This is a genomic window from Mesorhizobium sp. M0408, from assembly GCF_040321495.1.
In the GTDB taxonomy this organism is placed as follows: Bacteria; Pseudomonadota; Alphaproteobacteria; order Rhizobiales; family Rhizobiaceae; genus Mesorhizobium.
Genome location: NZ_JAMYRO010000019.1, coordinates 111,475 through 161,011 on the forward strand (window position 1 = coordinate 111,475; position 49,537 = coordinate 161,011).

Sequence of the window (49,537 nt, forward strand, 5' to 3'; positions counted from 1 at the left end):
CGCCGCCGCGCGGGAGTTCACCGCGGCCAAGGTCAACGTCGTCATCGGGTTTTTGTGCACCGACGCAATCGAGGCGGCTCTGCCGATCCTCAAGGATGCCGGCATACCGGTGATCACCGTCGGCGTGCGCACGGAAAGCCTGACCGACCGGCGCGCCAAGACCGGATGGCCGATCTATCGTCTCGGGCCGCGCGGCGACGACGAGCGCAATGCCGTCGCTGCCATCCTCACCCGCCTATGGCAAACCGAGCTGTTCGCCATAGTCGACGACGGCACGATCTATGGCCGCGAAATGGCCGAGACGTTTCGGGCAGCCGCCGAGCAAGCGGCTCTGAAGCCGGTGTTCGTCGACACGTTCCGGCCGCAGCTCGACAACCAGATCGGCCTGATCGGCCGGCTGAAGAAAGCCGGCGCAACGCATGTCTTTGCCGGCGGCGACGGCGATGATGTCGCCATTATGGGCCGGGATGCCGGCCAGCTAAATACCGGCATGGTGTTTGCCGGCGGCGAAGCGTTGCGCGCGCCGCTCGGCGACGTGCCTTATGCCGTCGGCACGCTGATGATCGCGCCGCCCGAATGGGCCGACGTCGCCGACCCCAAGGTACTGCAAAGCTTTGCAGCACAAAACATCGTGCCGGAAGGTTACACGCTTCCCGCCTATGCCGCGGTCGAGATCGCCAAGGCGGCTTCAGCATTGCCGCAAAGCTCCGGCGAGAGGCTGGCCAACGTGCTGACCGCGCATGACTTCACCACGGCGATCGGACCGATCCGCTTTGACGAAAAAGGTGACCTGACGCAAAATCCTTATCGAGCCTACCGTTTCGACGGCGGCCGTTTCGCGCCGGCGGAGAGCCAATGATGTCCAGCACAGGGATGTTCCATACGGGTCCGCGCAATCTCATCACGGACGTCGCCGGCCTGCGTGTCGGCAATGCGGCGAATGCCAAGCTGAAATCCGGTGTGACCACCGTCATCTGCGACGAACCGGCCGTGGCCGGCGTGCAAATCCTGGGCGGTGCGCCGGGCACCCGCGAAACCGACCTGCTCGAGCCGCACAATTCGATCCACGCCATCCATGCCGTGGTGCTTTCGGGCGGTTCGGCCTTTGGCCTCGACGCCGCGTCGGGGGTGCAGGCGGCGTTGCGCGAAAGAGGCATCGGCGTCGAGGTTGGCGGCTTTCGCGTGCCGATCGTGCCGGCGGCGATCCTGTTCGATCTGCGCAATGGCGGCGACAAGGATTGGGGCCGGTATCCGCCTTACCGCGACCTCGGCTACGAAGCCGCGCAAGCCGCCGCGATCGACTTTGCGCTCGGCACCGCCGGCGCGGGTGCCGGCGCGCTGAGCTCCGGCCTGAAGGGCGGGCTCGGCTCGGCCTCGACGGTGCTGGACAGCGGCGTCACCATCGGCGCGCTCGCCGCCGTCAACCCGACCGGCTCGGTGACGGTCGCCGGGACCCGCCATTTCTGGGCGGCGCCGTTCGAGATCGGCGACGAGTTCGGCGGGTTAGGCTATCCCTACCCGATGCCTGACGATGCCAGAAAGGTCCTGCTGAAGTTCCGTGACAAGCATGCGGCAGAGCAGGCGGAAACCGGCGCCAACACGACCATCGCCGTGATCGCCACCGATGCGGTACTCACGAAGGCCGCCGCCAAACGCCTGGCGATATCGGCGCATGACGGCTTTGTCCGTGCCATTTGGCCGACGCACACGCCCGCAGACGGCGATCTGGTCTTCGCGCTGGCAACGGGCAAGAGCGGCATCGAGCTCGCACCCAACGATACCGTCAATCTCTACGCCGCGGCCGGCGCCACGATGGCGCGCGCCATCAGCCGCGGCGTCTTTGCCGCGACGCCGGCCGAGGGCGATCTGTTCCCGGTCTGGTCGTCGCGCTGAACGCGCAACGCTCATTCGGGTGAGCCGTAATTAGACTGGATTATGATCAGGTGGGTTCGGATTTTTCTTCCTCGAACGTGACCGCAACATCCGAGTTTGCCGACAGCCGCACCTTCTGGCCCTCGACCTCGGCGACAAGGCTGAGAGGAATGAAGTGGTGATGGCCCCTGTGAGCGCCCTCGCCGCTGTCGCGCTTGGTCAGCTTTATGCGATCTCCGTCAACCTTGTCGACGGTACCGACATGGACGCCGTCGGCGCCGATCACTTCCATACGTTCGCGAATCTTGGCTGCATCTGTCATGGGGGACTCCCTTAGAGCGCCGCGCGTCCTTTTGGACGCGCAAAGGACGCTCTAAACATTTTGAATCAATGCATCGTGCCTTCCGAAAATGGATTGTGATTTTAGGAAGGCACGATGCGGTGAAGCTGCCGACAATAACAAACGACGGGCGGATTGGATGCATCGACTTTTGTGTTTCAGTCAGCACGATCTTTTGACAGCATCGTGATAGGGAATTTAACGGCATCGACTGCCGGAATGGAAAGCCCCATGCGAAATCTTGCCCTGTTTGCCGTCTGCCTGCTTGCCCAGCTTGCAACTTTGGTCGCCGCCCACGCAGGCGATGTCGCCGAGCTTGATGTCCTCGGCTTCAGCCGTGATGGCGGGGTCTTTGCCTTCGAGGAATATGGCGTCCAGGACGGATCGGGATTTCCCTATGCCAACCGCTATTATATCGACACGGCCGACGACAGTTTCCTGAAGGGCTCGCCGATACGTGTCCGGCTCGACGACGAGAATGCCACGGTGGCCGCAGCGCGGCTGCAGGCCCGGCAAAGGGGCGAAGCGATCGTCAGTCAGGCGGAACTCACGGCAAATCGCGGCATCACCGCCGGCTTCAACCCGGTGACCGAGCTTTCTGCCGATCCCTTCCGCATGGTGGTCAATCCGCGCCCGATCTTCTCGCCGGTCGACGATCCGCTCGAGTTCCGGCTCGACCAGATCGGCATGAACGACACCGAACGCTGCCAGAGCCAGGGCGAGATCAATGGCTTTCGCCTGCTGCGCATCGAGGCGAAGGATGGCGGCCAGACGAGGATCATTCACGAGGACAAATCGATCCCGCAAAGCAGAGGCTGTCCGAATGGGTACCAGATCGGCGCGGTTCAGACATTTTCGCTGGATAGCGTCAGCACCTATGCCGTGCTGATCGCGGTGCGCCAATACGGCTTCGAAGGGCCGGACTATCGCTGGATCGCGGTAACCGGTCGCCTGTGACGTTCCCCGCCATGCGCTATCGCGCCCTGCATCGTCTCCGCCGCTCCTTGCCGCCGCTGCGCACGGCATTTGCCGGTGCCTTGTTGTGGGCCATGGCGATGGGCGCCAGCGCGCTGCTCAATCTGCTGTTGTACGATTGGGAGACCCCGGTAAAGATCCGCTTCGTCTCGCTGCTTTATGCTGCCGGCGGCGCGCTGGCCTTCCCGGTTGGGCTGTTTATGGCGCGGCTCGTCTCGCTCGGACGCCACTGGGAAATCGCCGTCGCCGCCGCCTTCGTCTGCCTTCTCGCCGCGACAATTACCTTCACCGGCGGCCTCTTTGGGCTGCAATACCGCTCCTACTACGTCCAATGGCATGCACCCGCGCTCACCATCACCTGGGTTTTCCAGTTCGTGTTCACGATGTTGACGGCGCTCTATCAGTTCGTCGTCCTTGGCATCCGGCTGTATTTTCCGCTCGGTTTCATTGCGCTCGCTGTCGCCAGTGTCTGGTTTGCGCGCCAGCAACGTTGAGCATTTTGCCTGCCTCTGATAGGACGCGGGCAAATGCTCTCGCAAGTCAGGACCGACTGATGATCCCTCGCTACTCCCGGCCGGAAATGGTGGCCATCTGGTCGCCCGAAACCCGGTTCCGCATCTGGTTCGAGATCGAGGCCTACGCCTGCGACGCATTGGCCGAGCTCGGCGTCATCCCGAAGGAGGCCGCCAAGACCATCTGGGAGAAAGGCGGAGCGGCGAAGTTCGACGTCGACGCCATCGACGAGATCGAGCGGGTCACCAAGCATGACGTCATCGCCTTTCTCACCCATCTTGCCGAATTCGTCGGGCCGGATGCCCGCTTCATCCACCAGGGCATGACATCCTCCGACGTTCTCGACACCTGTTTTGCCGTGCAGCTCACCCGCGCCAGCGACATCCTGCTGGCCGACATTGACGGGCTGCTGGCGGCGCTCAAGCGCCGCGCCTTCGAGCACAAGGACACCATCACCATCGGCCGCAGCCACGGCATCCATGCCGAGCCGACCACCTTCGGCGTCAAGCTGGCGCAGGCCTATGCCGAATTCTCGCGTTGCCGCGAGAGGCTGGTGCATGCACGCGAGGACATCGCCACCTGCGCCATCTCTGGTGCGGTCGGCACCTTCGCCAATATCGACCCTTATGTCGAAGAATACGTGGCCAAGAAACTCGGACTGAAGCCGGAGCCGGTGTCGACGCAGGTGATTCCGCGCGACCGCCATGCGATGTTCTTCGCCACGCTCGGCGTCATCGCCTCGTCGATCGAGCGGCTGGCGATCGAGGTGCGCCATCTGCAGCGCACCGAGGTACTTGAAGCAGAAGAGTACTTTTCACCCGGACAGAAGGGCTCGTCGGCGATGCCGCACAAGCGCAACCCGGTGCTGACCGAGAACCTCACCGGCCTTGCCCGCATGGTGCGCTCGTTCGCATTGCCGGCAATGGAGAATGTGGCGCTGTGGCACGAGCGCGACATCTCGCATTCCTCGGTCGAGCGCATGATCGGGCCCGACGCGACGGTGACGCTCGATTTCGCGCTCTCGCGGCTGACCAGCGTTGTCGACAAACTGCTCGTCTACCCCGACAACATGCTGAAGAACATGAACAAATTCCGCGGCCTCGTGCATTCGCAGCGCGTGCTGCTAGCGCTGACGCAAGCCGGCGTTTCGCGCGAGGACGCCTACCGGCTGGTGCAGCGCAATGCCATGAAGGTGTGGGAGCAAGGCGCTGATTTTCTTGAGGAACTTCTGGCCGACAAGGACGTTGTCGCAGCCTTGCCCGAGGCCGAGATCCGCGAGAAATTCGATCTGGGCTATCATACCAAGCACGTCGATACGATCTTCAGCAGAGTGTTCGGAGAAGCCTGATGATTTCGTCGGCCGGAGATTTCGATTTCCTTGCCCTGCCCGGGCGCGGCAATTCCGGGCCGGATCATTGGATGTCGCATTGGTGCCGGGTGTTCCCCAATTCGAGCCGCGTGCTGCAGGCCGAGTGGGACCGGCCAAAGCCTGAAGACTGGATCGGCCAGGTGGATGCCGCGGTGGCCGCCGCTCCGCGCCGCGTCGTGCTGCTTGCGCATTCGCTGGCGGTGGCGACGGCGGTGAAGTGGGCTGCTGGGGCCAGTCAAGGCCAACTCGACAAGGTCGCGGCGGCATTCCTGGTTGCCGCGACCAACGTCGAGGATGCCGATCCCTCATTCGACGCGGTGCGCCCGTTCGCGCCGATGCCGCTGAAGCGCCTGCCCTTCCCGGCATTGGTGGTGGCGAGCCGCAGCGACCCACGCGTCACCTTCGACAAGGCGACCGCTTTTGCCGCAGCCTGGGGCGCGGATATCGCCGATGCCGGCGATCTCGGCCATATGGGAAACGAGGCCCGCCTGGGCGTATGGCCAGCGGGCCTGCTCATGCTTGGCCGCTTGCTCGAAAAAGCGAACCTCTAACCTACGCCTTACCGGGAACCGTCCTTATTACCGTGCCCCACGGATCCTCGCGGGTGGTCTCGCTTGCGGCATTGTCCGAGCGCATCTCGACCCAGGCCAAGCCGGAGCGGGCGGGATCGCGGCGACCGGCGCCCGCGCTCTGCCACGCATTTGCGCCAATGTGGTGATGATAGCCGCCGGACGACAGGAACACCGCCGCGCCACCGTACTTTGCCACTGTGTCGAAACCGAACTCCTGATGCCACCATGCTTCGGCTTCTTCCGGCCTGCCGACCCGCAAATGGACGTGGCCGATAATGCTGTTTTCCGGCGCGCCCTGCCAGCCGGTGTCGCCGGCCGGCACCTCGGCAACGACCGACGGAATGTTCAGCCGCTCCGTCGCCATCGCTATCTTGTCACCGTTCCATTTCCAGTCCTGCGGACGGCGGTCGGCATAGATCTCGATGCCGTTGCCTTCCGGATCGGTTAGGTAAAGAGCCTCGCTGACCAGATGATCGGATGCGCCCTCGATGCCGATCTTGCCGGCGATGGCGTGATTGATCCAGCGGCCGAGATCGGCCCGGCTGGGTAGCAGGAAGGCGGTGTGGAAAAGACCGGCGCTGCGCGGGTCATCGGGTTTCGCGGCCGGATCCGCTTCGATGTCGAGCAAAGGGCGATTGACTGCGCCGAGCGTAATCGTGCCGCCGGCGCGGCTCAGTTCCTGCAAACCGACGACTTTGCGATAGTAGGCAGCGAGATTGTCTGCATCGCGCGCCCGCAAGCCGACGCGGGCAACGCTGACCGGGGTCGTCGCGGCAAAAGGCAGTTCGCTCATCAAAGTGCTCCGTTCAGGCGGCGCTCGACAAGCTTCCAACAGAGCAATCCGGCGCCATCAATCATTCTACGCCATGTCCGTGCCAAAATCTCGGAACAGCCATTCTTTCCTGGCGACAGATCGTTGATCGCGATCGTTCACACAAGAGCGCAAGAAGCGAACAGGGTGTTCACAATAGCGAGCAGAACCGGGCTCGTGAGCGGCCGTTTGCGTGTCGCTGTTGAGTTCATACCCGGTTGCACCCGACAGCGCCTCTCGCTACATGCGCGCCATGAAAGTCAGGGAAGCAGATATTCTCATCGTGCCGGGCTACACCAATTCCGGCCCCGATCATTGGCAGAGCCGCTGGCAGTCGAAACTATCGACAGCGCGCCGCGTCGAACAGGCGGAATGGTCGAAGCCGGTGCGCGAGGATTGGACGGCCGGTGTCGCCAAGGCGGTTAACGAGGCCGAGCGGCCGGTCGTCATCGTCGCCCATTCGCTTGGCGTCGCGGCGGTCATTCAAGCATTGCCTCGGTTCGAGAGGCCGGTCGCCGGCGCTTTCTTCGTGGCGCCGCCCGATGTCGCCAATCCAGAGATAAAGCCGAGGCACCTGATGACCTTCGGCCCCTATCCGCGCGACCCGCTGCCGTTTCCGTCGGTGGTGATCGCCAGCCGCAACGACCCGTTCTGCGCCTTCGGCGTCGCCGAGGACATTGCCGGGGCGTGGGGCTCGCTGTTCATCGACGCCGGGGATGCCGGTCATCTCAACGCGGATTCCGGCTTCGGCCCCTGGCCTGAAGGCTCGATGACGTTCGCAAAATTCCTGACGGATCTCTAGAGCGGTTCACCGCTTCACGGAAACGGCGAACCGCTCTATCTCTTTGTTTTGACGCAATTCCGGACGGAAAACCGTTTCACACTTTTCTGGAATTGCTCTAGGAAGCGATCGAATCCCTGACGCTGCTCAGCAGGGTCTTTGCCCCAAGCGAAATCAGCGAATGCTCGGAACCCATCGCCAGCAGCCGGTAACCCATCGACACCACGCGACCGGCGATGGCCGGTTCCATCACATAGATCGCCGCATGCTTGCCGGCTTTGCGGGTGCGCTCGGCGATCGAGGCGACGGTCCCCATCATGCTCTCCAGCGTCGAACTGACGGTGGTGCCCTGCGACCAGGCGATCGAGAAATCCGACGGGCCAAGGAAGATACCGTCGATGCCCGGCGTGTCGAGGATGCCGTCGAGTGCATCAAGCGCGGCCCGCGTTTCGACCATGGCGAACGCCATGGTGCGCTGGTTGCTGTCGCGCAGCCAGTCGGCATAGTCGCCCTTGCCATGGCGCGGAAAAGCATAGGTCGGGCCCCAGGAGCGCTCGCCGAGCGGCGGGTATTTCATTGCGGCAGCAAACAGCTTTGCGTCCGCCACCGAATTCACCATCGGGGCGATCACCGCCTCGGCGCCGAAGTCAAGCGCACGGCTGGCCATGTCGAAGCGGCCGACCGGGATGCGTACCAAAGCCGGCTTGTTGGCGGCCAGCACCGGCACAAGCCCGCGCAGCACGCTATCCTCGTGATGCCCACCATGCTGCATATCGAGCGTAACCGCGTCGAACCCTTGCCTGGCCAGTATCTCGACCGTCAAGGCATCCGGCACGCCGGACCATGCGGTGAACAGCGTCTCGTCGGCCGCAAGGCGTGACTTCAGGGACATTGGCGATTTCCTCTTTGCTTGCAGCAATTCAGCCGGAAATGACCGCAAAGGCAAAGAAAAACCGCCCGGTGAGGCCGGGCGGTCGATTGGTCCAGCATTCGAAGAGTATCGATGGGATCAGGTGTTCTTGATCTGCTCGATCGCCTGCGCCATCAATTCATCCATGGTGCGGCGGATCTGATGGTCCGACTGGTCGATGCCGGCCGCATCGAAATCCTTGCGTATCTTGCGGAAAACGTCGTGATCGCCGGCTTCCTCGATGTCGCTGACGACCACTTCCCTGGCATAAGCGTCGGCATCGGCGCCGGACTTGCCGAGCTTTTCGGCAGCCCACAGGCCGAGCGCTCTGTTGCGGCGTGCCGCAGCCTTGAACCGAAGTTCCTCGTCGAATGCGAATTTGCGCTCAAAGCCCTCTTCGCGGTCTTTCATGCTGCTCATGGCATCCCTCCGTGAAATCCGATTCGTTGTGCCAATATGTGTTGCCGGAGCACAAACCAAAAGGGCGCCGGCCGGTCAATATGCTACATTGCTTGCTGCGCTGCGGCATTTCGGTGCCCGAAAGCGGTTGATTGAAAGGATTTGCCGATTGAGCAAACAGTGCGATTGGGATAGACACCGGCATTGAACCCCACCGTCGCCATCTTATTTTAGGCAGACGGACAGGAACTGGTCGCTTGCCGCCTGCCCGCAAATCCAGAGAAAAATCAGATGAAAAATCGCCGCCGCATTTATGAAGGCAAGGCCAAGATCCTTTATGAGGGACCGGAGCCTGGCACGCTGATCCAGTTCTTCAAGGACGACGCTACCGCTTTCAACAAGAAGAAGCATGAAATCGTCGATGGCAAAGGCGTGCTCAACAACCGCATTTCCGAGCACATCTTCAATCATCTCAACCGGATGGGCATTCCGACCCACTTCATCCGCCGGCTCAACATGCGCGAGCAGTTGATCAAGGAAGTCGAGATCATCCCGCTCGAAGTGGTGGTGCGCAACGTCGCCGCCGGCTCGCTGGCCAAGCGCCTGGGCATCGAGGAAGGCACCGTGCTGCCGCGCTCGATCATCGAATTCTATTACAAGGCGGATGCGCTCGACGATCCGATGGTATCGGAAGAGCACATCACCGCCTTCGGCTGGGCGAGCCCACAGGAGATCGACGATGTCATGGCGCTGGCCATTCGCGTCAACGACTTCCTTTCCGGCCTGTTCATGGGCGTCGGCATCCAGCTGGTCGATTTCAAAATCGAATGCGGCCGCCTGTTCGAAGGCGATATGATGCGCATCGTCGTTGCCGATGAGATCTCGCCGGATTCCTGCCGGCTGTGGGACGTGGCGACGCAGGACAAGCTCGACAAGGACCGCTTCCGCCGCGACATGGGCGGGCTGGTCGAGGCTTATCAGGAAGTTGCCCGCCGTCTCGGCATCATGAACGAGAACGAGCCACCGCGTCCGGCCGGGCCGGTGCTCGTCGCATCGACCGACGGTGTCAAAGGTAAGCCGCACTGACGGCTTGCCCGCTCAACAGGTGAACAGGAGCATGTCCAGCGTGATCAAGGCCCGCATTACCGTAACCCTCAAGAACGGCGTGCTAGACCCACAAGGCAAGGCAATCGAGCACGCGCTGTCCGGAATGGGTTTCGGCGGCGTCGGCCAGGTGCGGCAAGGCAAGGTTTTCGACGTCGAATTGGCCGAGAGCGACAGCGCCAAGGCCGAGGCCGATCTGAAAGCCATGTGCGACAAGCTTCTGGCGAATACAGTGATTGAGAATTACGCGGTGGAGATCGCCTGAGGTGAAATCAGCCGTCGTCCTGCTCCCAGGCCTCAATCGCGACCGCGACATGATCGCGGCGCTGACCAAGATTTCCGGCACGCCGCCGGTCACCGTCTGGCAGACCGACACCGAAATTCCCGATGTCGACCTGATCGCCATTCCCGGCGGCTTTTCGTTCGGCGATTATCTGCGCTGCGGCGCCATTGCCGCGCGCATGCCAGTAATGCGGGCTGTGGCCGAAAAGGCGGCCAAGGGCGTCACGGTCATCGGCGTCTGCAACGGCTTCCAAATCCTGGTCGAGGCCGGCTTGCTGCCGGGCGCATTGATGCGCAATACCTCGCTGAAATTCGTCTGCCGTCAGGTGAAGCTGCAGATCGCCAATGCCAACACGATGTTCACCCGCCGCTACCAGCCGGGCCAGATCATCCGGGCGCCGGTGGCGCACCATGACGGCAATTATTTTGCCGATGCCGAAACGCTGGCCCGCCTCGAAGGCGAAGGCCAGGTGGTGTTCCGCTATGCCGAAGGCACCAATCCCAACGGCTCGATCAACGACATTGCCGGCATCGTCAACGGCCGCGGCAACGTGCTCGGCCTGATGCCGCATCCCGAGAACCTGATCGAAGCGGCGCATGGCGGCAGCGACGGCCGGGCGCTGTTCGAAAGCGCGCTGGGCATCGCTGCTTGATGCCTTCAATTTTCCTCCTGGAGCCACGGTCATGAAACTCTATTCGCGGCCGTTGTCGCCCTATTCGTCGATCGTGCGGGCGTTGGCCTACATCAAGAACGTGCCGCTCAAGCTCATTGCACCGCCGCCGGGGTTTCCCATCCCGGAGGCGTTTCGTGCCATCTCGCCGTTGAACCGGATTCCGGTGCTGATCACCGGCTCCGGCGAAACGATCGTCGAATCGGTGGTCATCGCCGAATATCTGGAGGAGCGCTTTCCCGAGCCGGCGCTGCTGCCGAGGGACTCGAAGGACCGGGCGCTGGTGCGCATGTTCGCCCGCATCACCGACCTCGACGTGCTCGCCCCGACGATGAAGCTGTTCGAGCTCCATTTCGTGCCGCAGCGCAACGAGGCGGAGATCAAGGCACAGTTCGCCCGATTGCATCACGGGCTTGCGGCAATCGAGGCCCGCATGGCGCATGGCCCGTTCGCGCTCGGCGACGACATCTCCTTTGCCGATGCGTGGTTGACGCCGACCCGCTTCGTCTTCAACAATTTCAGGACAACGATGGGCCGCCCCGATTTGCTTGACGCCTATCCGAAATTCGATGCCTACGAGCAAATAGCCTTGCAGCATCCGGCGCTGTCGCGCGTCTGGGGTGAGATGACAGACGGTCTGAAGATCTTTCTGTCCGAACTCGAGATGGGCGCCGCTTGAACATGAGACCGACGACCACGCGCCTCGCCGTCGCTACTGCCGCCGGGCTTGTACTCGCCTCCTGCCAGTCAGGCCCGAAGAGCGCGCCGGCGCCGGCGGGCAAGAGTGCGTCACTGCTTGCCATGGAGCAGGTGGCAATAGCTGCCCACAAATGCTGGATCGCCAGCAAGGACCCTGCCTTCAAATCTTACCAGATGGCCAACGAGCTGAATTCGTTCAGCGGCACGCCGCGCTTCCTGCTGGTGCCGGCCAAACATTATGGTGGAAAGCCGTTGCTGGTCGTGCAGGCGCAAGGCAATTCGAGCCGCGTCGACGTGTTCGGCCCATTGATGGCGGAACCGCTCGGCGCCCGCATCGGCTCGGACATTGCCCGCTGGCAGGCGGGCAATCCGGCCTGCGGCGCTGCTGCCTAGCCCAATGGGTCGCGTGCTGCAGATCACCGGTCTGGTCGTCGGCCTGGCCGGGCTCGTCCTGCAGCTCTGCATCACCGTCCCGGCATCAATGGAAGCCGGCCGCGGCTTTGCCGGCTCGCTGGTCTTCTATTTCAGCTTCTTCACCATCCTGACCAACATCGGCGCGGTGCTCGTCCATGCCTCGTTGCTGTCGTCGACGGGTTATGCCTGGTTTCCGGCCTTTTCCGCGCCACGGATGCGGGCGGGCGTAGCCGTCGCCATAACGCTGGTCCTCATCGTTTATGCAACGGTCCTGGCGCAGCTTTGGCAGCCGCAAGGGCTGTTCCTGCTCTGCGATGTGCTCCTGCACTATGTGACGCCGGTGTTGTTCGTGCTGTGGTGGCTTGTGGCAGGCGCCGACGGCTCGACGCGGTGGCGCGACATCTCCTGGTGGATGATCTATCCGATCGCCTATCTGGCCTACGCGCTGCTGCGGGCGCCGATTGCCGGTGAAGTGCCCTACCCGTTCCTCGATCTCGCCAAGAACGGCGCGACCAGCGTCGCCGTCTCGGCTCTGGCCATCACCGGGCTCTTTCTGATGCTGTGCATCGTGGCGGTGCTTGTGGACCACGGTGTCACGCGGATCAGGGCGGCGGGCGTTCATCCGCGATGATGCTCTCCCGCCGCGGCAGCCTTTAGCGTCTTGGCACGGTTCGCGCGGCGCCTGCACGGATCGCCGCAGCAGCTTCGCCAGCGATCCGTGACATGAACTTGCGCGTGAATTGGCCGAGCGGCTTGGTATCTTCGAGCGCCCAGCTCGTCGCGAGATCATCGGTGTTGAATTCGTCGACGATAACCCAGGCTGGGGTAAAGAGGGTGGCGCGGCGGGCCTCGGTCTCAGGAATCTCAACATGGTGCGCGCCAGGTCGTGGCGGCTGGCTCGTGATTGGAAAGAGCAGGGCCTGCTTGCGGCCATTCTTGCCGGCAACGATCAGCATAACGCAAGTCGGCCGCGCCTTGCGTCCGCTTTCCTCGCCCCGGTCATATTCCCTTGCCCACAAATAGGAATAGAGAATGATCTGTCCGTGGCCGGGTTCAGTCATCCCGAACATCATCTCGCGCGACTGCGTCGAGGCCGGTTAGAAGCCTGTCGCGTTCCTCGGCCGACAGATCCTCGACGCGGTGTGCCCGTTGCGCGCTGCGACTGGTGATGCGGTCGAACTGCTCTGCCGTCAGGAGAACGAACTTGCGCTTGCCGCGCTTGGTGATGTCAACAGGGCCGCGGAACGCGGCCTCAACAACCTCGCCGGATTTGTTGCCGAGATCTGTGAGGGTGAAACTTGCCACGGTCATCTCCTTCGTTATCCCCAAAATAAGGGAATTAGCTGTTTTCAGCAATACCGCTATTCACTGGAGACGTCGCGAGCGAATGCTGTGAGGGCACGAAGGAGGATGGTATCTCAGTGATGAAGAAGATCTCGTTGGTTCCGATGTCGATATTGACGCTCTCGTCTAACCGCCGATATGCCACGCGACGTTCGAGACGGAGCATCCGGCTGCTCTCAGTCCCAAAACGCCCTCAGCCCCTCACGATGGGCATCGCAACGCGAGATACCGATGTCCTTGAGCTGGTCGTCAGTCATCTCGAGCAGGACCAGCCGGCTGCGCCGGCGATCCATTAACCCGTCGATCCACCTCGCGAAGGATCTGAGCGTACGCACCAGCCGACTGACATAGGTTGGCCTGCCCGGCGGGCGCGCCACCTGCACCTGCAATTCAACTGCCGCGTAGCGGATTGTCTCTATTGTACCCATTTTCTTTCTGCCAAGATTGCAATTGTGCCCTTTTGTACAGCCCGCTTCATATGTATTGACTCTCATTTCGGTGCAATGTAAAAAATTGTCACCATGACAACTTGGCTTCCAGACCTTACAGCCGGCACTGGCCCGCTCTATCAGCGGCTTGCCGATTCCATCGAGACGGACATCGACCGCGGCCTGATCGGTGCAGGGGCAAAGCTGCCGCCGCAGCGCGATCTGGCATACGACATCGGCACGACTGTCGGCACGGTCGGCAGGGCCTATCAATTGCTGCGCGAGCGGGGATTGGTCAGCGGCGAGGTCGGCCGCGGAACCTATGTTATCGCTCAACAGTCGGAGAGCGCAAAGCCGGATTTCCTGGGGCCGGTCGAACAAGGCACGCGCTATATGGATGCGCCCGGCGACAAACTGCGCTTCGATAGCACGGCCGCACCGGATGTCGGCCAGGGTGCCATCGTCGCTGACGTGTTGACACGCACGGCGCAAGACCATCCGCATGAGATTTCAAGCTATACTCGTGATTTCCCGGACCGCTGGTTCGAAGCGGGCAGGCGCTGGCTGTCGCGAAATTCCTATCGCCCGGCGGCGGATGCAATCGTTCCCACGCTCGGCACCCACGCCGCAGTGATGGCAACCATTGCGGGGCTCACCGCCCCCGGCGACTATGTCGTCTTCGAGCACCTCACCTATTCGCAGATCTCGCGCAGTGCCGGCCTGATCGGTCGCCGGACCGCACTGGTGGCGACTGACGACGAGGGCATCGATCCCCAGGATTTCGAGCGCGTCTGCGCACAAAAGCACCCGAAGATGATGTTTTTGATGCCGACGGCCAAGAACCCGACGCTGACAACGCTGTCGGCATCGCGCCGCGAGGCAATCGCGCATGTCGCCCGTCAATATAACGTCGTCCTGATCGAGGACGATCTCTATGGCGGACTGACCGATGACCCAACGCCTTTAATGGCCGAATATGCTCCCGAACGGACCATCGTTGCCGGCGGCCTGTCGAAATCGGTTGCGGCGGGTGTTCGCGGCGGCTGGCTCGCTTGCCCGCCGGCCTATCGTCACCGCATCCGGGTTGCCCACAAGATGATGACGGGCGGCCTGCCCTTTCTGCTGGCGGAGGTGGGCAGCCGGCTGGTGCTGTCCGGTCAGGCCGCTGAGATGCGCAAACGCAGCATTGCCGAGATCGGTGCACGCATCGCGATCGTACGCGAGACACTCGACGGCTTCGAGTTCAAGGCGCTGGATAATGTGCCGTTCGTCTGGCTCACCTTGCCCGACCCATGGCTTTCCGGCACTTTCAAGCAGGCTTGCCTCGAACATGGCGTGCTCATCGACGACGAGGACGAGTTCAAGGCGGGACGTTCCGAACAGGCTTTTCACGGCGTGCGGTTTGGCATCTCGCAGCCGCGACAGCGGGACGATATTGCGCACGGCGTCGCAGTGATCCGGCGGCTTCTGGACGAAGGCCGCGCCGGCTACGACAGCTTTTCCTGAACCGGCTTGAAACCGGCGGGTCGAGTGGCGATCTCTCGCTACTTGCGGCCAGTTGTTGCTTTCCGTCGTTTTAGTCATCCGACGGGGTGTATCGGCTGCAAAGCTTGCGATAAGACGGGACTCGATCCCAAGGACATAAATTGCCGATCATGACCATTTCCAATTCCGTGCCGATCACTCCGGAACTCATTGCCGCGCACGGGCTGAAGCCCGACGAGTACCAGCGCATCCTCGACCTCGTCGGGCGCGAACCGAGCTTTACCGAACTCGGTATTTTTTCGGCGATGTGGAACGAGCATTGTTCCTACAAATCCTCGAAGAAGTGGCTGCGCACGCTGCCGACCACCGGGCCGCAAGTCATCCAGGGCCCGGGCGAGAATGCCGGCGTGGTCGATATCGGCGACGGCGACTGCGTCGTCTTCAAGATGGAGAGCCACAACCACCCCTCCTACATCGAGCCCTATCAGGGTGCCGCGACCGGCGTCGGCGGCATCCTGCGCGATGTCTTCACCATGGGCGCGCGACCGATCGCGGCGATGAACGCGCTGCGCTTCGGCGCGCCGGACCACCCCAAAACCAGGCATCTGGTTGCCGGCGTCGTTTCCGGCGTCGGCGGCTACGGCAATTCCTTCGGCGTGCCGACGGTCGGCGGCGAGGTCAATTTCGACGCCCGCTACAACGGCAATATCCTGGTCAATGCGTTTGCCGCGGGCCTCGCGAAGACGGACGCAATCTTTCTGTCCGAGGCCAAGGGCGTCGGCCTGCCGGTCGTCTATCTCGGCGCCAAGACCGGGCGCGACGGCGTCGGCGGCGCCACCATGGCCTCGGCAGAGTTCGACGACAAGATCGACGAGAAGCGGCCCACGGTCCAGGTTGGCGATCCCTTCACCGAAAAATGCCTGCTCGAAGCCTGCCTCGAACTGATGGCGTCCGGCGCCGTTATCGCCATCCAGGACATGGGTGCCGCTGGCCTCACCTGCTCGGCGGTCGAGATGGGCGCCAAGGGCGACCTCGGCATCGAGCTCGACCTCGACAAGGTGCCGGTGCGCGAAGAGCGCATGAGCGCCTATGAGATGATGCTGTCGGAGAGCCAGGAGCGCATGCTGATGGTGCTGCGCCCCGAAAAGGAAAAACAGGCCGAGGCGATCTTCCACAAATGGGGCCTCGACTTTGCCATCGTCGGCAAGACCACCGACGATCTGCGCTTTCGCGTGCTGCATCAGGGCGACGAGGTTGCCAATCTGCCGATCAAGGATCTCGGCGACCAGGCGCCGGAATATGACCGTCCCTGGGTCGAGCCGAAGAAGCCGGCGCCGCTGGCCGGCGATGCACCGCGAACCGATGTGGCCGACGCACTGCTCAAGCTGCTGGGCGGACCGGACCTTTCCTCGCGCCGCTGGGTGTGGGAGCAGTACGACACGCTGATCCAGGGCAATTCCCTGCAGCTTCCCGGCGGCGACGCCGGTGTCGTGCGCGTCGACGGTCATCCGACCAAGGCGCTCGCCTTCTCCTCCGACGTGACGCCGCGCTATTGCGAGGCCGACCCTTACGAGGGCGGCAAGCAGGCGGTTGCCGAATGCTGGCGCAATCTTACCGCCACCGGCGCTCTGCCGCTCGCGGCCACCGACAATCTCAATTTCGGCAATCCGGAACGGCCCGAGATCATGGGCCAGCTGGTTGGTGCTGTGAAAGGCATCGGCGATGCCTGCCGGGCGCTTGGCTTTCCGATCGTCTCCGGCAACGTCTCCCTCTATAATGAGACCAACGGACAGGGCATCCTGCCGACACCAACCATCGGCGGCGTCGGTCTGATTGCCGACTGGTCGAAAATGGTGCGCATCGGCTTTGCCGCCGAAGACCAGATGATCGTGCTGGTCGGCGCGCCGACGATATGGGGCTCGCATCTTGGCCAGTCGGTCTATATGCGCGACATCTTTGGCCGCGCCGACGGCCCGCCGCCGCCGGTCGATCTCGGCCACGAGAAGCGGGTCGGCGACCATGTGCGGGCACTGATCGCCTCCGGTGTTGTTACCGCGGCGCATGACGTTTCCGATGGCGGCATCGCGGTGGCGCTGGCCGAGATGGCGATGGCCTCCGGCATCGGCGCGACCATTCCCGGCCTGATCGGTGCAGATCCGATCCCGATCTGGTTCGGCGAGGACCAGGGCCGTTATCTGCTGACGCTGTCGATCGACCCGCAGAGCGAGCAATGGGACGCCATTCGCGAACAGCAAAACAAGCTCGGCGTTTTTGCGCCGTGGATCGGCTCGACCGGCGGCAGCGAACTGAAGCTGGGCGAGGCGCGTGCGATACCGGTCAGCGAATTGACCGCCGCCCACGAATCCTGGTTCCCTCGCTTCATGGCAAATGAGGTCGTGGACCCGTGATGTGATCGAGTGGGCCCCTTTCCCTGTGGTTCATCCGCCATTTCGACCATATCTATGAGATCACGACCTGAACAAGGAATCCTCACATGGCAATGGACGCCCACGACATCGAACGGCTGATCAAGGAAGGCATTCCGGACGCCAAGGTGACGATTCGCGACCTGGCCGGCGACGGCGACCATTATGCGGCTGAGGTTGTGGCCGAAAGCTTTCGCGGCAAAAGCCGCGTCCAGCAGCACCAGATGGTCTATGACGCGCTGAAGGGCAACATGGGCGGCGTACTGCACGCGCTTGCCCTGCAGACCAGCGTGCCGGACTGAGCTCTCTTGCAGTTACCGGCTCGCAAGCTTCTTACCGGTCACGGCAATGATCGGCCCCGCCGGATACTTTCCACCCACAATCATCCGCTCGCCGTTCGACAGCGCCGAAACGACCCCGTCGAAGAAAAGCGCGTTGGGACAATCGAGCGCATCCCGGAATAGCCGTGCGAAGCTGCCGAGGCTGACTTCAGAGCGTGAGATCGCCAGCACGACCGTATTTTCGTCACGCACGCCGACGCCATTGCGGATATAGCGTGATGTGCCGTTCTGCTCGAAGCGGGGATGAAGCCGGCCGTCTATCACCAGCATCGGGCCGGATTGCGTGGCAAACATCACGTCCAGTCTGGTCGCAGCATAGGCGCTTGTCTCCATGACCGCCGCCTTGCCGTCCTTGCGGACCAGGAATACGCCATTCGGTTTCAGGAAGAAATTGCCTCCGCTGCCGGCGACGTTGATCGGCGCCTTCTACCGGCCGTCTTCGACGAGAAGGCCGACTGGGGTCAGGTCTTGGTGATACATGCCGGCGTTCATGGCGAGCAGCACCGTCCGGCCCTGATCCGCCATCGCCTTGTCGAATTTGTCCAGTGAACCGAAAGCCTTGCCGTCGGGGCCTGTGTGGAACACACCGACGTCATAGCGGCGCAGATCGATTTCGCAGACGACATAGGCGACCGCCTCGAAGCTCGTATCGCGGCACGGCGCCGGTAATTCACCGCCGACGACGAGAGATGGCTGTCTCGGCGACCTGGCCCACCAGATCAAGGACAGTGCGGCGAACAGAACGGCGAGGAGGAACCCGGCGAGATATCGTCTTTTCATCGCGCCTCGGGAAAGATGGTGGCCAACGCTCTTGGCCCAAGATCAGACGTTCCTTTGCGCCATTTGCGTGGCAAGGCGGCAAACATCTTGTTTCGCGCAACCCATGGGTTTATTTGAAGGGTAATGTTCGAGCCTGACTCCCACAGGCATGAAAGGGTATTCCATGAGCGGCATCAACGACTACATCGACAATGAAGTGAAGGGCAACGACGTCGTTCTCTTCATGAAGGGCACGCCCGGCTTCCCGCAATGCGGATTTTCCGGCCAGGTCGTGCAGATCCTCGACTATATCGGCGCCGACTATAAGGGCGTCGACGTGCTGACGTCGGCCGAACTGCGGCAAGGCATCAAGGATTATTCCAACTGGCCGACCATCCCGCAGCTCTACGTCAAGGGCGAGTTCGTCGGCGGCTGCGACATCATCCGCGAGATGTTCCAGGCGGGCGAATTGCAGACCTTCCTCGTCGAAAAGGGCGTCAGCGTCAAAGGCGCCGCCTGACTTCTGTTTCTGCGTATGACCTTCCGCCTGCGATTTTCGGGGGTCATGCGCTAAGCGCCGGGGCAGCCCCCACCTTGGCAAAAAAGTTCTGCCCGCTACCGGGCAATCAACGAATGGATGCGTCGGCCAGCCGGCGCATTTTCGTTTGAGGATCGGACTGGCCGTGGATCAGCAAGCACAAGCGCAGCAAAAGGCAAGCACCTTGCCTATTCCGCGCTGGGAATTCATTGCGCTGTGCGCGGCGCTGATGGCGCTCAATTCGCTGGCCATCGACATTATTTTGCCGGCGCTGCAGCAGATCGGCGCTTCGCTTGGCATCGAAAATGAAAACCACCGGCAATATGTGGTCACCGCCTATATCCTTGGCTTTGGCGGCGGACAGCTGTTCTTCGGGCCGATCTCGGACCGCTTCGGGCGCCGCGCGCCGCTTGTCGCAGGGCTGGTGATATACGTCCTGGCGGCCGGCGCTGCGGCAATCGCCCCGTCATTCACCACGCTTCTGCTATGCCGGGCCGTGCAAGGCATCGGCGCGGCGGCGACGCGCGTCATTGCCGTCTCGATCGTGCGCGATACGTTCGACGGAAGGCGCATGGCCGAAGTCATGTCCTTGATCTTCATGGTGTTCATGGCCATTCCGGTGGTGGCGCCCGGTATCGGCCAGTTCATCATGCTGTTTGCGACCTGGCATGTGATCTTCGTCACCATGGCAGCCGGCGCGCTGATCGTGTCCGCCTGGTCGCTGCTGCGCCTGCCCGAGACACTACACCCCGAATATCGCCGGCCGCTGACGCTGTCCTCCATCATCGGTGGCTTCCGCATCGTTCTCACCAACCGCATCGCGCTCTGTTATGCCTTCGCCAGCACCTTCATCTTCGGCGCCATGTTCGGCTTCATCGCCTCGGCCCAGCAGATCTATGTTAGCGTGTTCAATGTCGGCGAGGTGTTCCCGGTCATCTTCGCGGGGGTTGCCGGTGTGCTTGCTTTTTCGAACTACCTCAACTCGCGCCTCGTCGGCCGCATCGGCATGCGCCGTCTGTCGCAAAGCGCGCTGCTGCTGTTTCTGGCCATCAGCCTTGCCTGGCTGGTCGTTTCCATCGAAATAAAGATGCCGCTCTGGCTCTTCATTACCTTCTTTGCCTGCGCCATGGTCCCGTTCGGCGCGCTCGGCGCGAACTTCAACGCGCTCGCTATGGAGCCGCTGGGGCACCTGGCCGGCACTGCGTCGTCGATCCTTGGGTTCATGCAGACATTTCTTGGCGGCATTCTCGGCACGCTGATCGGCCAAGCCTTCAACGGCACGGTGACGCCGCTGGCCGCCGGGTTCTGCAGCGTGTCCGTGGCGGCGCTGCTGATGATCCTGCTGGCCGAGCGCGGCAGACTGTTCCAGCCGCATAACCCGCCGGTTTAATGCCCATTGCGCGTGCGCCTAGGATGCACCCTCACTGACCGCGGTGAAGCGAGGGAACAGCGTACGTCCTGCGATTGCTCCACCCATACTGTCCGAAACGGGCAGTGGAAGAGCCTTGTCGAGCGCCTCGAGGACGGAAGCCACGAAGGCCCGGTTGAGCGGACCATCGTCCCCTAGATGTGAGTAGGTGGCGCGCGGCTTGCCGATAAGCGTGCCGTTTCGGCGAATTGAGAACTGCAGCGTCAGGGTCATGCCCGCGCTTCCGCGCGGCGGCTTCCAACAGGCGAAGATCGCGGAGAACATCTCGTCTATGGTGTCGACGGAGTCGGGACTGCGACATGCGCGTTCCCCAGCTCTTGTTTCATGGACACCGGCAACCAAGGCAAGGGCAAAGGCCGTTGCAACAATTGCGGACCGAGGTTTCATTCGAGATCTCCGGTTTCGCACAAGATTGGACAACTTTGGCAGCGAAGAGCTATTCCGCCCAGAGCTCACGGCGCAGCTCCCGCCAGCTCTCCCGGTCCGGTGCGACCAGCAGGCCACCCCCGACATGCGACGGCAGATAGGCGCTGCCGTCGAAGCGCGCGGCATGGCCGCCGGCCTCCGCATGGATCAGCACGCCGGCCAAGTGGTCCCAAGGCATCAGCTTGTTGTAGACGACGAAATGGCCGTGGCCGCTGGCCAGCAGGCGGTATTCATGGGCGGCGCAGCGATAATTGAACTGCGATAGCGACTTGGTCTGGTTGCGCGCCAAACGTGAGCGGTCCGGCTCGGGCACATAGTGCCATGAGACCGCACCGGTCATTTCCGACATCGGCGCCGGTTTGGCGACATGGACCTTTTCCAGATTGCCATGGGCATGGCGGATATGGCTGCCGGCGCCACTAACGCCGATCAGCCAATCCTTGCCGACGGGATCGTGAATGATGCCGACGACCGTCTCGCCCTTGACCACGACGCCAAGCATGACGCCGAACAGCGGCACGCCGGAGGCGAAGTTGAAGGTGCCGTCGACCGGGTCGATGACGAAGGCGAGTTCGGCATCGCCGAGACCGTCGAGCAGCGTCGGGTCGTCGGAGCAGGCCTCCTCGCCGACGATCATTGCGTGGGGATAACGCTGGCGCAGCCTGGCGGTGATGAGCCGTTCGGCATTGACGTCGGCCTCGGTGACGAGATCGGCGGCCGAGGTCTTGCGACGGACGTCGCCCTCGCTCAACCGGCGAAAGCGTGGCATGATCTCGGCGACGGCGGCTTCCGACAGAAGGTCGGCAAGCCAGTCGATCGCGCTATCGTCAAATGTCATCGGGACGCCTGGTGGTGAGGGTTTCGTTGAGGGCGGCGAAATCGAACAGCTTCCTGTCGAGCAGATGCGAACGCCGCACATTGGTCATGGCGTGGATCATCGTGTCCTTGCGGCCGGGCATGCGCTTCTCGATGTCGTCGAGCATCGCCTTCATGGCGTTGCGCTGCAGGCCTTCCTGGCTACCGCACAGATCGCACGGAATGATCGGGAATTTCATGGCGCCGGCGAATTTCTCGAGATCGGCTTCCGCACAATAGGCGAGCGGCCGCAGCACCATGACATCGCCTTCGTCATTGAGCAGCTTCGGCGGCATGGCGGCCAGGCGCCCGCCATGGAACAGGTTCATGAAGAAGGTTTCCAGTATGTCCTCGCGGTGGTGGCCGAGCACCAGCGCCGAGCAGCCCTCCTCGCGGGCAATGCGATAGAGATGGCCGCGCCGTAGCCGCGAGCACAGCGAGCAATAGGTGCTGCCCTCGGCCAGCTTGTCGGTGACCACCGAATAGGTGTCCTGATATTCGATGCGATGCGGAATGGCATATCTATCGAGATAATCGGGCAATATGTGCTTGGGAAAGTTCGGCTGGCCCTGGTCGAGATTGCAGGCTAACAGCTCGACCGGCAGCAGCCCGCGCCATTTGAGATCGAGCAGAACGGCAAGCAGGCCGTAGGAATCCTTGCCGCCCGACAGAGCGACCAGCCAACGGTCGCCGGGCCTCACCATGGAGAAATCGTCGATCGCCTGGCGGGCAAGCCGCAACAGCCGTTTGCGCAGCTTGTTGAACTCGACGGAGGACGGCACATCGGCAAACAGAGGATGAAAGCCGCCTTCGGCGTCGGCGACCGGTTCGAGCGTTTCGGCGTCTGGCTGCATGTTCACGGCGCGTCGGCCCCAAGATCCTGTTGCCGCCCGCAGTAGCGCATCGGACCGAAAATCGAAATCGATTTCGGAATCACGCCGCGGAAAAGGAACGAAAAAAAAAAGGCCGCCTCGACGGGCGGCCTTCGATTGTATCGCGACGAACGCGACGATCAGCGCGAATAGAATTCGACGACCAAGTTCGGTTCCATCTGCACGGCAAACGGAACGTCCGCCAGGCCGGGGATGCGCGTGAAGGCCGCGGTCATCTTGTTGTGATCGGCTTCAATATAATCGGGCACGTCGCGCTCGGCCAGGCCCACCGATTCCAGCACGATGACCAGCTGCTTCGACTTCTCGCGCACTTCGACGACGTCGCCCGGCTTGCAGCGGTACGAGCCGATGTTGACGCGCTTGCCGTTGACGTTGACGTGGCCGTGATTGACGAACTGGCGCGCCGCAAAGATGGTCGGCACGAACTTGGCGCGGTAGACGACCGCGTCGAGGCGCGATTCGAGCAGGCCGATCAGGTTCTCCGAGGTGTCGCCCTTGCGGCGGTCCGCCTCTTCATAGACCTTGCGGAACTGCTTTTCCGAAACGTCGCCATAGTGGCCCTTTAGCTTCTGCTTGGCGCGCAGCTGCAGGCCGAAATCGGAAAGCTTGCCCTTGCGGCGCTGGCCATGCTGGCCGGGGCCGTATTCACGCTTGTTGACCGGGGACTTCGGGCGGCCCCAGATGTTTTCGCCAAGACGGCGGTCGATCTTGTACTTCGCGGATTCGCGCTTGCTCATCGCATTCCCTTTCAAAACAACATACCCGGAACCTCATGGTCCGGGTGAAGGAAACGCGCCCTCCTCTGGCCTCCGTTTTCGAGACCTGACAGGGTTTTCCACGCAACGCGACGGAAAACCCACGGGACACGTCATTTCAAACAAGACATAGGGAAAGTAAAACCGGCTTCCCAAACGTCTTGCACACATAAAGAAAACCACCGGGCATTGCGGCCCGGTGTTGGTGGGCTGGTTAAACGGAGATTTAACCGCTGTCAAGCTTCTGGCTGGCGCGAATCGCCGAACCGGATAGTGTTACGGTTGTAGAACGTGCCGGATGTGGCGGGAGGTTGCGCCAGCGGCATCAGGAAGGGACTGAAGTCAGAGGAGCTGGAATTCGCATGAAGAAGTTCTTCCTTACGTTGGTAGGAGCCGCGGTGATGGCCGGCACGATGGCGGTCGCGCCCGAGCCGGCGCAGGCCCGGCATTGGCATGGGCACAGGCATCACCAGGTCTGCCGCATCGTGGTCAAGAAGAAGGTGGTGTGGCGCCACGGTCATCGCAAGGTCATCCGCTACAAAGTGCGGCGCTGCGGGTGGGGCTGGAACTGGTAATTTTCGTCCTCGCCCGTTGAGACTTCATGGCCCGCGGCTCAGCCGCGGGCCTTTTATTGACCGGCATCCGCCGTCAGAATGGCCAGTCGATCAGTGTTTCGACTTCTTTTCCGGCAGGCCCTTGCGCTTGGTCTCGGCGAATTCCTCGAGCTGTTTTTCGCTCATGGATTTATACATTCCCTTTGACGCGCCTTTGAGCGCGCCCTTCTTGGTCTCGCCGCGCTTGGCTGACAATGCCGCGCCGGCCGCTTTCTGCTGGGCTTTTGAGGTGGCTGGCATGATGGTTTCTCCCGTTTCCGATGAGAGGAAAACGCATTGTCTGGTGTGATGTTCCCAAAGCGAAAATTGCTTGCGGTCAGGATATCGTCAGGCCAAATCCCTGCATCAGCCGGCGCGTCGGAAAATCGGCGCTGTTCGAGGTGAAGAACGCAAGGTCGGCGCCTTCCGGCAGTGCCTCTCTGCGATAAGCGGCCTCGGTATCGGCAAGCAGCGACAGCGCCCGGCGTGCGATCGCCTCGGCCGGGTCGAGCCAGTCGACCGGCCACGGTGCTGTCTTGCGCATGCGGTTGGCCAAAAACGGATAATGGGTGCAGGCAAGCACGACGATGTCGGTGCGCAGCCCGTCATGCTCGACGAAGCACGGCGCGATCTCTGCGCGCACGGCGTCCTCGTCGACAAAACCGTCGCGCATATAGGCTTCGGCCAATCCCGCCAGCCTGTCGCTGCCGACCAGGCGGACATGGCATTTCTGCGCCCATTTGCTGATCAGATCGCGCGTGTACTGGCGCTTGACGGTGCCGGGCGTCGCCAGCACCGAAACCAGACCTGAGCGCGTGCGTTCCGCCGCCGGCTTGATGGCCGGCACGGTGCCGACGAAAGGATGGCCGGGAAACCTCTCGCGCAAAGCATCGATGACCAGTGTCGAGGCGGTGTTGCAGGCGATGACCGAAATGGCCGGCGAAAACCGGTCGAGCAGCCTGGCGAACAACTCCAGGATATGTGTTCTCAGCGCCGGTTCCTCCCAGGCGCCGAAGGGGAACGCCGCGTCGTCGGCGACATAGATGAAGCGGCGGTCAGGCATCAGCACGCGCGCCTCACGCAGCACGGTGAGGCCGCCAATGCCGGAATCGAACATCAGGATCGGACGGGCGCTTGATGGATCGGTCATTGTCATTGAGTCACTAAGGGCTGGGAATCACTAAGGGCTGGGAATCACAAACGAGATCGCGAGGGAAGACCCGGCCCATGCTTTCTGCTTCGGCCAATGATGCTTTATCCCGGCCGCTTCTATGTGGAACCATCATGGCCTTGATGCGGCGAGCCGGTCACACAAGGCCGCGCTTGCCGAAGCCGCCGGGCCGCGGCCGGCCGTTCGCCGGAGATGCAGGTTGAGATGCAGGGTGGTTCGACGGCACCGGCGCGGCCCGCGTGGCGTAGGCTGGAGCCAGGGCCGTCGCGCCGGCGGCTGACGCTGAATGGAGCGCCGCGGCGCCGCGCAACGGCCCGGGCGGGTCGAAATCGTCGAAACTCAGGGATGACGCCATATCCGCAGAGCCACCACCCGCCGGCTTGGCCGCCAAGATGACGGCCCACAGCCCGACAAGAGCTAATCCCAGCAGGTTAAGGCCGGAATGCGAATCTTCGCCGTCGAATTTTACGACAAGAACAGTGCCGGCCTGCAGAATCGCAAACAGGGTCGAGAACACGATATAGGACCAAAGGATCCAACCCGACCCTTGCGCGTCGCGGCTTCGACGCCAGGCGAAATTCGCGCGTAACAGAACGATCACCAGCGAGGTAACGAGAACAGCCGCGGCCAGCCCTTCCCTGGAAGGTCCGGGCTTCGAATTGGCCAAACCCTCGATGCCGATGGTCAGCACGACGCACAGCACAAAGGTCACGATTTCCGCAACCAGCAAGGCCGCGGAATAGAAGAAAAAGCGAAGACGCCCGATATTTGAATTGAACATCCGAGGACCCATCGTTCGCCGGACAATGGATCATATCGAATAACATTCGGTTACTGGTGAGGTGGCGGGATTCGAAGCTTAGGGCCGTTGACAAAGTCGGCTTTGTTCACTGAAGCCCAAATGCTACCCGCTTCAAAACGTCGTTCACCTGAAGCCTAAAATCGACGGTGTAGAAGGTCGATTGAACGACTGCGCCTTCTTTGATCTCTAAAATGCTGTCTCGACTGAATGTGCATCCCGTTGCGTCCAGAAGGCTTGATACCGCAGCTACCTCACCGACGGTTTTTTCATCTAGGCGATAGAGTGCCGGATATATCGGGGCGCACTTGTTCCCAGCATTCTCAACTAAGCGCCATTCCGTGTCGAAGAAATACGTCGCACGTGCCTTCGCATCAGATCGCGTGCCACCATGCTCATCGCCCCATCTTGAATGCAAACCGTTGGCCCAGTCGTCTATTGAAATCAGGTTCGAGGTATTTGACTCGACTCCGTATACTATCGAGTAGACGTGGCTGCCGGTTAGCGGCGACGTCAACGCAAACCTATATCTGAAGATCAGGTTCTGCTCTTTCTCTTCGTGAGATATTGAGATGGTCTGCAAATATGCAGAGCGAGCCTCCAGTGAAAGTGACATGTCCTTGCGGTTGTTGAGCGCTCGTTTCTTTTCCGAACGCTCCCAATCGGGATAGCGTGACCTGATAACTTCCTCCAGTTCTTGCCTAGGCATTCCGACGCGGAGCACGGAATTGGTTAACAATCTTTCAATGGCTTGCTGTGCGGGAAGTGTGCCCGATGGCTTTTCAAATTCCGACGCCGCAGACATTTCAGATAACAGACAGAATAAGACAAACGCGGGCAAGATAGCTCTGGGCACGATCTCTCTCACTGATTAAGGGCGTCGCCAGCAGAAGAAGAAGCACACCCGCCCTGGCAGTCAATGGCAATTGCTTTTTATGCGCTCCCGTTGGGAACAAACACCTAGTCTTTGTCTGTCGCCTTGCCAGCGCGCCGGGCCGCTGCCGGAAGCCGTCTTGGATCGTCGCCGGGCGATCCGTCGCCGCGCGGCATGGCCGGCGAGAACCTGTCCAGCGATGATATTATGCCGCGCAGCACCTTAAGCTCCGGCTCGGCAAAGCCGGCGCGGGTCAGCACTGCACGCAAATTGTCGACCATCTTCGGCTTCTTCGCTGCCGGGCGGAAATAGCCGCGCGCCTCGAGTGCACCTTCCAGATACACAAACAGGCCGTGCAATTCGTCCTTGGTGGCCGGCGGCATTTCGGGGCCGGAGAAGTTGGTCCTGGTCTCGTCTTCCAGGCCGGACTTCATCCATTCATAGGACATCAGCAGGGCCGCCTGGGCGATGTTGAGCGAGGAGAAGGCTGGATCGACGGGGAAGGTGACGATCTCGTCGGCAAGGCCGACCTCGTCATTATAGAGGCCGAAGCGCTCGCGGCCGAACAGGATGCCGGTGCGCTGGCCGGCCCGCTGCCGCGCGCGCAGCGCCCTGCCCGCCTCGACCGGACCGCGCACCGGCTTGAAATTGTCGCGCGCGCGCGCCGTGGTGGCGAAGACGAAGTTCAAATCGGCAATCGCCGAGGCCAGGTCATCGAACACCTTGACGGCATCGATGACGTGGTCGGCGCGGCTTGCGGCGGCACGCGCCTTCTCGCTCGGCCAGCCGTCGCGCGGATTGACGAGCCGCAGCTCGGAAAGGCCGAAATTGGCCATGGCGCGCGCAACCATGCCTATATTCTCGCCGAGCTGCGGCTCGACCAGGATGATCGCCGGTCCGGACGCTGGAGTTCCGGAGGCAAGAGGGTTGTCGGGATCCTGGGTAGCGGCCATGGTTGTCAGTGAACTGCTGTTTGCGGCATTTCGCAGTCCCCTGCCACATTTGGCGGCGAAAATGAAGCTTTCGCAAGGAATGCCGGCACTACGGCGCGGTTCGCCGTTTGCGCGGCCAAAAAGCCTTTGATATACGGGCCGCATCCCAGGGCCGGCAGCCGTGCGGGCAAGGCCGTTCCGTTCCCCAAAAGCGAGGCATTCTTTCCATGGCGAAGATCAAGGTGGCGAACCCGGTCGTCGAACTCGACGGCGACGAGATGACCCGCATCATCTGGCAGTTCATCAAGGACAAGCTGATCCACCCTTATCTCGACCTCAAGCTCGAATATTACGACCTCGGCATCGAGCACCGCGACGCCACCAACGACCAGGTGACCATCGATTCGGCCAATGCCATCAAGAAATACGGCGTCGGCGTGAAATGCGCGACGATCACGCCCGACGAGCAGCGCGTCGAGGAATTCAAGCTGAAGAAGATGTGGAAGTCGCCGAACGGCACCATCCGCAACATCCTCGGCGGCACCATCTTTCGCGAGCCGATCATCATGAAGAACGTGCCGCGGCTGGTGCCCGGCTGGACCAAGCCGATCATCGTCGGCCGCCACGCCTTCGGCGACCAGTACCGCGCCACCGACTTCCGCTTCCCCGGCAAGGGCAAGCTGACGATCAAATTCGTCGGCGAGGACGGCCAGGTGATCGAGCACGACGTGTTCGACGCACCCGGCGCCGGCGTCGCCATGGCCATGTACAATCTCGACGAATCGATCCGCGAATTCGCCCGCGCCTCCCTGAACTACGGCCTGCTGCGCAATTACCCCGTCTACCTCTCGACCAAGAACACCATCCTCAAAGCCTATGACGGCCGCTTCAAGGACATCTTCCAGGAGGTCTACGAGGCGGAGTTCGAAACAGAATTCAAAGCTAAGAAGCTCTGGTACGAGCACCGGCTGATCGACGACATGGTGGCCTCGAGCCTGAAATGGTCGGGTGGCTATGTCTGGGCCTGCAAGAATTATGACGGCGACGTGCAGTCCGACACGGTGGCGCAAGGCTTCGGCTCGCTCGGCCTGATGACCTCGGTGCTGATGACGCCGGACGGCAAGACCGTCGAGGCGGAAGCCGCGCACGGCACCGTCACCCGCCACTATCGCCAGCACCAGAAGGGCGAGGAGACCTCGACCAATTCGATCGCCTCGATCTTTGCCTGGACGCGCGGCCTCGCTCATCGCGCCAAGCTCGACGACAATGCCGAACTGAAGCGCTTTGCCGAGACCCTGGAAAGGGTCTGCATCCAGACGGTCGAGTCCGGCTTCATGACCAAGGACCTGTCGCTGCTGATCGGCCCCGACCAGCCATGGCTTTCGACCACCGGCTTCCTCGACAAGATCGACGAGAATTTGCAGAAGGCGATGGCCTGAGCCCAACCGACATGGGCAAGCCCGTCGTCTACGGCGCGGATTACAGCGTCTATGTGCGCATCGTGCGGCTGGTGCTGGAGGAAAAGGGCGTCGGCTACGAGCTCGTGCCCGTCGACGTCTTTGCCGCGGACGGCATTCCCGGCTGGTATTTCGAGCACCAGCCGTTCGGCCGCATTCCGGCCTTCGAGCATGACGGCTTTCGCCTCTACGAGACCGGCGCGATTGCCCGTTATGTCGACGAAGCCTTTGGCGGCCCGGCGCTGCAACCGGTCGAAGCCCGGCCTCGAGCACGCCTGAACCAGATCACCGGCCTGCTCGACGCCTACGCCTACAGGACCATGGTCTGGGATGTCGCTGTCGAGCGGCTGGAAAAAACGCCGCCCGACGAAGCCGTGATCGCCAACGGGTTGCGGCAGGCGAGAACGGCATTGCAGGCGCTCTCTTCGCTGAAAGCCGAAGGGCCTTGGCTGTTGGGGACGGACCTGACGCTGGCCGACCTGCACGCCGCACCGATCATCGGCTATTTCGTCAAGGTCGCCGAGGGACAAGCCCTGCTGGCCGAGTTTGCCGAGATTCGGGATTGGTATGCGCGCATCACTCAACGCGCGAATTTTGCGAAAACCGAAAAGGCAGGGTGAAACCGCCGCGAGGCGCGGCAACTTCGCACGACCTGGGTTCCTCGCCCCGCTTGCGGGGAGAGGTGGCTCGGCGAAGCCGAGACGGAGAGGGGAAATCGGCGCATTCCTAAAGCGCCTTTTGATTGCGCAGGCCCCCTCTCCGGCCGCTTCGCGGCCACCTCTCCCCCACTTCGTGGGGGCGAGGAACCGGAGCCAAGCCGCTTAATCGGGAAGGTAGATCTCCGCCTTCATAAAGGTCTTCGCACGGCCTGTGATCAGCACGCGATCTCCGGCCAGTTTGCATAGCAAATGCCCGCCGCGCTGCGAGCATTGGAATGCCGACAGATGCGTCTTGCCGAGTTTTTCAGCCCAATAAGGTACCAGCGTCGCATGAATGGAGCCGGTAACCGGATCCTCGGGAATGCCCGCCCCGGGCACGAAGTAACGGGAGACGAAATCGTGGGCTCGCCCAGGCGCGGTAATAACCAGGCCGAGAGAATGAAAACGTCCGATCCTGAGCAGATCGGGAACGAAAGATCGCACGGTTGTCTCGTCGGCAAGCTCGACAAACAGGTTCTCGAAATTGCGGAAGCTCGCAACCGGCCGCTGAGGCAATATCGCTTGCAGCGCCGAGTTCAGCTCTTCCTCGATGGGCTGCGGCGGAAAACAAGGCAGATCGAGCTGATAGCCCCCTTCCCACCGGGAAACCCGCAGCTCGCCGACCCGGGTGGCGAAGGCCATTTCGCCCTGACCATTGTATTCCGTAGCCAGCACATGGGCGGCCGCAAGAGTGGCGTGGCCGCAGAAGTCGACTTCATGGACCGGCGTGAACCAGCGCAAATCCCAACCTTTGCCATTCGGCCGCACAAACGCGGTTTCAGCAAGATTGTTTTCGTTGGCGATGGCCTGCATTACCTGCTCCGACAGCCATTCCTCTAAAAGGAGAACGGCGGCAGGGTTACCCTGGAAGGCCCGTTCGGCAAAGGCATCGACCTGATACATCGTCAGCGTCGGCATATCGGCTCTCAAAGATATCCGCTGGGCGGCGCGCCATTTCGGCCGTGCCGCCCCCGGTGCAGGTTCACGCCGCTTCGAGAGCCGCTTTCACCGCAGCGATCGCGTCTTCGGCCTTCGAGGCGTCCGGGCCGCCGGCCTGAGCCATATCGGGTCGCCCGCCGCCGCCCTGCCCGCCCAATGCCGCGGACGCGACGCGCACCAGATCGATGGCGTTGAAGCGGCCGGCCAGATCATCGGTGACGGCGACGACGACGCTCGCCTTGTTGTCCTCGCCGGCGCCGACAAAGACGACGATGCCGGAGCCGAGCGACTTCTTGCCGGCATCGGCCAACGGCTTAAGATCCTTTGGCGAGACGCCCGATACCGCCTTGCCGAGAAAACCGACACCGGCAATGGTTTCGTTTTCCGCAGGCACACCGGCTGGCGAGCGATCGCCCAGCGCCAGCTTCTTGCGCGCCTCGATCAGCTCCTTTTCGAGCTTCTTGCGTTCGTCCAGCAGCGCCTCGACGCGGGCCGGCACATCGGCCGGCGAAATCTTCAACGCGGCGGCGGCCGCCTTCAACCGCTTGTCCTGTTCGTCGAGATGCTTTCTGGCCGCCTCGCCGGTCAACGCCTCGATGCGGCGCACGCCGGCAGCGACCGCGCTGTCGGACACGATGCGCACCAGGCCGATATCGCCGGTCGCCCTGACATGCGTGCCGCCGCATAGCTCGACCGAATAAGGCCGGTTGGCCTTGGCGCCATGCAAGCCCGTGCCCATCGAAACGACGCGCACTTCATCGCCATATTTCTCGCCAAACAGCGCCATGGCGCCTTCGGCAATGGCGTCGTCGACAGACATCAGCCGCGTGGTTACAGGGCCGTTCTGAACGACGATCTCGTTTGCCATGCGCTCGACCTCTTCGAGCTCGCCAGGCGAGATCGGCTTGTTGTGCGAAATGTCGAAGCGCAGACGCTCGGGCGCGACCAGCGAGCCCTTCTGCGCCACATGGGTACCCAGCACCTCGCGCAGCGCCTCATGGATCAGATGCGTGGCGGAATGGTTCGCGCGCAGCCTGGAGCGACGCGCGTGGTCCACCTTCAGCTCGACGGTCGCGCCCGTCTTGACCGTGCCGTTAGCCACCTTGCCGAGATGGACGAAAAGCCCATCGGCCTTCTTCTGGGTATCGGATATTTCGATCGAGAACCCGTCGCCCGAAATGACGCCGGTGTCGCCCATCTGGCCACCGGACTCGCCATAGAACGGCGTCTGGTTGACAACCACGGCAACGGCGTCACCTTTGCCGGCGCTGTCGACGGTCTTGCCGCCCCTGACCAGCGCTTGGATGAGGCCTTCCGCCTGCTCGGTCTCATAGCCGAGGAACTCGGTGGCGCCGGCGTTCTCGCGCACCGGAAACCATACCGTCTCGGTCGCCACGTCGCCGGAGCCGGCCCAGCTTTTGCGCGCCTCCGCTTTCTGCCGCTCCATCGCCTCGGTGAAGCCGGCAAGGTTGACCGAGATGTTGCGCTGGCGCAGCGCGTCCTGCGTCAGATCGAGCGGAAAGCCATAGGTGTCGTAGAGCTTGAACGCTGTCTCGCCATCCAGCATGTCGCCGGAGGCCAGCTTTTCCGTCGCCTCCGAAAGCAAGCCCAAGCCGCGCACCAGCGTCTTGCGGAAGCGCGTCTCTTCCAGCTTCAGCGTTTCGGTGATCATCTGTTCGCCGCGCACCAGTTCCGGGTAGGCTTGGCCCATCTCGCGGACCAGTGCCGGCACCAGGCGCCACATCAGCGGATCGCGGGCGCCGAGCAACTGCGCGTGGCGCATAGCGCGGCGCATGATGCGACGAAGCACGTAGCCGCGTCCTTCGTTGGACGGCAGCACGCCGTCGGCGACCAGGAAGCAGGACGAACGCAGGTGATCGGCGATGACGCGCAACGATGCGACGGCGTCCGCATCCGGACCTTTGCCAAGCGCCGACGACGCAGCGTCGATCAGGTGGCGGAACAGGTCGGTTTCGAAGACGCTTTCAACCCCTTGCAGGATGGATGCCATGCGCTCGAGGCCCATGCCTGTGTCGATCGACGGACGCGGCAGGTCGACGCGCTCCTCCTTCGTCACCTGTTCGTACTGCATGAACACCAGGTTCCAGAATTCAAGGAAACGGTCGCCATCCTCCTCGGGGCTGCCGGGAGGGCCGCCCCAGATATGCTCGCCACGGTCGATGAATATCTCCGAACACGGCCCGCAAGGTCCAGTGTCGCCCATTGCCCAGAAATTGTCCGAAGTCGCGATGCGGATGATGCGATCGTCCGAAAGGCCGGCGATCTTCTTCCAGTACGAGGCCGCCTCGTCGTCGGTGTGGTAGACGGTGACCAGCAGCTTGTCCTTCTTCAGCCCGAACTCCCTGGTGATCAGGTTCCAGGCAAGCTCTATGGCCCGCTCCTTGAAATAGTCGCCGAAGGAGAAATTGCCGAGCATCTCGAAGAAGGTCAGGTGGCGCGCGGTGTAGCCGACATTGTCGAGGTCGTTGTGCTTGCCGCCGGCGCGAACACTCTTCTGGGCAGTCGTGGCGCGCGAATACGGCCGCTTCTCCAGACCGGTGAAAACGTTCTTGAACTGCACCATGCCGGCATTGGTGAACATCAGCGTCGGGTCGTTGCGCGGCACCAGCGGGCTTGACGCGACGACCTCGTGACCTTCCTTGCGAAAATAGTCGAGAAATGCCGACCGGATCTCGTTGACGCCACTCATGAATACTGCCTTTTCGAGAGAACCGCCGGCTGCCGGCGGAAAATAGACATGGCCTTTTAGCGGTCGCACCGCAGCCTGTCCAGAAACACCAAATGGGCTCAAATCCCGGCTTTCACCAGCGCCTTGAAATGCGTCTGCCTCGCCGTCAAACGCGAACCGCCGGCCCTGGGCCGGCGGTTCGAAACGCATCGATTACGCAAACTCAAAATCAAAACATCAAATCGAAACCTGGCTGAGGCTCAGCGAGGCGTCGCCTGCCCTACATCACCCCGGCGTCGTCCTCGAAACCGTCGTCGCTGCTTTCGGAGCCGCCGTTCTCAAGGAATTTCTCAGCGATCAGCCCGGCATTCTGCCGTAGCGCCAGCTCGATCTCGCGCGCCGTGTCGGGATTGTCGCGCAGGAACAGTTTTGCGTTTTCGCGGCCCTGGCCAAGACGCTGCGAATTGTAGGAGAACCAGGCGCCCGACTTTTCGACCACGCCCGCCTTGACGCCGAGATCGACCAGCTCGCCGGTCTTGGAGACGCCCTCGCCATACATGATGTCGAACTCGACCACCTTGAAGGGCGGCGCCAGCTTGTTCTTGACGACCTTGACGCGGGTCTGGTTGCCGACGACCTCGTCGCGATCCTTGACCGAGCCGATGCGGCGGATGTCGAGGCGGACCGAGGCATAGAATTTCAACGCATTGCCGCCGGTCGTCGTCTCGGGCGAACCGAACATGACGCCGATCTTCATGCGGATCTGGTTGATGAAGATGACCATGGTGTTGGAGCGCGAGATCGAGGCGGTGAGCTTGCGCAGTGCCTGGCTCATCAGGCGGGCCTGCAGGCCGGGCAGCGAATCGCCCATCTCGCCTTCGATTTCCGCCCGCGGCGTCAACGCCGCCACCGAATCGACCACCAGCACGTCGATGGCGCCGGAGCGCACCAGCGTGTCGCAGATCTCCAGCGCCTGCTCGCCGGTATCGGGCTGCGAGATCAAAAGGTTTTCGAGATCGACGCCGAGCTTGCGGGCATAGACCGGGTCGAGCGCGTGCTCGGCATCGACGAAGGCGCAGATGCCGCCCTTCTTCTGGGCTTCGGCCACCGTGTGCAGCGCCAGCGTCGTCTTGCCCGAGCTTTCCGGCCCGTAGATCTCGACGATGCGGCCGCGCGGCAGACCGCCGACGCCAAGCGCGATGTCCAGCCCAAGCGAGCCGGTCGGCACCGTTTCGATCTCGACGACCTGCTCGTTCGCGCCGAGCCGCATGATCGAGCCCTTGCCGAAGGCACGCTCGATTTGCGACAGCGCCGCATCCAGAGCCTTTGATTTGTCCACCGCTTTGTCCTCTACAAGCCGCAAAGAATTCTGAGCCATGATACATCACCCCGTGGTCGTCAATGGAGGCCGGACAATCCCGCAATCCTTAAAAGAATGTACCTCATTTGTTCTCATTTGTCAATGAGCACCAAGGGTTTGAAAAATAACGCATATCCCTATTTGTTCTATTTTTGTTTCGCAATTATTGCTTCCGATGTGTCTCGCCTCGCATGCGGCGCCGTTGCCGTCACCAACCGAATCGGACCCGCGATTGCAGGGTTCCGCCCGGCGACCTAGTCTCCCCCGGGCAACAGCTAAAGGGCATTTTGACGGCATGATCAAATCCCCGACGATCCTGGCCGTGGGCGGCGCCTATATCGAGCGGCGCGGCCGGGTTGCCGGCGCCTTCGTGCCGGCCGCTTCCAACCCCGGCACGATGCGCGAGCATGTCGGCGGTGCCGTCTTCAACGCCTTGCGCTGTGCGGTGCGACGCGGCGCCTCGGCCTCGCTGCTTTCGGTGCGCGGCGGCGATGCCCTTGGCGACACGGTTTTACGCGCCGTCACCGAGGCCGGCATTGCCGACCTGTCGGCGGTGTTCCTCGACCGAGCAACGCCAAGCCATACGATGCTGATCGATAGCGACGGCGGGCTGATCGCCGGCCTTGCCGACATGGTGCTCTACGAGCTGGCGCTTCCCAAGCAGATCCGCCGCGCCAAGGTGCGGGAAGCGATCGGTTCGGCCGACGCGGTGCTGTGCGACGCCAACCTGCCGTCGACCGCGCTGGGGCGGCTGGCGGCACTCGCCGCCGACAAGCCGGTGTTTGCGCTTGCGGTCTCGCCCAATAAGGCGGCGCGGCTGATGCCGGTGCTCGACCGTCTGGCGCTGGCCTTCATGAACCGGCAGGAGGCCGGCGTGCTCGCCGACGTCGGCATCGATGCTGACGATCAAGGCATCGTCGACGGCCTAATACGCGCCGGGCTGAAAAGCGGCGTGATCACCGCCGGCGACGAACCAGTGCTCGGTTTCGACGAATTGAGCGCGTTCTCGATCTCGCCACCGCCGCTACAAAAGCGGACCGATACTGCCGGCGCCGGCGACGCATTGGCAGGCGCCACGATCGCTGCCCTGCTGCGCGGCCTGACGCTACGCGCGGCACTGCGCGAAGGCATTGCCGCAGCTATGCTCGTCGTCGAGAGTGCCGCCTTCACCAGCGCTGGCTTTGCCGAAGCGCTGGCGCTCGTGCCCGAGGCGCGGGACCTGGCATGAAGTGCGGCCCGGAATTGCCGAAGCATGACGCAGCCTATTTGCCGGCGCGCCGTCCTGCCTCGTAGGCGCGGCGTGCCCAGATCGCCATCTCGTCGGGATCGTCGAAGGCGCTGTCGGGAACGCTCCAATAGGGCATCGACACGAGCTTGCCGTGGCGCGAGCCGGTATAGGTCCATTGCCGGCAGCCGGCCGCTTCGAAATCCGGGGCGCTTTCGGCGTCGGCCTTCAGCATCAATTCGCCACGGATGACGATGGCGACGATGACGCCGTCGAAATAGATGCCCTTGCCGCCGAACAGCTTGCGGATGCTGACCGGGCCGAGGCCTTCGAAAAGCTCTTCTATGCGCTCGTTGTCCATGCGGCGATCATGTCACCCGGATTTCCCCTTGTCATCGACGCAACCGGCACCATCCTGACAAGTTCAGAATCAATTTCCTCGGAGTTTTTCATGCCGCTTCTGCTCAAAGGGTCCTGCCGGTGCAATGCCGTGCGTTTCGAGGTGGAAAGCCACACGCCGGTGCCGTTCATGCTGTGCTACTGCTCGATCTGCCGCAAGCAGCAGGGCGGCGGCGGTTTTGCCATCAATCTCGGCGCCGATTACGAAACGCTGAAAATCCAGGGCAAGCGCCATCTCGGCGTCTACCGCGCCGAGATCGAGGACGACGAGCACCCGCAACGCGAGACCTCGACGGGCGAGCGGAACTTCTGCACGAAATGCGGGACGGCACTCTGGCTCTACGATCCGACCTGGCCGGAGCTGGTGCATCCGTTTGCCTCGGCGATCGACACAGACCTGCCGAAACCGCCGGAGAAGGTGCATCTGATGCTGAAATACAAGGCGAACTGGGTCGAGCCCGACATCGGCAAGGGTGACAAGGTGTTCGACGTCTACCCGGAGGAGTCGATCGCAGACTGGCACAAGCGAACGGGGATGTGGGTGGATTAGCTTCGGCAGTCCCCCTCATCCGGCCCTTCGGGCCACCTTCTCCCCGCTGGGGAGAAGAGACTGGCTCAACCGTTCGCGACCTCTTCTCCCCTCGGGGAGAAGGTGGCCGCGAAGCGGCCGGATGAGGGGGTCTCGCGAAATCCTACTAAGGAAAAGAAAATTCTCAGGCCGAAGCGCGTGCTTCGGCCAGTGCCTTCAGATCAGCCGGCTTCAATTCGACCGATTCGCCGCAGCCGCAGGCCGAGCTCTGGTTCGGATTGCGGAAGGTGAAGCCGGTGCGCAGCGTCGTCTGCTCGAAATCCATCTCGGTGCCGAACAGGAAAAGGGCCGCCTCCGGCGCGACATAGACATGGGCGCCGTCACGCTCGATATGGTCGTCCTTGGTATTGGGTTCGGTCACCAGATCGACCGTATATTCCATGCCGGCGCAGCCGCCCTTCTTGATGCCAAGGCGAATGCCATGCGCATTCTCACGGGTCGCAACGATCTCGCGAACCCGGTCGGCGGCCTTTTCGGTCATCGTGATGACGGCGAAGCGTCCCATGTTTTCCTTCTCCATGCGCGCAGGTTCAAGGCCTGCCGAATGATTCCTCACCTAAAATGGTGAAGTTTTGTACCCGGCGCAAGTGCGCCAGCCTCTGGCTGGTCGGATGCTAGTACCACCCAACCGCCACCTGCGCCTCTTCCGACATGCGGTCGGGCGACCAGGGCGGGTCGAAGGTCATGTTGACCTCGACGCCGGAGACGCCTTCGACGGCGCCGACGGCGTTTTCGACCCAGCCCGGCATTTCGCCAGCCACCGGGCAGCCCGGCGCGGTCAGCGTCATGTCGATCTTGACCGAGCGGTCGTCCTCGATGTCGATCTTGTAGACCAGGCCGAGCTCATAGATGTCGGCCGGGATTTCCGGGTCATAGACCGTCTTCAGCGCCGAGACGATGTCGTCGGTCAGCCGCGCCAGTTCGTCGGCGGGAATCGTTGACCCGGAAACCGCCGCATTGGTGGTCATATCCAGTGCCGTGCTTTCGGCGGTGTGGCTGGCATCATCCATGATCGTCACCCGAAGAACTTTCGCGCCTTTTCCAGCGCATCGGCCAAAGCATCGACTTCAGCCCTGGTATTATACATGCCGAACGATGCCCTGCATGTGGATGTTACGCCGAAGCGTTTCAACAGCGGCTGGGCGCAATGGGTGCCGGCGCGCACCGCCACGCCCTGCCGGTCGATGACCATCGACACGTCGTGCGCGTGGATGCCCTGCAGCTCGAACGAGATGATTGCGCCCTTGCCGGGCGCATCGCCGAAGATGCGCAGCGAGTTGATGGCGCGCAGTTTTTGATGCGCATAATCCTTCAGATCGGCCTCGTGCGCGGCGATGCGCTCACGTCCGATCTTTTCCATGTATTCGAGCGCCGCACCAAGTCCGATCGCCTGCACGATCGGCGGCGTGCCGGCCTCGAAACGGTGCGGCGGGTCGTTGTAGGTGACGATGTCTTGCGTCACCTCCTCGATCATCTCGCCGCCGCCCATGAACGGGCGCATGCGCTCCAGAATATCCTTCTTGCCGTAGAGCACGCCGATGCCCGACGGGCCATAGACCTTATGGCCGGTGAAGACGAAGAAATCGCAGTCGAGGTCCTGCACGTCGATCGGCATATGCACGGCGCTCTGGCTGCCGTCGACCAGCACCGGAATGCCGCGGGCATGCGCGATGCGCACGATCTCCTTGATCGGCGTCACCGTGCCCAGCGCGTTCGACATATGGGTGATGGCAACCAGCCTGGTGCGGTCGGTCAGCCGCTTCTCGAATTCCTCGATATGGAAGACGCCGAGATCATCGACCGGCACCCAGACCAGCTTGGCGCCCTGCCGCTCGCGGATGAAATGCCACGGCACGATGTTGGAATGATGCTCCATGATCGAGAGCACGATCTCGTCGCCTTCGCCGATGTTCGGCATGCCGAAACCATAGGCGACCGTGTTGATCGCCGCCGTGGTGTTCGAGGTGAAGACGATATTGTCGGTGCTCGGCGCATTGAGGAAACGGCGCACCGTCTCGCGAGCCCTCTCATAGGCGTCGGTCGCGGCATTGGACAGGAAATGCAGGCCGCGATGGACGTTGGCGTATTCCTGGGAATAGGCGTGCTGGATGGCGTCGAGCACCGCCTGCGGCTTCTGCGCCGAGGCGCCATTGTCGAGATAGACCAGCGGTTTGCCGTAGACTTGCCGCGACAGGATCGGGAAGTCGCGGCGGATCGCCTCGACGTCATAGGGGATGTTTTCGACTTTCTGGTCCATCTCGAAGTCCTTGCCGCGCTGCCGCGTTCCTTCCAACACCCCTCATCCGTCTTGGCGCTTCGCGCCAATCCACCTTCTCCCACAAGGGGAGAAGGAGAGGCGCGTTTCCTTCTCCCCTTGTGGGAGAAGGTGGCCGAGCGAAGCTCGGTCGGATGAGGGGTGCTGGCCGAAGCGCCAGGCCCTCATCCACTTTATCCGTGCGCCACGAACCAGTTGTCGAGTCTCGCTTCCAGCGCCTCGACGATGGCCTCGTCGTCCAGTTCCTCGATTACCTCGGCGACGAAGGCCTTGACCAGCAGGCCGCGCGCGGTCTTCTCGTCGACGCCGCGCGCCATCAGGTAAAACAGATGGCTGTGGTCGATCTCGGTGACGGTCGCGCCATGGCCGCAGACGACGTCGTCGGCGAAGATTTCGAGCTCCGGCTTGGTCGAGAACTCCCCGTCGTCCGACAACAGCAGCGTGTTGCAGGCCATCTTGGCGTTGGTCTTCTGCGCATATTGGTGGACGTTGATGCGGCCTTGGAAGACGCCGCGCGCCTTGCCGGTCACCACGTTTCGGAAGACTTCGGTCGATGCGGTATGCGGCACGGCGTGGTCGAGCACCATGGTGACGTCGGTATGGGTGTCGCCGGCGAGCAGATTGATGCCGCGCAGCGTGAATTCGGCGCCCTCGCCGGTCGTCTTCACAACGACCTCCTGGCGCACAAGCTTGCCGCCGGCATTCATGACGAACAGCGTCAGCTTCGAATTCTTGCCGAGATGCGCCTTGAACTGGGCAAGGTGCGTCGCCGTATCCGGTTGCTCCTGCACGATGAGCCATGTCACTTCGGCGCCCTCGCCAAGCACAAGCTGGCTGACCGCGCTGACCAGCGCCGCCCCCTCGCCTGCCTGGCGCTCGACGATAACAGCCTTGGCGCCGGCGCCGGCGCGCGTCAGCAGCCGCACATGCGTCTGTCCCCCGCCCTGCAGATTCTGCAGCTCAAGCGGCTTTTCCAGTTGGGCGCCGTCGGCGATGTCGACGAAATAGCCGTCGGCGACAAAGGCGGTGTTGAGCGCGCCGATGGCGTCGTCGCTGCCATAAGAATCGAGCCCAGGTGCTGCGCTGCCGTCGGTCAGCTTCTCCGACAGGCGCTGCACGACAACGCCCTCGATGCTAGCGAGCTTGGCGCTCGAAACGCCGTTCAGCACCGGCAAAACCGAGGAGCCTTCGACGATCGGCGCAATGGCTTTCGCAACCGCTGCCGGATCGAAGTCCGGCACCGAGGTCAGCAGCCGGCGCAGGTCCGTATAGTGCCAGGATTCGATGCGCCGCGTCGGCAGGCCGCCCTTGATCGCCTCGATGGCGTCGTCGCGCTTCAGCATCACCGCGCCGTCGCCGGGCAGCAGCGACAGCCGCTCGCCAAAGGCGTCGATCAGCGCCGTTTCGGCCAATGTTCGCTGGGGTGTCGTGTGCATATTCATCAGTATCGCCTTATTTGGCTTGCCTTCCGGGCCTGCTGGCATCTCACGCGGCTTGCCCGATCACGCCGGCATAGCCATTGGCCTCGAGGTCGAGCGCCAGCGACTTGTCGCCCGACTTGATCACCTGACCCCTGTAGAGCACGTGCACCGTATCCGGCACGATGTATTGGAGCAGGCGCTGGTAATGGGTGATGACGACGATGGCCCGGTCCGGCGAGCGCAGCGTGTTGACGCCGTCCGCGACGATCTTCAGCGCGTCGATATCGAGACCGGAATCGGTCTCGTCGAGCACGCAGAGCTTTGGCTCGAGCAGCTTCATCTGCAGGATCTCGGCACGCTTCTTCTCGCCGCCGGAGAAGCCGACATTGAGCGGCCGCTTCAGCATCGCCATGTCCATGTTGAGCGAGGCCGCCGCTTCCTTCACGCGCTTGAGAAATTCCGGGATCTTCAGCGGTTCCTGGCCGCGCGCCTTGCGCTGCTCGTTCATCGCCACTTTCAGGAATTCCATCGTCGCCACGCCCGGTATCTCCATCGGATACTGGAAGGCGAGAAAGATGCCGGCGGTGGCGCGCTCGGCCGGATCCATTTCGAGGATCGACTGGCCGTTGTAGAGGATATCGCCCTCGGTGACCTCATAATCCTCGCGCCCGGCAAGGATATAGGACAGCGTCGATTTTCCCGAGCCGTTCGGCCCCATGATGGCGGCGACCTCACCGGCCTTCACCGAAAGATTCAGGCCGCGAATGATCTCGGTGCCGTCGTCGACGATACGGGCATGGAGGTTTCTGATTTCAAGCATTCTCTTGCTCTATCGTTCCGTTAACTACATATCGCCGAGCTAGGGCAACGGCGACGTCGCTTTCAAGTTCAGGTGCCAAGTCAAATCGCATACTTCCGTCCTCGACGGCGTCGGCGGGATTCGGCCACCTGGTGATTTCAAAAATCTCAGGGCCGTAGACGGTGATCATCAACTCCGTGCCGTCTTCGCGCCCAGCGCTAATTCGGTTGGCTTCGACTTCGATCCTGACGCCAACTTTCCTTTCGGCAGCAAAGCTTCGAAGGTAGTTCCCGAGCGACGTTGCCAATTCTCCGCAAATCTGCTCATCGAGGTCGGCCCGATAGTTGTCGGGTAGCTCACCAGAATGCCTGTCAAACTGGTGAACGCGTGCGACCAACGGCGGACCGTCCTCTGCCTCATCGTCACTCACCCAACGCTCCCCTCGAGGCTGATCCCGATCAGTTTCTGCGCCTCGACCGCGAACTCCATCGGCAGTTGCTGGATGACGTCCTTGACGAAGCCGTTGACGATCAGCGCGATCGCCTCTTCTTCCGGAATGCCGCGCTGCATGACATAGAACTTCTGGTCCTCGGAAATCTTCGAGGTGGTGGCCTCGTGCTCGAACTGCGCGGTCGAATTCTTGGCTTCCATGTAGGGCACGGTGTGTGCGCCGCACTGATCGCCGATCAGCAGGGAATCGCAATTGGTGAAGTTGCGGGCGTTGGTCGCCTTGCGGTGCGCCGAGACCTGGCCGCGATAGGTGTTCTGCGAGAAGCCGGCGGCAATGCCCTTGGAGATGATGCGGCTCGACGTGTTCCTGCCGAGATGGATCATCTTGGTGCCGCTGTCGACCTGCTGATAACCGTTCGACACGGCAATCGAATAGAACTCGCCGCTGGAATCGTCGCCGCGCAGGATGCAGCTCGGATATTTCCAGGTGATGGCCGAACCGGTCTCGACCTGCGTCCACGAAATCTTCGAGCGATGGCCGCGGCAGTCGCCGCGCTTGGTGACGAAATTGTAGATGCCGCCCTTGCCTTCGGCGTCGCCGGGATACCAGTTCTGCACCGTCGAATATTTGATCTCGGCATCGTCGAGCGCGATCAGCTCGACCACCGCGGCATGAAGCTGATTCTCGTCGCGCTGCGGCGCCGTGCAGCCTTCGAGATAGGAGACGTAAGCCCCCTCCTCGGCGATGATCAGCGTGCGCTCGAACTGGCCGGTGTTCTTCTCGTTCATGCGGAAATAGGTCGACAGTTCCATCGGGCAGCGCACGCCCTTGGGCACGAAGACGAACGAACCGTCGGTGAACACGGCCGAATTCAGCGTTGCGTAGAAATTGTCGGAGGTCGGCACGACAGAACCGAGATATTTCTTCACCAGTTCCGGATGCTCGCGGATGGCTTCCGAGATCGAGCAGAAGATGACGCCGGCCTGCGCCAGTTCCTTCTTGAAAGTGGTGACGACAGAGACGGAATCGAACACCGCATCGACGGCGACGCGGCCCGACTTGTAGACGTTGTCGCTGGCTTCCTCGAGCTCCGACGCATCGGTCTTCTGCACGCCGGCGAGGATTTCCTGTTCCCTGAGCGGAATGCCGAGCTTCTCATAGACCTTCAGCAGTTCGGGATCGACCTCGCTGAGCGAAGTCGGCCCGGGCGTGCTCTTGGGCGCGGCGTAATAGTGGAGGTCCTGGAAATCGATTTTGGGATAGTGGACGCGCGCCCATTTCGGCTCGTCCAGCGTCAGCCAGCGGCGATAGGCTTCCAGGCGCCATTCCAGCATCCAGGACGGCTCGTCCTTCTTCGCCGAAATGAAGCGGATAATGTCTTCGCTCAGGCCCTTGGGGGCCTTGTCCATCGCGATTTCGGTCTGGAATCCGTATTTATACTGGTCGACATCGATCTTTCGAACTCGATCGATCGTCTCCTGCACAGCAGGCATCAGCGTTCTCCATCCACGCCGGGGTCAAGGCCCGGCAGTTTTCAAACTATGGCACCGCAAACGAGCGCCCATCAGGCACCGGAGGCGGCGTAAGTTTCATATAGTGCGTTCATGCCGGAAATTCACCCGGCCAAATGCGAACGCACGGCTCTACCAGGCCGCAAGGCCCTACATTTCGTCTGCCGCGCTCAGGCGGCTCGTTCCCTGCTTGCCTTTTCCTTACCGGCTTGGCGCGCGACGATCGTCGCCAGCGCCGAACGGAACAGCTCAATGTCTTCAGCGCTGGTCGCGTGGCCGATGGACACGCGCAACGCGCCGAGGCTGTCGCCATAACCCATGGCTTTCAGCACGTGACTCGGCCCTACTTTGCCCGACGAACAGGCCGATCCAGCCGAGAGCGCCACACCGGCCAGGTCGAAGGCAATCTGCGCCGTCTCGGCCTTGATGCCGGCAATAGCGAAGAACGTGGTGTTGGCAAGCCTTGGCGCGCCGGTCCCGAAGATTTCGGCGTCCGGAACAAGCGTTTTCACGATCGCCTCGATTTCGTCGCGACGCTGCCGCACCGTTTCGATCGTTTGCAAGCCGGCAGACGCCTCTCGCGCCGCCGCGCCAAACCCGGCAATCGCCGCTAGGTTTTCGGTGCCGCCGCGATGGCCTTTTTCCTGGCCACCGCCGCTGACCAGCGGCTTTGGCATCATCAGGTCCGACGCCGCGACAATGGCGCCGACCCCCTTGGGGCCGCCGATCTTGTGCGAGGAGAGAATCAGATAATCTGCGTAACCCGCTGACATATCGAGCGGAATGCGGCCGGCCGCCTGCACGGCATCGACAACCAGGATGCCACCCGCCGCCTTGACGATTTCGGCAATGCGGCCAACCGGCTGGATCACGCCGGTTTCATTGTTGGCAGCGTGGATGGCCACCAGCGGCAAGCCTTCGGCCTTGTCATGCTGGGCGAGAGCCTCGGCCAAAACGTCGAGCCTGACGACGCCGTCGGCGTCGACGCCGATCCGTGTCACCTGCGCCGCTGGGAAACGCCCGCCGTTCAGCAGGCAAGGATGATCGGCCTCGGACACATGGAGCCGGCTCATGCGGACAGCGCCGCGCCCCATCTGCCAGTCCGGCGTCAGCAGCGTCGAGGCCGCTTCCGTCGCGCCGGAGGTGAATACGACATGCTCGGCCCTGGCGTTGACCAGTCGCGCCACGTCGCGCCTGGCGTTCTCGATCAGCCGCCGTGCAGCGCGGCCCTCGGCATGAACCGAGGACGGGTTGGCGGCAACGTCGAGCGCAGCCACCACCGCCGCGCGCGCCGAGGCAAGCAGCGGCGCGCTGGCGTTGTAGTCGAGGTAGGCGCGTGCTCCGGCCATTTCCGTCCAACTGGTCCCTTCAAAAGCCGTTCCGCGAAGATAGCGCGTTATTTCCTTGAAATTGCAAGGCAAGACGTCCTATTTACGCGGCTTGCGGCGCGGGTGGCCGAGCCACAATTTTTGGCCGCCCAGTTTTGAACAATTCTAAACTAGCTTCTAGAAAGACGCTCGCCCTGCGTCAAGGCCTAGGGAAGACTGGGGCCTAGGGAAGACTGGGGCCAGAGGAAGAGTTGTTCCGGGCGCCGCGCAAATTTATACCAAGTGGAGTATTTCATGCCTGAGGTCATTTTCACCGGTCCGGCCGGCCGCCTGGAGGGTCGTTATCAGCCCTCGAAGGAAAAGAGCGCGCCGATTGCCATCGTCCTGCACCCGCACCCCCAGTTCGGCGGGACGATGAACAACAAGATCGTCTACGACCTCTTCTACATGTTCCAGAAGCGCAATTTCACCACGCTGCGCTTCAATTTCCGCGGCATCGGCCGCAGCCAGGGCGAGTTCGACCACGGCACCGGCGAATTGTCCGACGCCGCCGCGGCGCTCGACTGGGTGCAGTCGCTGCATCCGGATTCCAAGAGTTGCTGGGTTGCCGGCTATTCGTTCGGCTCGTGGATCGGCATGCAGCTTCTGATGCGCCGGCCGGAGATCGAGGGCTTCATCTCGGTCGCGCCGCAGCCCAATACCTATGATTTCTCGTTCCTGGCGCCATGCCCGTCGTCCGGCCTGATCATCCATGGGGACGCCGACAAGGTCGCGCCGCCCAAGGACGTGCAGGGCCTGGTCGACAAGCTGCACACGCAAAAGGGCATTACCATCACCCAGAAGACCCTGCCCGGCGCCAACCATTTCTTTGCCAACCATGCGGAGCTTCTGATCGAGGAATGCGCGGACTATCTGGATCGCCGGCTGGCCGGGGAACTGTCCGACCCACGGCCGAAGCGGCTGAGATAATCGGCGATGTACCAACCGCCTCACTTCCAGGAAACACGGCCGGACGTCCTGCACGGGCTGATCCGGGCGCATCCGCTTGGCCTGCTGGTGTCGAACGGCGTCGAGGGGCCGGTCGCCAACGCGATTCCCTTTCTTCTAGACGCGGATGTGCCGCCGAACGGCAGGCTTCGCGCCCATTTGGCCAAAGCCAATCCGCAATGGCGGCTTTTGGCCGACAATCCCCTGGCGCGGGTGCTGGTCGTCTTCCAGGGCGCCGATGCATATGTGACGCCGTCCTGGTACGAGACCAAGCGTGAAACCGGCAAGGTGGTACCGACCTGGAACTACGCCATCGTCCAGGTGCGCGGCATCGTCACGGTGATCGAAAACCAGGATTGGCTGGCCGAGCAGATTTCCGATCTGACGATGTCGCAGGAGGGCAGCCGCTCGGCGCCGTGGGCGGTGACCGACGCGCCGGCACCCTTCATCCAGTCGCAGATCAAAGGCATCGTCGGCCTGGAGATCGAAATCACCGAAATCAGCGGCAAATGGAAAGTCAGCCAGAACCGCCCGGCCGCCGACCGCGTCGGTGTCGCCGAGGGGCTCGAGAGCGAGACTGCCGATTCGGCCGACATGGTCCGGTTGGTAAGGTCTTACGGCGGGCTGGACGGCAAGTAATCTGGATTGCTTGCTCGACCGGTTCAGGCCGGCGGCGGGCTCAATCGACCTTGGTCATCGCCGCCTTGCGCTCGTTGGCGATCAGCCAGAGATTGCGGATATAGATCAACAGGCCCATGGCCTGGCCGGCGATGAACACCGGATCCTGACGCTGGATCGCGTAGATCAGCAGCAGGCCGCCGCCGAACAGCGAAAAGAACCAGAAGGCGATCGGCACGACGCTGCGCTTGGCCTTTTCCGACGCCACCCACTGCACCAGAAAGCGCATGGTGAAGAAGAACTGGGCGACGAAGCCGAGCAGTACCCAGGCATCGAATTGCTTGACGAAAACATCGTGAAGCCAGGTCGCCAATTCCTGAAGCACGTTACCCATGCCTGATTTCCTCTACTTTGGGCATTCTGCGGCGCCTGCGGCGCAGCCACCAGACGCCGGCAAGATCAAGCACGCCCTGCAGGCCGCGATCGAAGATGCCGTAATTCGATTTGCCGTGACGGCGGGAGCGGTCGACGACGTCGCAATGGACGACGCGGTAGCCCTCCTGGATGACCAGCGCCGGAACAAAGCGGTGGGTGCCGTCGAAGAACGGCAATTTCCTCAAAATGTCGGTATGGATCGCCTTGAGGCCGCAGCCGGTATCCCGCGTCTCGTCGTGCAGGATGGCCTTTCTCAGTCCGTTGGCGAAACGCGACGCCAGCTGCTTGATCTTGCTGTCGCGGCGCTTCAGACGCTGTCCCTGCGCGGCCCCGACATCTGGACCAGCCTGCCGCAGCGCGTCAATCAACACTGGGATATAGCCGGGGTCGTTCTGGCCGTCGCCGTCGATGGTGGCGACGATATCGCCGCGCGCCGCCCAGGCGCCCGAACGCACCGAGAGCGACTGGCCAGCGGATTTCGCATGCCTGAGATGGCGCAGCGGAAACCGGCGAAGCGCTGCCTGGGCGGCGAGCACCGAAGGCGTGTCGTCGGTCGAGCCATCGTCGACGACGATGACCTCGAAGTCGCGCCCGGCCATCGCGGCGCCGATCTCGTCGAGCAGAAGCGGCAGGTTCGCCGCCTCGTTCCGGCAAGGAATGACGATGGATATCTCCGGCATCTCGACTCTGTCATAGGATATGGCATTCGATCGATGCCGTGCGGTCCAGCGGATGAGACCCGTTGGCGGCGCCTCATTACGCCAGCCGAAACGATGACGCAAGCAGGCCGCACGCTTGGGGTTCTCCCTTCTCCCCTTGTGGGAGAAGGTGGCCGCGCGAAGCGCGGTCGGATGAGGGGTGTTCCAGCTTGGCATCACCTGCACTCCGTCCAGCACCCTTCAACCGTCTTGGCGCTGCGCGCCAATCCACCTTCTCCCACAAGGGGAGAAGGCAAGAGGGTGTCGCAAAACCGGATTCCACTTTTGCTGATCGCGCTTGAGTGCTAAACGCCCGCCTTCATGCATAGCCGAGCCGCGTTCGGCCGGAAGCTTTTCGGGAAAGAAAATGTCCGCCTTCAAATCCGATTTCCTGCGCACGATGAGCGAGCGCGGTTTCATCCACCAGACCTCGGACGATGCCGGCCTCGACCAGCTTTTCGCCACGGAAACGGTGAGCGCCTATATCGGCTTCGACGCAACCGCCAGAAGCCTGCATGCCGGGTCGCTGATCCAGATCATGATGCTTTACTGGCTTCAGCAGACCGGCCACCGGCCGATCGCGCTGATGGGCGGCGGCACCTCGATGATCGGCGATCCGTCGTTCAAGGACGAGGCGCGCAAGCTTTTGACGCCGCAGGATATAGAGGACAATCTCGCCGGCATCCGCCGCAACTTCACACCCTACCTCAAATTTGGCAGCGGCCCGGACGACGCCATCATGATCAACAATGCCGACTGGCTGATGGACATCAACTACGTCAATTTCCTGCGCGATGTCGGCCGGCATTTTTCGGTCAACCGCATGCTGGCCTTCGATTCGGTCAAGCTCCGGCTGGAGCGCGAGCAGTCGCTGTCGTTCCTGGAATTCAACTACATGATCCTGCAGGCCTACGACTTCGTCGAGCTCTACAAGCGCCTCGGCTGCCGGCTGCAGATGGGCGGCTCCGACCAGTGGGGCAACATCGTCAACGGCATCGATCTCGGCCATCGCATGGAAGGCGCGCAGCTTTATGCGCTGACGACGCCGCTGCTCACCACCTCCTCCGGCGCCAAGATGGGCAAGTCGGCCTCGGGCGCGGTCTGGCTCGATGCGGAGATGCTGAGCCCGTACGAGTTCTGGCAATACTGGCGCAATACCGAGGATGCCGACGTTGGCCGTTTCCTGAAGCTCTACACGACCCTGCCACTCGCCGAGGTCGCACGCCTCGAACGGCTCGGCGGCTCGGAGATCAACGAAGCCAAGAAGATCCTCGCCACCGAAATCACCGCCATGCTGCATGGCCGCGAGGCGGCAGAGGAGGCCAGCGAAACGGCGCGTAAGACGTTCGAAGAAGGGGCGCTGGCCGAAACACTGCCAACCGTCGAGGTGGGCAGGGCCGATCTTGAAGCCGGCGTCGGCATATTGTCGCTGTTCGTCACCGCCGGGCTGGCTGTGTCCAACGGCGAGGCACGGCGGCATATCCAGGGCGGCGCCGTGCGCCTCAACGACCAGCCAGTTTCCGACGATCGCAGGATGGTGACGCTGCAGGACCTTGGGCCGGGAAACGTCGCGAAACTGTCGCTCGGCAAGAAGAAACACGTTCTGGTGCGGCCGGTTTGACGCCACGCTGCTGTTGACGCCGGCGGGACAGCGCCCGGGACAGCGCCCCGGACAGCGCCCCCCTCTGTCCTGCCGGACATCTCCCCCTCAAGGGGGGAGATTGGCAGCTTCGGCGCGCCGTTCACTTCTGCAACGGTGGCCACTAGCGAAAGCGGCGGTGACAGCCAATCTCCCCCCTTGAGGGGGAGATGTCCGGCAGGACAGAGGGGGGCGCGAAGGATCGCTACGGAGCCGCTTTATACCTAGTCCTGCCCGCCTCAGCGATACTCGAAGATCG

Annotated in this window: 58 protein-coding genes (1 of these 58 cut by a window edge); 26 read left to right on the forward strand and 32 right to left on the reverse strand. The window is 62.4% G+C overall.

Features of this window, described 5'->3' with window-relative positions; all coding sequences use genetic code 11:
* Nucleotides 1–859: the 3' portion of a branched-chain amino acid ABC transporter substrate-binding protein gene (locus NKI67_RS22410; protein WP_352590714.1), read on the forward strand. Its footprint begins 215 nt before the window's first position; the window shows 859 of its 1,074 coding nt (coding positions 216–1,074); its start codon lies off the left edge, out of view; it ends in the stop codon at nucleotides 857–859.
* A 14-nt stretch (nucleotides 860–873) separates the two neighbouring features.
* Nucleotides 874–1,893 carry a P1 family peptidase gene (locus tag NKI67_RS22415; RefSeq protein ID WP_352646849.1) on the forward strand — a complete coding sequence of 340 codons (1,020 nt, stop codon included), beginning with the start codon at nucleotides 874–876 and terminating at the stop codon, nucleotides 1,891–1,893.
* A 46-nt stretch (nucleotides 1,894–1,939) separates the two neighbouring features.
* Here NKI67_RS22415 and NKI67_RS22420 read toward each other — a convergent pair whose 3' ends face one another.
* On the reverse strand, nucleotides 1,940–2,194 hold the full coding sequence (locus tag NKI67_RS22420; protein ID WP_023674734.1) for a DUF2171 domain-containing protein: 255 nt from the start codon (nucleotides 2,192–2,194) through the stop codon (nucleotides 1,940–1,942).
* Nucleotides 2,195–2,443: 249 nt separating this feature from the next.
* Between NKI67_RS22420 and NKI67_RS22425 the strand changes: the two genes are divergently transcribed.
* Genes NKI67_RS22425 through NKI67_RS22440 form a run of 4 tightly spaced genes read left to right on the forward strand, consistent with a single transcriptional unit; the run spans nucleotide 2,444 to nucleotide 5,620 of the window.
* Nucleotides 2,444–3,169, forward strand: coding sequence for a DUF2259 domain-containing protein (locus NKI67_RS22425; RefSeq protein WP_352646818.1), 726 nt, complete (start codon nucleotides 2,444–2,446; stop codon nucleotides 3,167–3,169).
* Between the two features lie 11 nt (nucleotides 3,170–3,180).
* Nucleotides 3,181–3,681 (forward strand): hypothetical protein, encoded by a 501-nt coding sequence (locus NKI67_RS22430; RefSeq protein ID WP_352590708.1) that lies wholly within the window; start codon nucleotides 3,181–3,183, stop codon nucleotides 3,679–3,681.
* A gap of 59 nt (nucleotides 3,682–3,740) precedes the next feature.
* The gene (gene purB / locus NKI67_RS22435; protein WP_352576020.1) at nucleotides 3,741–5,048 is read left to right on the forward strand and encodes an adenylosuccinate lyase; all 1,308 of its coding nucleotides are present in this window, start codon (nucleotides 3,741–3,743) and stop codon (nucleotides 5,046–5,048) included.
* Nucleotides 5,048–5,620, forward strand: coding sequence for an RBBP9/YdeN family alpha/beta hydrolase (locus NKI67_RS22440; protein WP_352646820.1), 573 nt, complete (start codon nucleotides 5,048–5,050; stop codon nucleotides 5,618–5,620). Before purB ends, NKI67_RS22440 begins: the two co-directional genes overlap by 1 nt.
* 1 nt (nucleotide 5,621) lies before the next feature.
* Here NKI67_RS22440 and NKI67_RS22445 read toward each other — a convergent pair whose 3' ends face one another.
* Nucleotides 5,622–6,434: a VOC family protein gene (locus NKI67_RS22445; RefSeq protein WP_352590699.1), complete on the reverse strand. Its 813-nt coding sequence runs from the start codon at nucleotides 6,432–6,434 to the stop codon at nucleotides 5,622–5,624.
* A gap of 271 nt (nucleotides 6,435–6,705) precedes the next feature.
* Here NKI67_RS22445 and NKI67_RS22450 point away from each other — a divergent pair, with 271 nt between their 5' ends.
* Nucleotides 6,706–7,254, forward strand: a complete 549-nt coding sequence (locus NKI67_RS22450) for an RBBP9/YdeN family alpha/beta hydrolase (RefSeq protein WP_023674728.1) — start codon at nucleotides 6,706–6,708, stop codon at nucleotides 7,252–7,254.
* A gap of 97 nt (nucleotides 7,255–7,351) precedes the next feature.
* Here NKI67_RS22450 and NKI67_RS22455 read toward each other — a convergent pair whose 3' ends face one another.
* The gene (locus tag NKI67_RS22455) at nucleotides 7,352–8,125 is read right to left on the reverse strand and encodes an HpcH/HpaI aldolase family protein (protein ID WP_352623638.1); all 774 of its coding nucleotides are present in this window, start codon (nucleotides 8,123–8,125) and stop codon (nucleotides 7,352–7,354) included.
* 117 nt (nucleotides 8,126–8,242) lie between these two features.
* Complete coding sequence (locus NKI67_RS22460) at nucleotides 8,243–8,563, reverse strand: DUF1476 domain-containing protein (RefSeq protein ID WP_023674726.1); 321 nt, start codon at nucleotides 8,561–8,563, stop codon at nucleotides 8,243–8,245.
* A 270-nt stretch (nucleotides 8,564–8,833) separates the two neighbouring features.
* Between NKI67_RS22460 and purC the strand changes: the two genes are divergently transcribed.
* The 6 genes from purC to NKI67_RS22490 are packed head-to-tail and all read left to right on the forward strand — an operon-like array spanning nucleotide 8,834 to nucleotide 12,343.
* Nucleotides 8,834–9,628 carry a phosphoribosylaminoimidazolesuccinocarboxamide synthase gene (purC, locus tag NKI67_RS22465; RefSeq protein ID WP_023674725.1) on the forward strand — a complete coding sequence of 265 codons (795 nt, stop codon included), beginning with the start codon at nucleotides 8,834–8,836 and terminating at the stop codon, nucleotides 9,626–9,628.
* 40 nt (nucleotides 9,629–9,668) lie between these two features.
* Nucleotides 9,669–9,911 (forward strand): phosphoribosylformylglycinamidine synthase subunit PurS, encoded by a 243-nt coding sequence (gene purS / locus NKI67_RS22470; RefSeq protein ID WP_023674724.1) that lies wholly within the window; start codon nucleotides 9,669–9,671, stop codon nucleotides 9,909–9,911.
* Between the two features lies 1 nt (nucleotide 9,912).
* Nucleotides 9,913–10,581, forward strand: coding sequence for a phosphoribosylformylglycinamidine synthase subunit PurQ (purQ, locus tag NKI67_RS22475; protein WP_023674723.1), 669 nt, complete (start codon nucleotides 9,913–9,915; stop codon nucleotides 10,579–10,581).
* Nucleotides 10,582–10,612: 31 nt separating this feature from the next.
* The gene (locus NKI67_RS22480) at nucleotides 10,613–11,278 is read left to right on the forward strand and encodes a glutathione S-transferase family protein (RefSeq protein WP_352457780.1); all 666 of its coding nucleotides are present in this window, start codon (nucleotides 10,613–10,615) and stop codon (nucleotides 11,276–11,278) included.
* Between the two features lie 2 nt (nucleotides 11,279–11,280).
* Complete coding sequence (locus NKI67_RS22485) at nucleotides 11,281–11,691, forward strand: hypothetical protein (protein ID WP_352457781.1); 411 nt, start codon at nucleotides 11,281–11,283, stop codon at nucleotides 11,689–11,691.
* Between the two features lie 4 nt (nucleotides 11,692–11,695).
* Nucleotides 11,696–12,343, forward strand: a complete 648-nt coding sequence (locus NKI67_RS22490) for a Pr6Pr family membrane protein (RefSeq protein ID WP_352457782.1) — start codon at nucleotides 11,696–11,698, stop codon at nucleotides 12,341–12,343.
* Between the two features lie 22 nt (nucleotides 12,344–12,365).
* On the opposite strand, the gene NKI67_RS22495 is transcribed toward NKI67_RS22490, so the two are convergent.
* The 3 genes from NKI67_RS22495 to NKI67_RS22505 all read right to left on the reverse strand — a co-directional run bounded on the left by NKI67_RS22495 (nucleotide 12,366) and on the right by NKI67_RS22505 (nucleotide 13,484).
* Nucleotides 12,366–12,668, reverse strand: a complete 303-nt coding sequence (locus tag NKI67_RS22495) for a hypothetical protein (RefSeq protein WP_352457783.1) — start codon at nucleotides 12,666–12,668, stop codon at nucleotides 12,366–12,368.
* A 97-nt stretch (nucleotides 12,669–12,765) separates the two neighbouring features.
* The gene (locus NKI67_RS22500) at nucleotides 12,766–13,017 is read right to left on the reverse strand and encodes a type II toxin-antitoxin system prevent-host-death family antitoxin (RefSeq protein ID WP_023674718.1); all 252 of its coding nucleotides are present in this window, start codon (nucleotides 13,015–13,017) and stop codon (nucleotides 12,766–12,768) included.
* 215 nt (nucleotides 13,018–13,232) lie between these two features.
* On the reverse strand, nucleotides 13,233–13,484 hold the full coding sequence (locus NKI67_RS22505) for a DUF1127 domain-containing protein (RefSeq protein ID WP_023674717.1): 252 nt from the start codon (nucleotides 13,482–13,484) through the stop codon (nucleotides 13,233–13,235).
* Between the two features lie 93 nt (nucleotides 13,485–13,577).
* On the opposite strand from NKI67_RS22505, the gene NKI67_RS22510 reads away from it, so the two are divergent.
* The 3 genes from NKI67_RS22510 to NKI67_RS22520 all read left to right on the forward strand — a co-directional run bounded on the left by NKI67_RS22510 (nucleotide 13,578) and on the right by NKI67_RS22520 (nucleotide 17,697).
* Complete coding sequence (locus NKI67_RS22510; protein ID WP_352457784.1) at nucleotides 13,578–14,990, forward strand: aminotransferase-like domain-containing protein; 1,413 nt, start codon at nucleotides 13,578–13,580, stop codon at nucleotides 14,988–14,990.
* Between the two features lie 149 nt (nucleotides 14,991–15,139).
* Nucleotides 15,140–17,377 carry a phosphoribosylformylglycinamidine synthase subunit PurL gene (gene purL / locus NKI67_RS22515; RefSeq protein WP_352457795.1) on the forward strand — a complete coding sequence of 746 codons (2,238 nt, stop codon included), beginning with the start codon at nucleotides 15,140–15,142 and terminating at the stop codon, nucleotides 17,375–17,377.
* Between the two features lie 86 nt (nucleotides 17,378–17,463).
* The gene (locus tag NKI67_RS22520) at nucleotides 17,464–17,697 is read left to right on the forward strand and encodes a BolA/IbaG family iron-sulfur metabolism protein (RefSeq protein ID WP_023674714.1); all 234 of its coding nucleotides are present in this window, start codon (nucleotides 17,464–17,466) and stop codon (nucleotides 17,695–17,697) included.
* A 12-nt stretch (nucleotides 17,698–17,709) separates the two neighbouring features.
* Here NKI67_RS22520 and NKI67_RS22525 read toward each other — a convergent pair whose 3' ends face one another.
* Both NKI67_RS22525 and NKI67_RS22530 read right to left on the reverse strand, forming a co-directional pair.
* Complete coding sequence (locus NKI67_RS22525) at nucleotides 17,710–18,069, reverse strand: phosphodiester glycosidase family protein (RefSeq protein WP_502896715.1); 360 nt, start codon at nucleotides 18,067–18,069, stop codon at nucleotides 17,710–17,712.
* A 93-nt stretch (nucleotides 18,070–18,162) separates the two neighbouring features.
* Nucleotides 18,163–18,516, reverse strand: a complete 354-nt coding sequence (locus NKI67_RS22530; protein ID WP_352457785.1) for a hypothetical protein — start codon at nucleotides 18,514–18,516, stop codon at nucleotides 18,163–18,165.
* Nucleotides 18,517–18,679: 163 nt separating this feature from the next.
* Between NKI67_RS22530 and grxD the strand changes: the two genes are divergently transcribed.
* The gene (grxD, locus tag NKI67_RS22535) at nucleotides 18,680–19,015 is read left to right on the forward strand and encodes a Grx4 family monothiol glutaredoxin (RefSeq protein ID WP_023674712.1); all 336 of its coding nucleotides are present in this window, start codon (nucleotides 18,680–18,682) and stop codon (nucleotides 19,013–19,015) included.
* Between the two features lie 208 nt (nucleotides 19,016–19,223).
* Entirely contained in the window at nucleotides 19,224–20,423 is a 1,200-nt protein-coding gene (locus tag NKI67_RS22540) for a multidrug effflux MFS transporter (protein WP_352905698.1), read from the forward strand.
* Between the two features lie 18 nt (nucleotides 20,424–20,441).
* On the opposite strand, the gene NKI67_RS22545 is transcribed toward NKI67_RS22540, so the two are convergent.
* The 4 genes from NKI67_RS22545 to rpsD form a co-directional block, all read right to left on the reverse strand.
* Nucleotides 20,442–20,849 (reverse strand): UCP034077 family protein, encoded by a 408-nt coding sequence (locus NKI67_RS22545; protein WP_352646825.1) that lies wholly within the window; start codon nucleotides 20,847–20,849, stop codon nucleotides 20,442–20,444.
* Between the two features lie 49 nt (nucleotides 20,850–20,898).
* On the reverse strand, nucleotides 20,899–21,726 hold the full coding sequence (locus NKI67_RS22550) for an inositol monophosphatase family protein (RefSeq protein WP_352646828.1): 828 nt from the start codon (nucleotides 21,724–21,726) through the stop codon (nucleotides 20,899–20,901).
* Nucleotides 21,716–22,597: a tRNA 2-thiocytidine(32) synthetase TtcA gene (gene ttcA / locus NKI67_RS22555; protein WP_352457797.1), complete on the reverse strand. Its 882-nt coding sequence runs from the start codon at nucleotides 22,595–22,597 to the stop codon at nucleotides 21,716–21,718. Before ttcA ends, NKI67_RS22550 begins: the two co-directional genes overlap by 11 nt.
* Nucleotides 22,598–22,755: 158 nt before the next feature.
* The gene (gene rpsD / locus NKI67_RS22560; protein ID WP_352457789.1) at nucleotides 22,756–23,373 is read right to left on the reverse strand and encodes a 30S ribosomal protein S4; all 618 of its coding nucleotides are present in this window, start codon (nucleotides 23,371–23,373) and stop codon (nucleotides 22,756–22,758) included.
* A 380-nt stretch (nucleotides 23,374–23,753) separates the two neighbouring features.
* Between rpsD and NKI67_RS22565 the strand changes: the two genes are divergently transcribed.
* A complete protein-coding gene (locus NKI67_RS22565) occupies nucleotides 23,754–23,966 on the forward strand; it encodes a hypothetical protein (protein WP_023674706.1) in 213 nt (70 codons plus the stop codon).
* A 90-nt stretch (nucleotides 23,967–24,056) separates the two neighbouring features.
* On the opposite strand, the gene NKI67_RS22570 is transcribed toward NKI67_RS22565, so the two are convergent.
* The 5 genes from NKI67_RS22570 to NKI67_RS22590 form a co-directional block, all read right to left on the reverse strand.
* Nucleotides 24,057–24,245: a DUF3008 family protein gene (locus tag NKI67_RS22570; RefSeq protein WP_023674705.1), complete on the reverse strand. Its 189-nt coding sequence runs from the start codon at nucleotides 24,243–24,245 to the stop codon at nucleotides 24,057–24,059.
* A gap of 76 nt (nucleotides 24,246–24,321) precedes the next feature.
* Complete coding sequence (murI, locus tag NKI67_RS22575; RefSeq protein ID WP_352457798.1) at nucleotides 24,322–25,134, reverse strand: glutamate racemase; 813 nt, start codon at nucleotides 25,132–25,134, stop codon at nucleotides 24,322–24,324.
* Between the two features lie 157 nt (nucleotides 25,135–25,291).
* Nucleotides 25,292–25,936 (reverse strand): DUF805 domain-containing protein, encoded by a 645-nt coding sequence (locus tag NKI67_RS22580; protein ID WP_352646830.1) that lies wholly within the window; start codon nucleotides 25,934–25,936, stop codon nucleotides 25,292–25,294.
* Nucleotides 25,937–26,042: 106 nt separating this feature from the next.
* Complete coding sequence (locus NKI67_RS22585) at nucleotides 26,043–26,795, reverse strand: hypothetical protein (protein ID WP_352646832.1); 753 nt, start codon at nucleotides 26,793–26,795, stop codon at nucleotides 26,043–26,045.
* Between the two features lie 119 nt (nucleotides 26,796–26,914).
* Complete coding sequence (locus NKI67_RS22590) at nucleotides 26,915–27,781, reverse strand: RNA methyltransferase (protein ID WP_352646834.1); 867 nt, start codon at nucleotides 27,779–27,781, stop codon at nucleotides 26,915–26,917.
* Between the two features lie 206 nt (nucleotides 27,782–27,987).
* On the opposite strand from NKI67_RS22590, the gene NKI67_RS22595 reads away from it, so the two are divergent.
* Both NKI67_RS22595 and NKI67_RS22600 read left to right on the forward strand, forming a co-directional pair.
* Nucleotides 27,988–29,199 carry an NADP-dependent isocitrate dehydrogenase gene (locus NKI67_RS22595; protein WP_352457792.1) on the forward strand — a complete coding sequence of 404 codons (1,212 nt, stop codon included), beginning with the start codon at nucleotides 27,988–27,990 and terminating at the stop codon, nucleotides 29,197–29,199.
* 11 nt (nucleotides 29,200–29,210) lie between these two features.
* Nucleotides 29,211–29,837, forward strand: coding sequence for a glutathione S-transferase family protein (locus NKI67_RS22600; protein ID WP_352457793.1), 627 nt, complete (start codon nucleotides 29,211–29,213; stop codon nucleotides 29,835–29,837).
* Nucleotides 29,838–30,038: 201 nt separating this feature from the next.
* Here the strand turns inward: NKI67_RS22600 and NKI67_RS22605 are convergent, their stop codons facing one another.
* From NKI67_RS22605 to recA, 3 genes are all read right to left on the reverse strand, one after another.
* Nucleotides 30,039–30,833 (reverse strand): PhzF family phenazine biosynthesis protein, encoded by a 795-nt coding sequence (locus NKI67_RS22605; RefSeq protein WP_352458421.1) that lies wholly within the window; start codon nucleotides 30,831–30,833, stop codon nucleotides 30,039–30,041.
* Between the two features lie 64 nt (nucleotides 30,834–30,897).
* On the reverse strand, nucleotides 30,898–33,564 hold the full coding sequence (alaS, locus tag NKI67_RS22610; protein ID WP_352458438.1) for an alanine--tRNA ligase: 2,667 nt from the start codon (nucleotides 33,562–33,564) through the stop codon (nucleotides 30,898–30,900).
* Nucleotides 33,565–33,823: 259 nt separating this feature from the next.
* A complete protein-coding gene (recA, locus tag NKI67_RS22615) occupies nucleotides 33,824–34,921 on the reverse strand; it encodes a recombinase RecA (protein ID WP_023674696.1) in 1,098 nt (365 codons plus the stop codon).
* A 277-nt stretch (nucleotides 34,922–35,198) separates the two neighbouring features.
* Here recA and NKI67_RS22620 point away from each other — a divergent pair, with 277 nt between their 5' ends.
* The gene (locus NKI67_RS22620) at nucleotides 35,199–36,131 is read left to right on the forward strand and encodes a PfkB family carbohydrate kinase (RefSeq protein ID WP_352458422.1); all 933 of its coding nucleotides are present in this window, start codon (nucleotides 35,199–35,201) and stop codon (nucleotides 36,129–36,131) included.
* A gap of 34 nt (nucleotides 36,132–36,165) precedes the next feature.
* Here the strand turns inward: NKI67_RS22620 and NKI67_RS22625 are convergent, their stop codons facing one another.
* Nucleotides 36,166–36,489, reverse strand: coding sequence for a TfoX/Sxy family protein (locus tag NKI67_RS22625; RefSeq protein WP_023717364.1), 324 nt, complete (start codon nucleotides 36,487–36,489; stop codon nucleotides 36,166–36,168).
* Between the two features lie 90 nt (nucleotides 36,490–36,579).
* Here NKI67_RS22625 and NKI67_RS22630 point away from each other — a divergent pair, with 90 nt between their 5' ends.
* Nucleotides 36,580–37,077 carry a GFA family protein gene (locus NKI67_RS22630; RefSeq protein ID WP_352458423.1) on the forward strand — a complete coding sequence of 166 codons (498 nt, stop codon included), beginning with the start codon at nucleotides 36,580–36,582 and terminating at the stop codon, nucleotides 37,075–37,077.
* A gap of 163 nt (nucleotides 37,078–37,240) precedes the next feature.
* Here NKI67_RS22630 and sufA read toward each other — a convergent pair whose 3' ends face one another.
* The 8 genes from sufA to NKI67_RS22670 all read right to left on the reverse strand — a co-directional run bounded on the left by sufA (nucleotide 37,241) and on the right by NKI67_RS22670 (nucleotide 44,922).
* Complete coding sequence (sufA, locus tag NKI67_RS22635; RefSeq protein ID WP_006206001.1) at nucleotides 37,241–37,621, reverse strand: Fe-S cluster assembly scaffold SufA; 381 nt, start codon at nucleotides 37,619–37,621, stop codon at nucleotides 37,241–37,243.
* A gap of 109 nt (nucleotides 37,622–37,730) precedes the next feature.
* A complete protein-coding gene (locus NKI67_RS22640) occupies nucleotides 37,731–38,126 on the reverse strand; it encodes an SUF system Fe-S cluster assembly protein (protein WP_352458424.1) in 396 nt (131 codons plus the stop codon).
* Nucleotides 38,127–38,131: 5 nt separating this feature from the next.
* Complete coding sequence (locus NKI67_RS22645; RefSeq protein WP_352458425.1) at nucleotides 38,132–39,373, reverse strand: cysteine desulfurase; 1,242 nt, start codon at nucleotides 39,371–39,373, stop codon at nucleotides 38,132–38,134.
* A gap of 191 nt (nucleotides 39,374–39,564) precedes the next feature.
* Complete coding sequence (sufD, locus tag NKI67_RS22650; RefSeq protein WP_352458426.1) at nucleotides 39,565–40,833, reverse strand: Fe-S cluster assembly protein SufD; 1,269 nt, start codon at nucleotides 40,831–40,833, stop codon at nucleotides 39,565–39,567.
* Nucleotides 40,834–40,876: 43 nt separating this feature from the next.
* Nucleotides 40,877–41,632 (reverse strand): Fe-S cluster assembly ATPase SufC, encoded by a 756-nt coding sequence (gene sufC, locus NKI67_RS22655; RefSeq protein WP_352458427.1) that lies wholly within the window; start codon nucleotides 41,630–41,632, stop codon nucleotides 40,877–40,879.
* A complete protein-coding gene (locus tag NKI67_RS22660) occupies nucleotides 41,625–42,041 on the reverse strand; it encodes a hypothetical protein (RefSeq protein WP_352570847.1) in 417 nt (138 codons plus the stop codon). The genes sufC and NKI67_RS22660 overlap by 8 nt, the downstream gene beginning before the upstream one ends.
* Nucleotides 42,038–43,555 carry a Fe-S cluster assembly protein SufB gene (gene sufB, locus NKI67_RS22665; RefSeq protein WP_352458429.1) on the reverse strand — a complete coding sequence of 506 codons (1,518 nt, stop codon included), beginning with the start codon at nucleotides 43,553–43,555 and terminating at the stop codon, nucleotides 42,038–42,040. The genes NKI67_RS22660 and sufB overlap by 4 nt, the downstream gene beginning before the upstream one ends.
* A 188-nt stretch (nucleotides 43,556–43,743) precedes the next feature.
* Nucleotides 43,744–44,922 carry a cysteine desulfurase family protein gene (locus tag NKI67_RS22670; protein ID WP_352646839.1) on the reverse strand — a complete coding sequence of 393 codons (1,179 nt, stop codon included), beginning with the start codon at nucleotides 44,920–44,922 and terminating at the stop codon, nucleotides 43,744–43,746.
* Nucleotides 44,923–45,195: 273 nt separating this feature from the next.
* Between NKI67_RS22670 and NKI67_RS22675 the strand changes: the two genes are divergently transcribed.
* Both NKI67_RS22675 and NKI67_RS22680 read left to right on the forward strand, forming a co-directional pair.
* Nucleotides 45,196–45,870: an alpha/beta hydrolase gene (locus tag NKI67_RS22675; RefSeq protein WP_023674683.1), complete on the forward strand. Its 675-nt coding sequence runs from the start codon at nucleotides 45,196–45,198 to the stop codon at nucleotides 45,868–45,870.
* A 6-nt stretch (nucleotides 45,871–45,876) separates the two neighbouring features.
* Nucleotides 45,877–46,527, forward strand: coding sequence for an FMN-binding negative transcriptional regulator (locus NKI67_RS22680; protein ID WP_352646841.1), 651 nt, complete (start codon nucleotides 45,877–45,879; stop codon nucleotides 46,525–46,527).
* A 40-nt stretch (nucleotides 46,528–46,567) separates the two neighbouring features.
* On the opposite strand, the gene NKI67_RS22685 is transcribed toward NKI67_RS22680, so the two are convergent.
* A complete protein-coding gene (locus tag NKI67_RS22685; RefSeq protein ID WP_023674681.1) occupies nucleotides 46,568–46,900 on the reverse strand; it encodes a lipid-A-disaccharide synthase N-terminal domain-containing protein in 333 nt (110 codons plus the stop codon).
* On the reverse strand, nucleotides 46,893–47,621 hold the full coding sequence (locus NKI67_RS22690) for a glycosyltransferase family 2 protein (protein WP_352646843.1): 729 nt from the start codon (nucleotides 47,619–47,621) through the stop codon (nucleotides 46,893–46,895). The genes NKI67_RS22685 and NKI67_RS22690 overlap by 8 nt, the downstream gene beginning before the upstream one ends.
* 385 nt (nucleotides 47,622–48,006) lie before the next feature.
* On the opposite strand from NKI67_RS22690, the gene tyrS reads away from it, so the two are divergent.
* On the forward strand, nucleotides 48,007–49,260 hold the full coding sequence (gene tyrS / locus NKI67_RS22695; protein ID WP_352646845.1) for a tyrosine--tRNA ligase: 1,254 nt from the start codon (nucleotides 48,007–48,009) through the stop codon (nucleotides 49,258–49,260).
* Nucleotides 49,261–49,537 lie beyond the last annotated feature (277 nt).

Bases quoted from the DNA above. Each gene is read 5' to 3' on its own strand.
- NKI67_RS22525 (WP_502896715.1), bottom strand. From the start codon at position 18,069: ATGGAGACAAGCGCCTATGCTGCGACCAGACTGGACGTGATGTTTGCC.
- NKI67_RS22595 (WP_352457792.1), top strand. From the start codon at position 27,988: ATGGCGAAGATCAAGGTGGCGAACCCGGTCGTCGAACTCGACGGCGAC.
- sufA (WP_006206001.1), bottom strand. From the start codon at position 37,621: ATGGGACGCTTCGCCGTCATCACGATGACCGAAAAGGCCGCCGACCGG.
- NKI67_RS22580 (WP_352646830.1), bottom strand. From the start codon at position 25,936: ATGTTCAATTCAAATATCGGGCGTCTTCGCTTTTTCTTCTATTCCGCG.
- NKI67_RS22485 (WP_352457781.1), top strand. From the start codon at position 11,281: ATGAGACCGACGACCACGCGCCTCGCCGTCGCTACTGCCGCCGGGCTT.
- NKI67_RS22670 (WP_352646839.1), bottom strand. From the start codon at position 44,922: ATGGCCGGAGCACGCGCCTACCTCGACTACAACGCCAGCGCGCCGCTG.
- NKI67_RS22450 (WP_023674728.1), top strand. From the start codon at position 6,706: ATGAAAGTCAGGGAAGCAGATATTCTCATCGTGCCGGGCTACACCAAT.
- NKI67_RS22625 (WP_023717364.1), bottom strand. From the start codon at position 36,489: ATGGACAACGAGCGCATAGAAGAGCTTTTCGAAGGCCTCGGCCCGGTC.
- NKI67_RS22630 (WP_352458423.1), top strand. From the start codon at position 36,580: ATGCCGCTTCTGCTCAAAGGGTCCTGCCGGTGCAATGCCGTGCGTTTC.
- purB (WP_352576020.1), top strand. From the start codon at position 3,741: ATGATCCCTCGCTACTCCCGGCCGGAAATGGTGGCCATCTGGTCGCCC.
- murI (WP_352457798.1), bottom strand. From the start codon at position 25,134: ATGACCGATCCATCAAGCGCCCGTCCGATCCTGATGTTCGATTCCGGC.
- alaS (WP_352458438.1), bottom strand. From the start codon at position 33,564: ATGAGTGGCGTCAACGAGATCCGGTCGGCATTTCTCGACTATTTTCGC.
- NKI67_RS22495 (WP_352457783.1), bottom strand. From the start codon at position 12,668: ATGCTGATCGTTGCCGGCAAGAATGGCCGCAAGCAGGCCCTGCTCTTT.
- NKI67_RS22685 (WP_023674681.1), bottom strand. From the start codon at position 46,900: ATGGGTAACGTGCTTCAGGAATTGGCGACCTGGCTTCACGATGTTTTC.
- NKI67_RS22590 (WP_352646834.1), bottom strand. From the start codon at position 27,781: ATGGCCGCTACCCAGGATCCCGACAACCCTCTTGCCTCCGGAACTCCA.
- NKI67_RS22510 (WP_352457784.1), top strand. From the start codon at position 13,578: ATGACAACTTGGCTTCCAGACCTTACAGCCGGCACTGGCCCGCTCTAT.
- NKI67_RS22460 (WP_023674726.1), bottom strand. From the start codon at position 8,563: ATGAGCAGCATGAAAGACCGCGAAGAGGGCTTTGAGCGCAAATTCGCA.
- purC (WP_023674725.1), top strand. From the start codon at position 8,834: ATGAAAAATCGCCGCCGCATTTATGAAGGCAAGGCCAAGATCCTTTAT.
- NKI67_RS22550 (WP_352646828.1), bottom strand. From the start codon at position 21,726: ATGACATTTGACGATAGCGCGATCGACTGGCTTGCCGACCTTCTGTCG.
- NKI67_RS22675 (WP_023674683.1), top strand. From the start codon at position 45,196: ATGCCTGAGGTCATTTTCACCGGTCCGGCCGGCCGCCTGGAGGGTCGT.
- NKI67_RS22480 (WP_352457780.1), top strand. From the start codon at position 10,613: ATGAAACTCTATTCGCGGCCGTTGTCGCCCTATTCGTCGATCGTGCGG.
- NKI67_RS22490 (WP_352457782.1), top strand. From the start codon at position 11,696: ATGGGTCGCGTGCTGCAGATCACCGGTCTGGTCGTCGGCCTGGCCGGG.
- NKI67_RS22415 (WP_352646849.1), top strand. From the start codon at position 874: ATGTTCCATACGGGTCCGCGCAATCTCATCACGGACGTCGCCGGCCTG.
- NKI67_RS22420 (WP_023674734.1), bottom strand. From the start codon at position 2,194: ATGACAGATGCAGCCAAGATTCGCGAACGTATGGAAGTGATCGGCGCC.
- NKI67_RS22645 (WP_352458425.1), bottom strand. From the start codon at position 39,373: ATGGACCAGAAAGTCGAAAACATCCCCTATGACGTCGAGGCGATCCGC.
- NKI67_RS22545 (WP_352646825.1), bottom strand. From the start codon at position 20,849: ATGAAACCTCGGTCCGCAATTGTTGCAACGGCCTTTGCCCTTGCCTTG.
- tyrS (WP_352646845.1), top strand. From the start codon at position 48,007: ATGTCCGCCTTCAAATCCGATTTCCTGCGCACGATGAGCGAGCGCGGT.
- sufB (WP_352458429.1), bottom strand. From the start codon at position 43,555: ATGCCTGCTGTGCAGGAGACGATCGATCGAGTTCGAAAGATCGATGTC.
- NKI67_RS22600 (WP_352457793.1), top strand. From the start codon at position 29,211: ATGGGCAAGCCCGTCGTCTACGGCGCGGATTACAGCGTCTATGTGCGC.
- NKI67_RS22620 (WP_352458422.1), top strand. From the start codon at position 35,199: ATGATCAAATCCCCGACGATCCTGGCCGTGGGCGGCGCCTATATCGAG.
- NKI67_RS22430 (WP_352590708.1), top strand. From the start codon at position 3,181: ATGCGCTATCGCGCCCTGCATCGTCTCCGCCGCTCCTTGCCGCCGCTG.
- grxD (WP_023674712.1), top strand. From the start codon at position 18,680: ATGAGCGGCATCAACGACTACATCGACAATGAAGTGAAGGGCAACGAC.
- NKI67_RS22455 (WP_352623638.1), bottom strand. From the start codon at position 8,125: ATGTCCCTGAAGTCACGCCTTGCGGCCGACGAGACGCTGTTCACCGCA.
- sufD (WP_352458426.1), bottom strand. From the start codon at position 40,833: ATGAATATGCACACGACACCCCAGCGAACATTGGCCGAAACGGCGCTG.
- sufC (WP_352458427.1), bottom strand. From the start codon at position 41,632: ATGCTTGAAATCAGAAACCTCCATGCCCGTATCGTCGACGACGGCACC.
- NKI67_RS22425 (WP_352646818.1), top strand. From the start codon at position 2,444: ATGCGAAATCTTGCCCTGTTTGCCGTCTGCCTGCTTGCCCAGCTTGCA.
- NKI67_RS22570 (WP_023674705.1), bottom strand. From the start codon at position 24,245: ATGCCAGCCACCTCAAAAGCCCAGCAGAAAGCGGCCGGCGCGGCATTG.
- NKI67_RS22640 (WP_352458424.1), bottom strand. From the start codon at position 38,126: ATGGATGATGCCAGCCACACCGCCGAAAGCACGGCACTGGATATGACC.
- ttcA (WP_352457797.1), bottom strand. From the start codon at position 22,597: ATGCAGCCAGACGCCGAAACGCTCGAACCGGTCGCCGACGCCGAAGGC.
- NKI67_RS22520 (WP_023674714.1), top strand. From the start codon at position 17,464: ATGGCAATGGACGCCCACGACATCGAACGGCTGATCAAGGAAGGCATT.
- NKI67_RS22680 (WP_352646841.1), top strand. From the start codon at position 45,877: ATGTACCAACCGCCTCACTTCCAGGAAACACGGCCGGACGTCCTGCAC.
- NKI67_RS22440 (WP_352646820.1), top strand. From the start codon at position 5,048: ATGATTTCGTCGGCCGGAGATTTCGATTTCCTTGCCCTGCCCGGGCGC.
- NKI67_RS22605 (WP_352458421.1), bottom strand. From the start codon at position 30,833: ATGCCGACGCTGACGATGTATCAGGTCGATGCCTTTGCCGAACGGGCC.
- NKI67_RS22530 (WP_352457785.1), bottom strand. From the start codon at position 18,516: ATGAAAAGACGATATCTCGCCGGGTTCCTCCTCGCCGTTCTGTTCGCC.
- NKI67_RS22690 (WP_352646843.1), bottom strand. From the start codon at position 47,621: ATGCCGGAGATATCCATCGTCATTCCTTGCCGGAACGAGGCGGCGAAC.
- NKI67_RS22445 (WP_352590699.1), bottom strand. From the start codon at position 6,434: ATGAGCGAACTGCCTTTTGCCGCGACGACCCCGGTCAGCGTTGCCCGC.
- purL (WP_352457795.1), top strand. From the start codon at position 15,140: ATGACCATTTCCAATTCCGTGCCGATCACTCCGGAACTCATTGCCGCG.
- recA (WP_023674696.1), bottom strand. From the start codon at position 34,921: ATGGCTCAGAATTCTTTGCGGCTTGTAGAGGACAAAGCGGTGGACAAA.
- rpsD (WP_352457789.1), bottom strand. From the start codon at position 23,373: ATGAGCAAGCGCGAATCCGCGAAGTACAAGATCGACCGCCGTCTTGGC.
- NKI67_RS22505 (WP_023674717.1), bottom strand. From the start codon at position 13,484: ATGGGTACAATAGAGACAATCCGCTACGCGGCAGTTGAATTGCAGGTG.
- NKI67_RS22565 (WP_023674706.1), top strand. From the start codon at position 23,754: ATGAAGAAGTTCTTCCTTACGTTGGTAGGAGCCGCGGTGATGGCCGGC.